This is a genomic window from Methylobacterium sp. WL69 (assembly GCF_008039485.1).
In the GTDB taxonomy this organism is placed as follows: Bacteria; Pseudomonadota; Alphaproteobacteria; order Rhizobiales; family Beijerinckiaceae; genus Methylobacterium.
This window is the reverse complement of sequence record NZ_VRUZ01000007.1, coordinates 1-56521: the sequence shown is the minus strand read 5'-3', so window position 1 is coordinate 56521 and position 56521 is coordinate 1. Positions and strand designations below refer to the sequence as shown.

The 56521-nt window shown below is 68.4% G+C and carries 47 protein-coding genes, 2 tRNA genes and 2 pseudogenes (1 of these 51 cut by a window edge); 26 read left to right on the top strand and 25 right to left on the bottom strand.

Annotated features, from left to right (window positions below):
* The 4 genes from FV218_RS03990 to FV218_RS03975 form a co-directional block, all read left to right on the top strand.
* Positions 1-409: the 3' portion of a 4-aminobutyrate aminotransferase gene (locus FV218_RS03990; RefSeq protein ID WP_147708790.1), read on the top strand. The gene continues 35 nt to the left of window position 1, outside the view; the window shows 409 of its 444 coding nt (coding positions 36-444); the start codon falls outside the window, past its left edge; the stop codon is at positions 407-409.
* A gap of 200 nt (positions 410-609) precedes the next feature.
* A complete protein-coding gene (locus FV218_RS03985) occupies positions 610-2562 on the top strand; it encodes a PrkA family serine protein kinase (RefSeq protein WP_147708789.1) in 1953 nt (650 codons plus the stop codon).
* A 94-nt stretch (positions 2563-2656) separates the two neighbouring features.
* Positions 2657-3958, top strand: a complete 1302-nt coding sequence (locus FV218_RS03980) for a YeaH/YhbH family protein (RefSeq protein WP_147708788.1) — start codon at positions 2657-2659, stop codon at positions 3956-3958.
* A 71-nt stretch (positions 3959-4029) separates the two neighbouring features.
* Positions 4030-5604 (top strand): SpoVR family protein, encoded by a 1575-nt coding sequence (locus tag FV218_RS03975; protein WP_147708787.1) that lies wholly within the window; start codon positions 4030-4032, stop codon positions 5602-5604.
* A 143-nt stretch (positions 5605-5747) separates the two neighbouring features.
* Here the strand turns inward: FV218_RS03975 and FV218_RS03970 are convergent.
* From FV218_RS03970 to FV218_RS03950, 5 genes are all read right to left on the bottom strand, one after another.
* Positions 5748-5824, bottom strand: a tRNA-Pro gene (locus FV218_RS03970).
* A gap of 197 nt (positions 5825-6021) precedes the next feature.
* The gene (locus tag FV218_RS03965) at positions 6022-9231 is read right to left on the bottom strand and encodes a multidrug efflux RND transporter permease subunit (RefSeq protein WP_147708786.1); all 3210 of its coding nucleotides are present in this window, start codon (positions 9229-9231) and stop codon (positions 6022-6024) included.
* 291 nt (positions 9232-9522) lie between these two features.
* Positions 9523-10659: an efflux RND transporter periplasmic adaptor subunit gene (locus tag FV218_RS03960; RefSeq protein WP_056093970.1), complete on the bottom strand. Its 1137-nt coding sequence runs from the start codon at positions 10657-10659 to the stop codon at positions 9523-9525.
* Between the two features lie 135 nt (positions 10660-10794).
* The gene (locus tag FV218_RS03955) at positions 10795-11118 is read right to left on the bottom strand and encodes a rhodanese-like domain-containing protein (protein WP_147708785.1); all 324 of its coding nucleotides are present in this window, start codon (positions 11116-11118) and stop codon (positions 10795-10797) included.
* Between the two features lie 29 nt (positions 11119-11147).
* Positions 11148-12452 carry a glycosyltransferase family 1 protein gene (locus tag FV218_RS03950; protein WP_147708784.1) on the bottom strand — a complete coding sequence of 435 codons (1305 nt, stop codon included), beginning with the start codon at positions 12450-12452 and terminating at the stop codon, positions 11148-11150.
* A gap of 104 nt (positions 12453-12556) precedes the next feature.
* On the opposite strand from FV218_RS03950, the gene FV218_RS03945 reads away from it, so the two are divergent.
* Complete coding sequence (locus FV218_RS03945) at positions 12557-13426, top strand: MBL fold metallo-hydrolase (RefSeq protein ID WP_147708783.1); 870 nt, start codon at positions 12557-12559, stop codon at positions 13424-13426.
* Positions 13427-13429: 3 nt separating this feature from the next.
* On the opposite strand, the gene FV218_RS03940 is transcribed toward FV218_RS03945, so the two are convergent.
* Positions 13430-14134, bottom strand: a complete 705-nt coding sequence (locus FV218_RS03940) for a glutathione binding-like protein (protein ID WP_147708782.1) — start codon at positions 14132-14134, stop codon at positions 13430-13432.
* A 171-nt stretch (positions 14135-14305) separates the two neighbouring features.
* Between FV218_RS03940 and FV218_RS03935 the strand changes: the two genes are divergently transcribed.
* The 3 genes from FV218_RS03935 (at position 14306) to FV218_RS03925 (ending at position 15032) form a co-directional block, all read left to right on the top strand.
* Positions 14306-14539 (top strand): hypothetical protein, encoded by a 234-nt coding sequence (locus FV218_RS03935; RefSeq protein WP_147708781.1) that lies wholly within the window; start codon positions 14306-14308, stop codon positions 14537-14539.
* A 63-nt stretch (positions 14540-14602) separates the two neighbouring features.
* Positions 14603-14679 (top strand) — tRNA-Pro (locus FV218_RS03930).
* Between the two features lie 41 nt (positions 14680-14720).
* A complete protein-coding gene (locus FV218_RS03925; RefSeq protein ID WP_147708780.1) occupies positions 14721-15032 on the top strand; it encodes an ETC complex I subunit in 312 nt (103 codons plus the stop codon).
* Positions 15033-15200: 168 nt separating this feature from the next.
* Here the strand turns inward: FV218_RS03925 and FV218_RS03920 are convergent, their stop codons facing one another.
* From FV218_RS03920 to FV218_RS03910, 3 genes are all read right to left on the bottom strand, one after another.
* A complete protein-coding gene (locus FV218_RS03920; RefSeq protein WP_147708779.1) occupies positions 15201-15665 on the bottom strand; it encodes a nucleoside deaminase in 465 nt (154 codons plus the stop codon).
* Between the two features lie 24 nt (positions 15666-15689).
* On the bottom strand, positions 15690-16757 hold the full coding sequence (locus tag FV218_RS03915) for a spore photoproduct lyase family protein (RefSeq protein WP_147708813.1): 1068 nt from the start codon (positions 16755-16757) through the stop codon (positions 15690-15692).
* Between the two features lie 162 nt (positions 16758-16919).
* The gene (locus FV218_RS03910) at positions 16920-17666 is read right to left on the bottom strand and encodes an SHOCT domain-containing protein (RefSeq protein WP_147708778.1); all 747 of its coding nucleotides are present in this window, start codon (positions 17664-17666) and stop codon (positions 16920-16922) included.
* A gap of 263 nt (positions 17667-17929) precedes the next feature.
* Between FV218_RS03910 and glgX the strand changes: the two genes are divergently transcribed.
* The 3 genes from glgX to FV218_RS03895 all read left to right on the top strand — a co-directional run bounded on the left by glgX (position 17930) and on the right by FV218_RS03895 (position 22316).
* On the top strand, positions 17930-20206 hold the full coding sequence (gene glgX, locus FV218_RS03905; protein WP_147708777.1) for a glycogen debranching protein GlgX: 2277 nt from the start codon (positions 17930-17932) through the stop codon (positions 20204-20206).
* A 147-nt stretch (positions 20207-20353) separates the two neighbouring features.
* Positions 20354-21979, top strand: a complete 1626-nt coding sequence (locus FV218_RS03900; RefSeq protein ID WP_147708776.1) for a histidine kinase famiy protein — start codon at positions 20354-20356, stop codon at positions 21977-21979.
* A 25-nt stretch (positions 21980-22004) separates the two neighbouring features.
* Positions 22005-22316: a plasmid stabilization protein gene (locus tag FV218_RS03895; protein WP_147708775.1), complete on the top strand. Its 312-nt coding sequence runs from the start codon at positions 22005-22007 to the stop codon at positions 22314-22316.
* Positions 22317-22354: 38 nt separating this feature from the next.
* Here the strand turns inward: FV218_RS03895 and FV218_RS03890 are convergent, their stop codons facing one another.
* Positions 22355-23566, bottom strand: a complete 1212-nt coding sequence (locus tag FV218_RS03890; RefSeq protein ID WP_056093930.1) for an NADP-dependent isocitrate dehydrogenase — start codon at positions 23564-23566, stop codon at positions 22355-22357.
* 221 nt (positions 23567-23787) lie between these two features.
* Between FV218_RS03890 and FV218_RS03885 the strand changes: the two genes are divergently transcribed.
* The 3 genes from FV218_RS03885 to FV218_RS03875 all read left to right on the top strand — a co-directional run bounded on the left by FV218_RS03885 (position 23788) and on the right by FV218_RS03875 (position 27513).
* A complete protein-coding gene (locus tag FV218_RS03885) occupies positions 23788-24336 on the top strand; it encodes a formaldehyde-activating enzyme (RefSeq protein WP_056093928.1) in 549 nt (182 codons plus the stop codon).
* A gap of 4 nt (positions 24337-24340) precedes the next feature.
* Positions 24341-25078: an RNA methyltransferase gene (locus FV218_RS03880; RefSeq protein WP_147708774.1), complete on the top strand. Its 738-nt coding sequence runs from the start codon at positions 24341-24343 to the stop codon at positions 25076-25078.
* Between the two features lie 119 nt (positions 25079-25197).
* On the top strand, positions 25198-27513 hold the full coding sequence (locus tag FV218_RS03875) for a bifunctional diguanylate cyclase/phosphodiesterase (RefSeq protein ID WP_147708773.1): 2316 nt from the start codon (positions 25198-25200) through the stop codon (positions 27511-27513).
* A 36-nt stretch (positions 27514-27549) separates the two neighbouring features.
* On the opposite strand, the gene FV218_RS03870 is transcribed toward FV218_RS03875, so the two are convergent.
* From FV218_RS03870 to FV218_RS03860, 3 genes are all read right to left on the bottom strand, one after another.
* Positions 27550-28845, bottom strand: a complete 1296-nt coding sequence (locus tag FV218_RS03870; protein WP_056093919.1) for an aminotransferase class I/II-fold pyridoxal phosphate-dependent enzyme — start codon at positions 28843-28845, stop codon at positions 27550-27552.
* A gap of 29 nt (positions 28846-28874) precedes the next feature.
* Entirely contained in the window at positions 28875-29282 is a 408-nt protein-coding gene (locus FV218_RS03865) for a response regulator (protein WP_147708772.1), read from the bottom strand.
* 196 nt (positions 29283-29478) lie between these two features.
* Entirely contained in the window at positions 29479-30759 is a 1281-nt protein-coding gene (locus FV218_RS03860; protein ID WP_147708771.1) for an O-acetylhomoserine aminocarboxypropyltransferase, read from the bottom strand.
* A 228-nt stretch (positions 30760-30987) separates the two neighbouring features.
* Between FV218_RS03860 and FV218_RS03855 the strand changes: the two genes are divergently transcribed.
* Together FV218_RS03855 and FV218_RS03845 are read left to right on the top strand one after the other, a co-directional pair.
* Positions 30988-31335, top strand: coding sequence for a DUF3140 domain-containing protein (locus tag FV218_RS03855; RefSeq protein WP_147708770.1), 348 nt, complete (start codon positions 30988-30990; stop codon positions 31333-31335).
* Between the two features lie 439 nt (positions 31336-31774).
* Complete coding sequence (locus FV218_RS03845) at positions 31775-33046, top strand: MFS transporter (protein WP_147708812.1); 1272 nt, start codon at positions 31775-31777, stop codon at positions 33044-33046.
* 99 nt (positions 33047-33145) lie between these two features.
* On the opposite strand, the gene FV218_RS03840 is transcribed toward FV218_RS03845, so the two are convergent.
* Both FV218_RS03840 and FV218_RS03835 read right to left on the bottom strand, forming a co-directional pair.
* Positions 33146-34102, bottom strand: a complete 957-nt coding sequence (locus FV218_RS03840; protein WP_147708769.1) for a helix-turn-helix domain-containing protein — start codon at positions 34100-34102, stop codon at positions 33146-33148.
* 330 nt (positions 34103-34432) lie between these two features.
* A pseudogene (locus FV218_RS03835) lies at positions 34433-34843 on the bottom strand (CoA-binding protein); the annotation flags it as partial.
* Between the two features lie 60 nt (positions 34844-34903).
* Here FV218_RS03835 and FV218_RS03830 point away from each other — a divergent pair.
* The 4 genes from FV218_RS03830 to FV218_RS03815 all read left to right on the top strand — a co-directional run bounded on the left by FV218_RS03830 (position 34904) and on the right by FV218_RS03815 (position 36977).
* Positions 34904-35344, top strand: coding sequence for a PaaI family thioesterase (locus tag FV218_RS03830; protein ID WP_147708767.1), 441 nt, complete (start codon positions 34904-34906; stop codon positions 35342-35344).
* A 328-nt stretch (positions 35345-35672) separates the two neighbouring features.
* Positions 35673-36146: a 50S ribosomal protein L13 gene (gene rplM / locus FV218_RS03825; RefSeq protein WP_056093908.1), complete on the top strand. Its 474-nt coding sequence runs from the start codon at positions 35673-35675 to the stop codon at positions 36144-36146.
* 2 nt (positions 36147-36148) lie between these two features.
* Complete coding sequence (rpsI, locus tag FV218_RS03820; RefSeq protein WP_056093906.1) at positions 36149-36628, top strand: 30S ribosomal protein S9; 480 nt, start codon at positions 36149-36151, stop codon at positions 36626-36628.
* A gap of 97 nt (positions 36629-36725) precedes the next feature.
* The gene (locus FV218_RS03815; protein ID WP_056093903.1) at positions 36726-36977 is read left to right on the top strand and encodes a hypothetical protein; all 252 of its coding nucleotides are present in this window, start codon (positions 36726-36728) and stop codon (positions 36975-36977) included.
* A gap of 4 nt (positions 36978-36981) precedes the next feature.
* On the opposite strand, the gene FV218_RS03810 is transcribed toward FV218_RS03815, so the two are convergent.
* The 3 genes and pseudogenes from FV218_RS03810 to FV218_RS03800 form a co-directional block, all read right to left on the bottom strand.
* Complete coding sequence (locus tag FV218_RS03810; protein ID WP_147708766.1) at positions 36982-39909, bottom strand: PAS domain S-box protein; 2928 nt, start codon at positions 39907-39909, stop codon at positions 36982-36984.
* Positions 39902-40606: a TerC family protein gene (locus tag FV218_RS03805; protein WP_187272956.1), complete on the bottom strand. Its 705-nt coding sequence runs from the start codon at positions 40604-40606 to the stop codon at positions 39902-39904. Before FV218_RS03805 ends, FV218_RS03810 begins: the two co-directional genes overlap by 8 nt.
* A 433-nt stretch (positions 40607-41039) precedes the next feature.
* Positions 41040-41539, bottom strand: a pseudogene (locus tag FV218_RS03800) (helix-turn-helix domain-containing protein); the annotation flags it as partial.
* Positions 41540-41818: 279 nt separating this feature from the next.
* On the opposite strand from FV218_RS03800, the gene FV218_RS03795 reads away from it, so the two are divergent.
* Complete coding sequence (locus FV218_RS03795; protein WP_147708765.1) at positions 41819-42784, top strand: helix-turn-helix domain-containing protein; 966 nt, start codon at positions 41819-41821, stop codon at positions 42782-42784.
* Positions 42785-43199: 415 nt separating this feature from the next.
* Here the strand turns inward: FV218_RS03795 and FV218_RS03790 are convergent, their stop codons facing one another.
* Together FV218_RS03790 and FV218_RS03785 are read right to left on the bottom strand one after the other, a co-directional pair.
* On the bottom strand, positions 43200-43859 hold the full coding sequence (locus FV218_RS03790) for an aldolase (protein ID WP_147708764.1): 660 nt from the start codon (positions 43857-43859) through the stop codon (positions 43200-43202).
* A 26-nt stretch (positions 43860-43885) separates the two neighbouring features.
* Positions 43886-44896 (bottom strand): LacI family DNA-binding transcriptional regulator, encoded by a 1011-nt coding sequence (locus FV218_RS03785; RefSeq protein WP_147708810.1) that lies wholly within the window; start codon positions 44894-44896, stop codon positions 43886-43888.
* Positions 44897-45086: 190 nt separating this feature from the next.
* Between FV218_RS03785 and FV218_RS03780 the strand changes: the two genes are divergently transcribed.
* The 5 genes from FV218_RS03780 (at position 45087) to denD (ending at position 50920) form a co-directional block, all read left to right on the top strand.
* Positions 45087-46403 (top strand): MFS transporter, encoded by a 1317-nt coding sequence (locus FV218_RS03780; RefSeq protein ID WP_147708763.1) that lies wholly within the window; start codon positions 45087-45089, stop codon positions 46401-46403.
* 62 nt (positions 46404-46465) lie between these two features.
* Entirely contained in the window at positions 46466-47386 is a 921-nt protein-coding gene (ltnD, locus tag FV218_RS03775; RefSeq protein ID WP_147708762.1) for an L-threonate dehydrogenase, read from the top strand.
* 14 nt (positions 47387-47400) lie between these two features.
* Positions 47401-48192: a 2-oxo-tetronate isomerase gene (gene otnI, locus FV218_RS03770; protein ID WP_147708761.1), complete on the top strand. Its 792-nt coding sequence runs from the start codon at positions 47401-47403 to the stop codon at positions 48190-48192.
* Positions 48189-49445: a 3-oxo-tetronate kinase gene (otnK, locus tag FV218_RS03765; RefSeq protein ID WP_147708760.1), complete on the top strand. Its 1257-nt coding sequence runs from the start codon at positions 48189-48191 to the stop codon at positions 49443-49445. Before otnI ends, otnK begins: the two co-directional genes overlap by 4 nt.
* Positions 49446-49966: 521 nt before the next feature.
* On the top strand, positions 49967-50920 hold the full coding sequence (gene denD / locus FV218_RS03760) for a D-erythronate dehydrogenase (protein ID WP_147708759.1): 954 nt from the start codon (positions 49967-49969) through the stop codon (positions 50918-50920).
* Here the strand turns inward: denD and FV218_RS03755 are convergent, their stop codons facing one another.
* The 5 genes from FV218_RS03755 to FV218_RS03735 form a co-directional block, all read right to left on the bottom strand.
* On the bottom strand, positions 50921-51892 hold the full coding sequence (locus FV218_RS03755) for a type II secretion system F family protein (protein ID WP_056093873.1): 972 nt from the start codon (positions 51890-51892) through the stop codon (positions 50921-50923).
* 28 nt (positions 51893-51920) lie between these two features.
* Positions 51921-52889 carry a type II secretion system F family protein gene (locus tag FV218_RS03750; protein ID WP_147708758.1) on the bottom strand — a complete coding sequence of 323 codons (969 nt, stop codon included), beginning with the start codon at positions 52887-52889 and terminating at the stop codon, positions 51921-51923.
* Positions 52890-52938: 49 nt separating this feature from the next.
* Positions 52939-54384, bottom strand: a complete 1446-nt coding sequence (locus FV218_RS03745) for a CpaF family protein (protein ID WP_056093868.1) — start codon at positions 54382-54384, stop codon at positions 52939-52941.
* Positions 54385-54417: 33 nt separating this feature from the next.
* Complete coding sequence (locus FV218_RS03740) at positions 54418-55662, bottom strand: AAA family ATPase (protein ID WP_056093865.1); 1245 nt, start codon at positions 55660-55662, stop codon at positions 54418-54420.
* A gap of 127 nt (positions 55663-55789) precedes the next feature.
* Entirely contained in the window at positions 55790-56518 is a 729-nt protein-coding gene (locus FV218_RS03735) for a CpaD family pilus assembly protein (protein WP_056093861.1), read from the bottom strand.
* Between the last annotated feature and the right edge of the window lie 3 nt (positions 56519-56521).

The following is a 56521-nucleotide window of genomic DNA, read 5'->3' as shown; positions in this document are numbered from 1 at the left end:
AGGTCTGTTGATGACCGCGCCCGCCTTCGCCCAGACCACCGTGACCCGCAGCGAGACGGCGGCGCCCGGCAAGTCCGTGCGCCTCGCCATCGTGCCCAACCTCAAGAAGGACTGCACCGCGGGGCCGATGCCGGAAATCCGCGTCAGCGGCGCGCCGAAGAACGGCTCGCTCATCACCAAGGTCGGCAAGATCAAGACGCCGGCCAAGTACCGGTGTCCCGGCAAGGAAGCGGCCGTGCAGGCGATCTTCTACCAGAGCAAGGACGGTTACACCGGGACCGACGAAGTGACCGTCGACGTCAAGGATTCCGACGGGAACGTGCAGACCCAGAACATCCGCATCACCGTCGATGCCGCCAAGAAGGAGGCCCCGGCCAAGGACGCGGCCAAGTCCGGCACCGATCTCTGAGGCGAAGAGGCCTCCGCCGGACCGCGCCGTCTCGGAGCGCGCGGTTCGGAATCGACGGGGTCCCGACCCCGTCGAGATCGCCGGTGTGGCACGCAATCCACGCTCCCCCCATGCGTAGACCGCACTGCGACAAAACTGGGCCTGTCAGTTGCATCCCAGCCGAGACAGGATGAAGCTGTCGCTGTCGCGAGGGGATCGGAATGCCAATGCCATCGACGAACGACCTGTTCCAGAGCTTCACACGGGGTTACGAGGCGCGCCGCGATACGGAGATGAGCCTCTCCGAGTTTCTCGAAGCGTGCCGTGACGAACCCCTGATGTACGCCACCGCGGCCGAGCGCATCCTCGATGCGATCGGCAAGCCGGAATTCGTGGACACCGCCAAGGACGCGCGCCTCGGCCGGGTGTTCATGAACCGCACGATCCGGGTCTACCCGGCCTTCTCCGAGTTCTACGGCATGGAGGAGACCATCGAGCGGATCGTCTCGTTCTTCCGCCATGCCGCGCAGGGACTGGAGGAGCGCAAGCAGATCCTCTACCTCCTCGGCCCCGTCGGCGGCGGCAAGTCGTCCCTCGCCGAGCGCCTCAAGGCCTTGATGGAGGTCCACCCCATCTACGTGCTGAAGGCCGGCAACGAGGTCTCGCCGGTTTTCGAGAGCCCGCTCGGACTGTTCGACCCCGAGGTCATGGGGGCCGAGATCCAAGAGCGCTACGGCATCCCGCGGCGCCGCCTCACCGGGCTCATGAGCCCCTGGGCCCTGAAGCGCCTCGACGAGTTCAACGGCGACATCTCGAAGTTCAAGGTGATCAAGGTCCGGCCGTCGCGCCTGCGCCAGATCGGCATCGCCAAGACCGAGCCCGGCGACGAGAACAACCAGGACATCTCCAGCCTCGTCGGCAAGGTCGATATCCGGCGCCTGGAGACCCTGAGCCAGGCCGATCCCGACGCCTACTCGTATTCGGGCGGCCTCAACCGCGCCAACCAGGGCGTTCTCGAATTCGTCGAGATGTTCAAGGCGCCGATCAAGATGCTCCATCCCCTGCTGACGGCGACGCAGGAGGGCAACTACGTCGGCACCGAGAACATCGGCGCGATCCCGTTCACGGGCATCATCCTCGCCCACTCGAACGAGTCCGAGTGGCAGACCTTCAAGGGCAACAAGAACAACGAAGCGTTCATCGACCGCATCTACGTCATCAAGGTGCCCTACTGCCTCCGGGTGACGGAAGAGCAGCACATCTACGAGAAGCTGGTCTCCGGCTCCGAGCTGTCGCAGGCCGCCTGCGCACCCGGCACCCTCGAGATGCTGGCCCGGTTCTCGGTGCTCTCGCGCCTGCGCGAGCACGCCAACTCCAACGCCTTCTCGAAGATGCGCGTCTACGACGGCGAGAGTCTCCGCGAGGTCGATCCCCGCGCCCGCTCCATGCAGGAATACAAGGACTCGGCCGGCGTCGACGAGGGCATGGACGGGATCTCGACCCGCTTCGCCTTCAAGGTGATGGCCGCGACCTTCAACCACGACACCACGGAGGTCTCGGCCGACCCCGTGCACCTCATGTACGTGCTGGAGCAGGCCCTGCGCCGCGAACAGCTCCCGCCCGAGACCGAGAAGCGCTACCTCGAATTCATCAAGACCGAGCTGGCGCCGCGCTACGCCGAATTCATCGGCCACGAGATCCAGAAGGCCTACCTCGAATCCTACCACGACTACGGACAGAACCTGTTCGACCGCTACATCGACTACGCCGATGCCTGGATCGAGGATCAGGACTTCAAGGATTCCGAGACGGGCCAGCTGCTGAACCGTGAACTTCTCAATCAGGAGCTGACGAAGATCGAAAAACCGGCCGGCATCGCCAATCCGAAGGACTTTCGGAACGAGGTGGTGAAGTTCGCCCTCAGGTCCAGGGCGCAGCACGGCGGGCGCAATCCGTCCTGGACGAGCTACGAGAAGCTGCGGGAGGTGATCGAGCGGCGGATGTTCTCCCAGGTGGAGGAACTGCTGCCGGTAATCTCCTTCGGCTCGAAGAAGGACGGCGACACCGAGAAGAAGCACGGCGAGTTCGTCGACCGGATGGTGGCGCGCGGCTACACCGAGCGGCAGGTCCGCCGTCTGGTCGAATGGTACATGCGGGTGAAGCAGGCCGGATAGGACGACCGCACGACGAGGGCGGCCGCCGTCGCGGCGGCCGCTTCCGGCCCGTCGAAACCCGCGAGACTCTTGAGGGCGAAGGCAAACACACCGGATGCACATCGTCGACCGTCGTTTGAATCCCGGGGGCAAGAGCCTCGCCAACCGCCAGCGCTTCCTGCGCCGCGTGAAGGACATGGCCCAGCGCGCCGTGCGGGAATCCGCCCGCGAGAAGGACATCAAGGACCTCGGCAAGGATGGGCGCGTGTCGGTGCCCCTGGACGGCGTGCGCGAGCCGCGTTTCTCCCGCCAGTCCGGAACCGGGCTGCACGATCACATCCTGCCCGGCAACAAGACCTACGTGGAGGGCGACCGCATCGAGCGTCCGCCGTCCGGCGGCGGCGGCAAGGGCTCAGGCGAGGGCGGGGACGGCCAGGAGAACGGCGAGGACGCGTTCCGCTTCGTCCTCACCCGCGACGAGTTTCTGGAGCTCTTCCTCGAAGACCTCGAACTGCCGGACCTCGCCAAGCGGCGCCTGTCCGTGGTCGAGACCGAGGGCCTGAGGCGGGCCGGCTACACGGTGTCGGGCTCGCCCGCCAACCTCGCCCTGACCCGGACCCTGCGCAACTCCATGTCGCGGCGCATCGCCCTCAAGCGCCCGAAGCCCGACGAGGTCGCGGCGCTGGAAGCGCGCATCGCCGAGACCCCGTCGAGCCATCCCGACCTGCCCGACCTGCTCCTGGCCCTGGCGGCGCTCCGCGAGCGCACCAAGCGCATTCCCTACGTCGACCCCATCGACCTGCGCTACCGGCGCTTCGAGCCCTATCCGCGCCCCGTGGCCCAGGCGGTGATGTTCTGCCTCATGGACGTCTCGGGATCGATGACCGAGCACATGAAGGATCTCGCCAAGCGCTTCTACATCCTGCTGCACATCTTCCTGACGCGGCGCTACCGCCACGTCGAGATCGTCTTCATCCGCCATACGGACAAGGCGACGGAGGTGGACGAGGAAACCTTCTTCGGCTCGCGCGAGACCGGCGGCACCCTGGTCTCCTCGGCGCTGGTCGAGATGAAGCGCGTCATCACCGAGCGCTACGATCCCAACGACTGGAACATCTACGCGGCGCAGGCCTCCGACGGCGACAACGTCTCGTCGGACGGGCCGACCTCCACCGAGCTCCTGCGCGCCCACATCCTGCCCGCCTGCCAGCACTTCGCCTATCTGGAGGTCGGCGACGAGAACGGGCCCCGTGCCGGCTTCGTCGAGCACCGCACCACTTTGTGGCGCACCTACGAGGGGCTCGCCAAATCCGGTGGCGCCATCGCCATGCGCAAGGTCAACCACCGGCGCGACATCTATCCGGTGTTTCGGGAATTGTTCGGCCGCAAGGATGCGCGGGCCGAAGCCGAGGCTTGAGCCACGATTGCGTCCTCTCCCCTCTTACGGGGAGGGGAGGCGAGACGGACCGCTTGGGAGACAGGACGACCATGGTCGGCAGCATCATCCGTCCCATCCTCGATCCGGAGTCAGGCGGCCAACGGCCCCTGTTCACCGGCAACGACTGGGACTTCGACACGATCAAGCGCATCCATGACGCCTGCGAGGCCATCGCGGGCGGGGAGCTCGGCCTGTCGTGGTATCCGAACCAGATCGAGATCATCACCGCGGAGCAGATGCTCGACGCCTACGCGTCCATCGGCATGCCGCTGTTCTACAAGCACTGGTCGTTCGGTAAGCATTTCGCCCAGCACGAGGCCAGCTACCGGCGGGGCATGATGGGGCTCGCCTACGAAATCGTCATCAACTCCAACCCGTGCATCTCCTACGTCATGGAAGAGAACACGGCGACGATGCAGACCCTGGTGATCGCCCACGCGGCGTTCGGGCACAATCACTTCTTCAAGAACAACTACCTGTTCAAACAGTGGACCGATGCCGACGGCATCCTCGACTATCTCGATTTCGCGAAGGGCTTCATCACCCGCTGCGAGGAGCGCTACGGCCACGCCGCCGTGGAATCGGTCCTCGACGCCGCCCATGCCCTGATGAACCAGGGCGTCCACCGCTACCCCCGCAAGAAGCGGCCGGATCTCGCCTCCGAGCAGCGCCGCGAGCGCGAGCGTGCCGAGCACGGCGAGCAGGTCTACAACGACCTTTGGCGCACCCTGCCGCAGAAGATCGCCGGCGTGCGGCCCGACCTCGCCGTCGAGCGCCGCAAGGCGCTCCTCGAACTGCCCCAGGAGAACCTGCTCTACTTCCTCGAGAAGGCCGCCCCGCGCCTCAGGCCGTGGCAGCGCGAACTCCTGCGCATCGTCCGCCTGGTGGCGCAGTATTTCTACCCGCAGCGGCAGACCAAGGTGATGAACGAGGGCTGCGCCACCTACTGCCACTACCGGATCATGAACTCCCTGTCGCAGAAGGGGCTCATCGGCGAGGCGGCCTACCTCGAGTTCCTGACCTCGCACACCAACGTCATCCGCCAGCCGAACTACAGCGAGCGCGGCTACAACGGCCACAACCCCTACGCCATCGGGTTCGCCATGATGCAGGACATCGCCCGCATCGTGGAGCAGCCCACCGAGGAGGATCGGGCCTGGTTCCCCGACATCGCCGGCACGGGCGACGCCATGGCGACCCTGCGCGATATCTGGGCGAACTACCGCGACGAGAGCTTCATCGCGCAGTTCCTCTCACCCAAGCTCATGCGCGACATGCGCCTGTTCCACGTGGTCGACGATCCCGACGAGGCGGAGCTTCGCGTCGAGGCGATCCATGACGAGCGTGGCTACCGCAAGATGCGCCGCTCCTTCGCCCGCCAGTACGACGTCGCCTGGCTCGATCCCGACATCGAGGTCATGGACGTGGACCTCGAGGGCGATCGCCGCCTCATCGTCCACCACAAGGCGCTCAACCGCATCACCCTGCAGAAGGACGACGCCAAGCGGGTGCTCCAGCACCTGGCCGATCTCTGGGGCTACGATGCAGTTCTGAAGGAGATCGATCCGGCGACCGACGACGTGCTCGCCGAGCACCACGCCACGGCCCGGCCGATCTTTTTCTGATCGCCACGTTTGCCGCTCGTCCTGCGGGATGGGCGGCGGCTGTGGAACGCGCGAGCCGACATGAAAAAGGCCGAGGTGCAGAGCACCTCGGCCTTTTCCCGGAGCGGCGGGACCAGCGACGGGGCTGATCCTCAGGCTGTGATTGGTCGGAGTAGCAGGACTTGAACCTGCGACCCCCTGTCCCCCAGACAGGTGCGCTACCGGGCTGCGCTATACTCCGTCGGATCGCTCCGTAGTCCGTCGTTCCCATTGTCCCGAACCCCGACACGCATCCCTGGGGGAGGTGCGATCAACCGGGCCGGTCGACGGTGCGACACCCCTTGGCGGGGTGGAGGCGTCTTAGCTTTCCACCCTCCGGGACGCAACCCCTAAGGTGGCATCGAACACCAAGTCTCGATGGTCGATGCCACCGATTCCTCAGGCGTGCGACGGGGTGGCGTGGGGATCGTGCTTGTCGGGCGTGGTGTTGTCCGGGGACTTGCCGCGCTTCTTCGCGATCCAGATCAGAAGGTTCCGGATCACCACGTAGAACACCGGGGTGAGGAACAGGCCGAACAGGGTCGCGCCGATCATGCCGAAGCAAACGGCGGTGCCGAGGGCCTGACGCATCTCGGCGCCCGGACCCGTGGCGATGACCAGGGGCACGGTGCCGAGGATGAAGGCGAAGGCCGTCATCAGGATTGGGCGCAGGCGCAGGCGGCAGGCTTCGACGGCGGCGGCCACGGGCCCCTTGTGCTCCGTCTCCTCGAGTTGGTGGGCGAACTCGACGATGAGGATGGCGTTCTTGGCGGCTAGGCCCACGAGCACGATCAGACCGATCTGGGTCAGGATGTTGTTGTCCTGCCCCCGGAACTGCACCGCCGCGAGGGCCGCGAGGACGCCGGTCGGCACCACCAGGATGATGGCGAGCGGCAGCGCCCAGGACTCGTACTGGGCGGCGAGGACGAGGAACACGAGGAGCACGCCGAGGGCGAAGACGTACACGGCCGTGTTGCCCGTGGCCTTCTGCTGGAACGCGATTTCGGTCCAGTCGTAGGAATACCCCTCCGGCATGGTCTGGGCGATCTTCTCCATGGCCTCCAGGGCCTGTCCGGTGGAGATGCCGGGCTTGGCGTCGCCCTGGATCGGCACCGAGTAGAACAGGTTGAAGCGCTGGACGATCTGCGGTCCGCTGATCTCGCGGATGGAGGCCAGCGTTCCCATGGGCACGAGGGCGCCCGTGGACGAGCGGACCTTCAGCTGCTCGATGTCCCGCTTCTCCAGGCGGAACGCCGCGTCGGCCTGCATCCGGACCTGGTAGATGCGGCCGAAGGCGTTGAAGTCGTTGACGTAGGCGCCGCCGAGGTTGGCCTGAAGGGTCGCGAACACCGAGGCGAGGGGCACGTTCAGCATCCGCGCCATGGTGCGGTCGATGTCGATGAAGAGCTGCGGCGTGTCGTTGCCGAAGGTGGTGAAGACGCGCTGCACCTCCTTGCTCTGGTTGGCCTGGCTCAGCACCTCGTTGGCGGCCGCCAGCAGTGGGCCGATGGCCGAACTCTGGCGGCTCTCGATCTGCATCTTGAAGCCGCCGCCGTTGCCGAGACCGCGCACGGGTGGCGGCGGGATGAACAGGACCCGGGCTTCCTGAATCTCGGCGGTGGCCTTGAACACGTCGCCTGTGATCGCGGCGGCCGAGCGGCCCGTCGTCGCCCGCTCCTTGGCGCCCTTCAAGGTGAGGAACATCACCGCGCCGTTGGTGGTGTTGGTGAAGGTGGCGCCGTCGAAGCCCGAGATGATGACGGCGTTGGCGACGCCATCGACCTTGCGGGCGAGTTCGGCGGCGCGCCGCACCACCGCCGTGGTCCGCTCCAGGGCCGACCCGGCGGGAAGCTGGACGACGCCGATGAGGTAGCCCTGGTCCTGCTGCGGGATGAAGCCAGTGGGCACGGTGGTGACGAGGTGGATCGTACCGGCCAGGACACAGCCGTAGACGATGAGCATGCCGATGAGGCCGATCACCCGCCCGGTGAGGAACTGGATCACCCGGGCATAGCCGTTGGACAGGGCGTCGAAGCCGCGGTTGAAGGTGTTGGCGCACCAGGCGATGAACCGCGCGAGGAAGAACTTCGGCGGCTTGTGCTCGTGGTGGGGCTTCAGCAGCAGCTTGCACAAAGCCGGCGACAGGGTCAGCGAGTTGAACATCGAAATGATGGTCGAGGCCGCGATGGTGAGCGCGAACTGCTTGTAGAACTGCCCCGAGATACCCGGGATGAAGGCGGTGGGGATGAACACCGCCGACAGCACGAGGGCGATGGCCACCACGGCGCCGCCGACCTCGTCCATGGTCTTGTGGGCGGCGTCGCCGGGCGAGAGCCCCTCGGCCATGTTGCGCTCGACGTTCTCCACCACGACGATGGCGTCGTCGACCACGATGCCGATGGCGAGGACGAGTCCGAACAGGGTGAGGTTGTTCACGGAGAAGCCGAAGGCCGCCATGGCCGCGAAGGTGCCGATGAGCGACACGGGAATCGCGATCACCGGGATCAGCGCCGTGCGCCAGCTCTGGAGGAACACCAGCACCACGATGACCACGAGGACGACGGCCTCGAAGAGGGTCTTGTAGACCTCGTGCACCGACTCCTCGATGAACTCCGTCGGGTTGTAGGCGATCTTGTACTCGACGCCGGGGGGGAAGTTCTTGGCGATGGTGTCCATGGTCTGGCGCACCTGGCTCGCCGCCTCGAGGGCGTTGGTGCCGGGCCGCTGGAACACGCCGACGCCCACCGCCGGGGTCGCGTTGAGGAAGGACTGGGTGGTGTAGTCCTTCTGGCCCATCTCCGTCCGGCCGATGTCCTTGATGCGCACGAGGCGTCCGTCGGCGGCCTTGACGATGACCTCCGTGAACTCCTCCGGCGTCTGGAAGCGGCCCTGTGACTGGACCACGAGCTGGAACGCATTGGAGGCGGGAGCCGGCGGCGCCCCGAGGGCACCCGAGGCGACCTGGACGTTCTGCTCCTGCAGCGCGGTTAGGACGTCGGTGGTCGAGAGGCCGTAGGCGGCGAGCTTGTTGGGATCGAGCCAGATGCGCAGGGCGTACTCGCTGCCGCCGAACACCGTGATGTCGCCGACACCGTCGAGGCGCAGAAGCTCGTCGCGAATCCGGAGATAGATGTAGTTCGAGAGGTAGTTCTGGTCGTAGGTGTTGTCGGGCGAGAGCACGTGCACGACCAGCATCAGGTCGGGCGAGGCCTTGCGGACGGTCACGCCGAGGTTGCGCACGTCGGGCGGCAGGCGCGGCTGGGCGACCGAGAGGCGGTTCTGCACCAGCACGTTGGCGATATCGAGGTTGGTGCCGACCTTGAACGTGACGGTGAGCTGCATGTTGCCGTCGTTGGTCGACAACGACGTCATGTAGAGCATGTTGTCGACGCCGTTCACCTCCTGCTCGATGGGCGTCGCGATGGTCGCCGCCACGGTCTCGGCATTGGCGCCCGGATACGAGGCGCGCACCACCACGGTGGGCGGCACGATCTCGGGATACTGCGAGACCGGCAGGGACTCGTAGGCCACGTAGCCGATGATCAGGAACAGGATCGACGTGACGGACGCGAAGATCGGTCGATCGACGAAGAAGTGGGCAAAACGCATCGGGTGAACCTCTCGCCGTTCCGGGGTCGTGCGACCCGAACGGGACCGTCTTGTCGTCTGCGGTCGGGCACGCGGATCGTGGACGATCCGGGCGCACGTTCATTTCGGCTACGGCCGGCGCTTCGCCGACCGTTCTTTCATGGCGCGCCTTGCCCCCACCCGGCGCGCCGTGAACGGTTCGGGTCGTGTGCCGGTCCTAAGCGACGCCTGCACACGACCCCTGATCCTGTTCGAGACACGGGCGCGGGACCGGATGATCCGGGCCGCGCATCCTGTCCTCAGCCGTCCCCGTCAGCTCTTGCTCGCCGGCAGCGTCGAGGACTCGGCCGTGACCTTGGCGCCGGGCCGCACGCGGGACAGGCCGTTGACCACGACGTTCTCGTCGCCCTTCAGCCCGTCGCGGATCACCCGGTAGCCGTCGACCTTCGGCCCGAGCTTCACCTCCCGGGAGGCGACCGAACCGTCGTCGGCGACGAGGTAGACGACGCGCTTGTCCTGGTTGGCCGAGATGGCGTCGTCCGGAAGCAGAATGCCCTGGTAGGGCTTGGTGGCCGGCAGGGACACGATGCCGAACAGGCCCGGCTTGATGAACCCGTCGGGATTCTCGACGGTGGCCCGCAGCAGGACCGTGCCGGTGGCGTTGTCGACGCGGTTGTCGACGAAATCGAGGACGCCCTTGCGGGTCGGCTTCTCCTCGCCGGTGAGTGCGATGAGAATCGGAACGCCCTTGCCCTTCTGGGTCTGGCCCATGCCGATTCCGAGGGCGCCCTGGTACTTCAGGAAGGAGCGCTCATCGACGGTGAAGCCGAAGTAGATCGGGTCGAGGGAAACGATGGTGGTCAGCAGGGTCTGGTCGGTGATGACGATGTTGCCCTCGGTGACGAGGCGCCGGCTGATGCGGCCCGAGATCGGGGCCTTCACTTCGGTGAAGTCGTAGTTGAGCTGGGCTTGGCGCAGCTGCGCATCGGCGCTGTCGACGTCGGCCTGGGCCGTCTGCGAGGCCTGGCGACGCTGGTCCGTCACCTGCTCGGAGATGTTGCCCGAGCGGCTCAGGGTCTGGGCGCGGTCGAGATCGGTCTGCGAGAAGTTGAGGCGGGCCTTGGCCGAAACCAGGGCGGCCTGAGCCTGATCGAGGGCGGCCTTGTAGGGGCGCCGGTCGATGACGAAGAGCAGGTCGCCCTTCTTCACCGTCGCACCGTCCTGGAAGTTCAGCTTCTCGAGATAGCCGGTGACGCGGGCGCGGACATCGACGATCTCCACGGGGTCGAACCGGCCCGTGTACATGTCGGTCTCGACGATCTCGCGCACCACGGGCTTCGCCGTCGTCACCTTCGGCGGCGGCCCGCCGGGCGCCTGGGCGAGGGCCGGCAGTCCCGCTAGCGCGAGGCCGAGGGCCGGAAGGAAGCGGAAGAGCAGGCGCCTGCGCATATCGATAATCCCTATGCCCTGCGAGCTAGAGGTCTGGCATCGACCTTGTTGTGCGCTGTCGCACATGATCGTCCGCCCCGTCGCAGCCGTCCCGCTATTTGAAATCACGGCGACGGAATGCCGGATGGTCGGCCGTCACCGCTCGATCGCTTCGCCGGCTGCGTACCAATCCTTGAATCCACCGACATAGTGCCCGTCGATGGAGAGGCCGGCCCGCTGGGCGGCCGCCAACGCATGCACCGAGCGGATTCCGGCGGCGCAGGAGAAGACGGGCCGTCGCCCATCCTCGGATACGAGGGCGGCGATGGTGTCCGGATCGAAGGTCGACAGGGGATGCGTGATCGAGCCCGGAATGCGGCCGCCGGCAAATTCGTGCGCCTCGCGCACGTCGATGAGCAGGAGCGTCCCGTCGGCGAGGCCGGCCTTGATCGCGTCCCGGTCCAGATCGACCACGTTCATGCCGGTATCCCCGCTGTCCTGATCCTCCTTTAGGCGCGTGCCGGCGTGGCCGCAACGCGTTCGGTCAGCACCGCATCCACCCGCGCGAAATGCGCCGTCCAGTCTGGCGGCGCGTAGCCGTCGAGGCGCGCCACGAGGTCCGCCCGCAGGGGGGATGCGTCAGCGCACAGCGCTTCGATGGCCCCGCGCCAGCCCGGCCCATCCAGGGGATCGAGGAAGTGGGCGAACCCGCCTCCGATCTCGCGGTGAACGGCGAGGTCGGAGGCGACCACCGGCAGGCCGCAGGCCGCCGCCTCCACGACCGGCAGGCCGTACCCTTCCGCGAAGGAGGGCATCAGGAGCGCGGTCGCGCCCTGGAGCAGGCGGGCGAGTCCGTGGCTGGAAAGGCCGCCGACCTCGATCACGTGGTCCCGCATGGCCGGGCAGCGCTCCAGCATGTCGACGATGTTCTCCGCCTCCCAGCCGCGCCGGCCGACGAGGACGAGGCGCGGAGTCGCCGGCCCATGGCGCTGGGCGAGGTCGCGCCAGAGGTTGAGCAGGCCGAGGTGATTCTTGCGCGGCTCGATGGTGCCGCAGGCCACGAAGGTCGGGCGGTCGGGCACCAGGGCGGGCGCGCCGGGAGCCGGCCGGAACACCGGCTCGACGCCGAGCCAGGCCACCGTCGTCGGACGTCCGGGCAGGCCACGGGCCGCGAGGTATCCCGAAAAATGCGCCGCCACGTCGGCCGAGTTCACGAGGACGTGGGCGGCATGGGCCGCGATGGTGCCCATGCGCACGGCGTGGCGCTCCGCCTCGCCGGGCCGGCCGTATTCCGGATAGGCGATGGGGATGAGGTCGTGGACGAAGAAGACCGGGCGGATGTCGCGTCGGTCGTACAGCCAGTCGAACCGCTCCGGCCGGTCGAGGCGCAGGTGCGAGGTGTGGAGATAGATGGTTCCGGCGGGCAGGCGGTCGGGTCCGCGCGCGCGCAAAACCGTCCACGCCGTGCGGGCCTGGAGGCGTCGACGCGCCTGAGAATCCGAGCGAGGAGGCCGGCTCGCCGTCTCGCGCGTCGGCGCCCCGAGGGCGGCGGCGAGACGGCGATAGACCGGATCGTCCTCGGCTGCCCGATCCTCGACCCAGCCCGCCGCCACCGCCTCGACGATCCGCAGCGCCTCCGCCCGCTCCAGCACCTTCGGGCCGAGGGCCGTCGAAACGAGGCCGAAGCGCGCGCCGTCCTGAGCCAGGACGTGGCGGGCATAGGCGAGGTCGACCCGGTCGATTCCGCTGGGACTGGCGTGGCGAAGCCGCGTGATCAGGCGGGTGAGATCGAAGGCGATCGAGGGGACGGGCATGATTCTCCGGTTGCGTTCAGCCTCGCCGTCGTATCGAAGCGGCGGCGATCCCGCCTATATGCTTGGCGCGATCCCGCAACGCCACCCGAACCCGAGCAACGCCCGTGTCTCCCGGTTACCTGCCCTTCGCGGGCGCCCTCGATCTGCCCGCCTACACCTGTGACAATTGCGGCTTCTGGCAGCGTCACTTCACGGTGCCGGCGTCCTGCCCCATGTGTCTCGATGCGCGCCACGTGGTGCCGCAGAACGGCTGGCAGTTCTGGACCGAGGCCGAGGCGCAGGAGCGCTTCCCCTGCCATTGGGAAGAACTGGAGCCGGGGGTCTGGCGCTTCTGGAACGACCCCGTCTCGGGCATCGGCCCGAGCGCGTACCTGATCCAGACACCGCAGGGGAACATGGGCTTCGAAGCCTGCCCGGTCTTCAGCGAGGCGGCGCTCCGGCACATCGCGACCCTCGGCGGGATGCAGGTGCTGTCGTCCTCCCACCCACATGCCTACGGCGCGCTGGTGCAGCTGCAGGATCGCTTCGACCCGGAGGTGTGCCTGCCGGCGGCCGACTTCGTCTGGAGCGCCGCACTCCAGGTGTCGTGGCCCTACGACGACTTCCTCGAACCGCTGCCGGGCCTCGAACTCCATCGCACCGCCGGCCATTTCGACGGCCACGCGGTCTTGTTCGATCGCGCGCGAAAGATCCTGTTCTGCGGCGACGCCCTGAAGTTCGAACTCGACCCGAAGGACTTTCGCCGGGCCACGACGATCTCGGCCCACAAGGCGTTCGTGCGCGGGGTGCCGCTCACGACGAACGAGCTGCGGCGCTACCGCGACGTGTTCGCCGCCCTCGACTTCACCCAGACCTGGACTCCGTTCGAGCCGGCCGCCAATTGCGGACGGCCCGAGGTGCTGGCCCTCCTCGACGGCATGCTGGCGACCCGCCCGCATGCCGCTCCGGTACCGCTCGACTCGCTGCGGCGCTGACGCTCAGGCCCGGCCCTTCGCGGTCTGGCCGAACATCACCTTCTTGGCGTCCGCGCTCATGGTCTTGCCGTGGTCGGGGTTGACCTCCGGGGCGCGGGCATAGGCCGCCCGGGTGGCCGGGCGCTCGGCGATGGCGGTGAACCAGCGTGCGAGGTGGGGGAAGTCGGACAGGGTCTGGCCCTGCTTCTCGTACGGCACGATCCACGGATAGGCGGCCATGTCGGCGATGGAGTAATCGGCGCCCGCCACGAATTCGCGGTCGGCCAGACGCCGGTCGAGGACGCCGTAAAGGCGGTTGGTCTCCTTGACGTAGCGGTCGACGGCGTAGGGAATTTTTTCGGGCGCGTACTGGCTGAAATGGTGGTTCTGCCCGAGCATGGGCCCGAGGCCGCCCATCTGCCAGAACAGCCATTGCAGCACCTCGGCGCGGCCGCGCAGATCCCGGGCGATGAACCGGCCGGTCTTCTCGGCGAGGTAGAGCAGGATCGCGCCGGACTCGAACAGGGCGACCGGCTTGCCGCCGTCCACCGGTGCGTGATCGACGATGGCCGGCATGCGGTTGTTGGGGGCGATGGCGAGGAAGTCCGGCCTGAACTGGTCGCCGGCGCCGATGTTCACCGGCTTGATCGCGTAGGGCAGGCCGGCCTCTTCGAGGAACAGCGTCACCTTGTGGCCGTTCGGCGTCGGCCAGTAATGCAGATCGATCATCGGGCACCTCATACGCGCGGGCCGTCGCGTCGGCCGCTGTGGCCGAGTTGGCGCCGGGGTGGGCCGGGTTCAAGCGCCCGGTCCGGGTTCGATCGAATGCAACGGGTTCGCGCGCCCTTCGCTTAACGGGTTGCGTGCTCTTCTCGTCGGAGCGGGTGAGGGAGACGGCCCATGATCAGCGCAGTGTCGATCAGCAGCGGCGGGATGGCGGCGGCGACGCAGCGATTCGCCCAGGCCGCCGAAGGCGTGGCGACCATCGGCACCAGCCTGCCGGCGGCGACCCAGGTCGATCTGTCGAGCACGGCCCTGAACCTCATGGAGGCCAAGACCGATGTCAGCCTCAACGCAGCCATTCTGCGCACCTCGCTGGACATGGAAAAACGCGTCCTCGACATCCTCGCCTGAGCGCATCCATCCTTGCCCGGACCCCGCAAAGCTCCTATGAGCCGTGGGGCGTCGAGAACGCGTCGGGGTGTAGCGCAGCCTGGTAGCGCATCTGGTTTGGGACCAGAGGGTCGTAGGTTCGAATCCTATCGCCCCGACCATCTCTCGACCGGCAAACCCCGTGACCGTTGGGAACCGTCCGATGTCGAGCGCCCGGATCTACCAGCCCGCCAAGGACGCATCGCAGTCCGGGATGGCGCGCACCAAGGTCTGGGTCCTCGAATTCGACCAGAGCACCCCGCGCGAGGCCGATCCGCTCATGGGCTGGACCGGCTCCTCCGACATGCTGCAGCAGGTGCGCCTGGAATTCGAGACCCGCGACGAGGCCATCGCCTACGCCACCCGCGCCGGCCTGTCCTACCGGGTCGAGGAGCCGCACCGGCCCATCGTCCGCAAGGGCCTGTCCTACTCGGACAACTTCAAATTCAACCGCACGGCACCCTGGACGCACTGATCCCGCCGGGGCACGCCCCCGTCAGAGCTGGATCAGGACCGTGACCGCGCCGAAGATCAGCACCGAGGCGACCGTCACGGCCAGGAGGATCAGGGCGGCGCGTGATTCGCGCAGGTCGTTCTCGGTCATCGTGCGAGGCTAGCGTCGGATCGCGCCCAAGCCAATCGCTCAACTGTTGCCGCTCTCGCGAGCGCGCCAAGCCGCGTAGGGATGCTCCTCCGCCGTCACCGGGTGGTGGCTCACCCGCATCGGCTGTTCGTCGAGGGGACGGCACAATTCCGCGTAGATGCCGGCGCCGATGAGGCCGTAGGCTTCTCCATCCTCCGCCGTGTAGGCGAAGTAGGCCTCGCGGATGCCCGAGAGCCGCATGGCGGCGTGGCACATGGGACAGGGGCGTCCGCTCGCGTAGACGACGCAACCGTCGAGCTTCGACGAGCCCAGCCGTCGGCTGGCTTCGCGGATCGCCACCATCTCGGCGTGGTCCGTCGGGTCGTTGGTCTCCGCCGTCCGGTTGACGGCGCGGACCAGCACCGTACCGTCGCGGACGATCACGGCGCCGTAGGGCCTTCCCCCCGACAGGACGTTGCCGTGGGCGAGGGCAACGGCGTCGTGCAGATGGGTTTCGTGGCTCATGGTCGGCCGGTCTCCAAACGAGGGTCAGAATGCATAACGCACGGTGCAGTAGGGCATCCGTTCGGCCAGAAGCGCGGTGAAGCGGGCGAGCCAGCGACCTTTCCAGCCCGTGCGGTAGCGCAGGTTCGCCCCACCGCCCTGCGAGACCTTGGCCTCCTGGATGTCCGGGCGCCACAGGAGATCCTCGGCCTTCGGGTGCCAGCCGAGGTTGACCGCGTGCAGATCGGCATTGTGGGTCAGCATGATGATTTCGGCCTTGACCTGAGCCCGGGCCGCGTCCCCGATTCCGGCGTCGATGGCCGCGAACAGCTCGGCCCAGTCCGCCTCCCAGCCCTCGTAGAGGATGACCGGCGAGAAATTCAGGTGGACCTCGTAGCCGGCGGCCACGAAGTCGTCGATGGCGGCGATCCGCTCCGGGATCGGGCTCGTGCGGACATCGACGACTCGGGCGATGCGCTCCGGCATCATGGAAAACCGGATGCGGGTCTTGCCCTGCGGGTCGTAGGTCAGGAGATCGCGGTTCACCGCCTTGGTGGCGAAGGAGGCCTTGGCGTTGGGCAGGGTGCGGAACAGGCCGACGAGGTCGCGTACCGTATCGCTGATCGCGGCATCGACGGAGAGGTCGCCATTCTCGCCGAGGTCGTAGACCCAGAGCGCCGGGTCGACGCTGTCCGGCTCGGGCAGGGGGCCCTGCCGGTCGGCATGCCGGCGGATGGCGGCGCTGACCGCCTCGACGTTGACGAAAAGCGAGATCGGATTCGCGAATCCCTTGCGGCGCGGCACGTAGCAATAGGCGCAGGCCATGGCGCAGCCGTTGGAGGTCGAGGGCGCGATGAAGTGGGCGCTGCGGCCGTTGGGCCGCATGGTCAGTCCCTTCTTCACCCCGAGGACGAGGGTGGAGCGCTTGATCCGCACCCAATCCTCCACCGATCCGGCGTTGCCGTGCAGGGCGGGGATGTTCCAGTGCGAGGGAACCGGGATGCGCTCGGCATCGGGGAAGCGATCGAGGATCGCCCGTCCCCGCGAAAACGCGGCGACCGCCGGCTCGTGATAGATCGTCCGGATGTCGATGAGGTCGCGCGAAAGTCCCATGCCGCCTGACATGGGACTCTCGCCGCCTGCGGCGAGGCAGGTGCGGCTTTCGCGTTGTGGATGAGGGGTTGTCGGGAAGTTCGGAGGCGTTGTCGTTCTCGGGGTGAAATCCGACAATCACCGGGCGTTTCGCGCGGGACGCGAAGCCCCGTCGCCGTCTCGTCAGAGCCGCGCCAGAAGCTCGGCCTTCTTGGCCGCGAATTCCCCCTCCGTCAGGACGCCCTTGCGCTGCAGTTCCGCCAGGCGTTCCAGGGTCGCGAGCACATCGTCGGCCGACGATGGCGGGCGGGGTGCTGCCGGCTCCGGGCGTTGCAGGGGCTCGGGCGTGAACGGCTTCGGCTGCGGGGTCGGTTCGGGGGTGCTCGGCTCGTCCTGCCCCGCCGCGTCGCCATCGATCCGGCGCAGGGTCTCGAGGTCGATGACTCCATCGGGCCCGGAGAAGCGTAGGCTGCGGGTGCCACCCTGCTGCTGCGAAACACCGGTGATGTGGTGGCCTTCCGTGTCGTAGACGGCGACCTGCCCGTCCGCCTCCACGGCAACGCGCTGTGCGTGCGGGAAGTATGCGTAGCGCTGGCCGTTCTGAGCTCCGGACGTCGCCGGTCGTCCGAGGCCTCGCGGCCACCACGCGCCGGAGACGCCGTCCCGTTCGGCGAACCCCGCCGGCGGCAAGGCGTCGGCCAGGGCGCCGCACAAGGCGGCGACGCGGGCCTTGAGGCCGGAATCGAACATGTTGCCGATCATCGTCATGCCCCCTGACGACCACTGGCCGAAGCCACCGAGTTCCGGATGGTTGAACTGGGCCATGGTGCCGTGCCCGGCCTCGAGGGCACGGACGAGGTGGCGCACGGCGTCGAGGCTCACCCCGTGCCGGTCCGCGATGGTCTGGAGGCCGTTGGGCTGGTCGGTCATCGGTATGCCTCGGCGGAAAGGTGTCTGTCGAACGGCGCGGATCACGTCGCAACGCCCATGCCGTGGGATCGTGCCACGGACAGGGGGCAGGTGTCGTGCCTTTGGCTCCCCGCCAAGGGTCGCCGACCCCGCTTCGCGCCGCAAAAAGTTTTCCGCCACGGGGGACCTTCAACCCAAGCGTAAGCGTTGCCGTAGCGGTTTTGGCGTGCCGTGACGCCCGGTGTTTGCGCCACACCGGGTCCGGCACCGTCCCTGGAGCAGTTATGGCAGACGATTTTTCTCAGACCGGCAGGGCGTCCGCGCAGGGTTCCGCGCGGCGATCGCGCATCAAGGAAGGCTCGCCCTATCCCCTCGGCGCCAACTGGGACGGGCTCGGCGTCAACTTCGCCCTGTTCTCCGCTCACGCCACCAAGGTCGAACTGTGCCTGTTCGACGATGCCGGCGAGGAGGAACTCGAGCGCATCGAGTTGCCCGAATACACCGACGAGATCTGGCACGGCTACCTGCCGGACGCGCGTCCCGGCACCATCTACGGCTACCGCGTGCACGGTCCCTACGAGCCGAAGGCCGGCCACCGCTTCAACCCAAACAAGCTGCTCATCGATCCCTACGCCAAGGGTCTGGTCGGCTCCATCACCTGGAACCCGGCCCTGTTCGGCTACCAGATGGAGACGGGCGACGACCTGACCTTCGACGAGCGCGACTCGGCGCCGTTCACCCGGCGCAGCCGCGTCATCGACCCGGCCTTCACCTGGGGACGTGACCGCAAGCCCCACGTGCCGTGGGAGAAGACGATCTTCTACGAGACCCACGTGAAGGGTTTCACCAAGCTGCACCCGGCCGTGCCGGAGAAGCTGCGTGGTACCTATGCGGGCCTCGGAACTCCGGCGGTGCTCGACTACATCAAGAGCCTCGGCGTCACCTCCGTCGAGCTCCTGCCGGTCCATGCCTTCGTGCAGGACGATTACCTGCAGGAAAAGGACCTGGTGAACTACTGGGGCTACAACACGATCTCGTTCTTCACGCCCGCCCGCCGCTACGCGGCCGTGCCGGACTTCGCCTTCTCCGAGTTCAAGGAGATGGTCGCCCGCATGCACGGCGCCGGCCTCGAGGTGATTCTCGACGTGGTCTATAACCACACGGCCGAGGGCAACGAGAAGGGGCCGACCCTGTCCTACAAGGGCGTCGACAACGCCTCGTACTACCGGCTGATGCCGAAAGAGCCGCGCTACTACATCAACGACACTGGCACGGGGAACACGTTCAACCTGTCGCACCCCCGCGTCCTGCAGCTCGTGACGGACTCGCTTCGCTACTGGGCCACCGAGATGCGGGTCGACGGCTTCCGGTTCGATCTCGCCACGATCCTGGGCCGCGAGCCGCACGGATTCGACGAGGGCGGCGGCTTCCTCGACACCTGCAGGCAGGACCCGGTGCTCAACTCGGTCAAGCTCATTGCCGAGCCGTGGGATTGCGGACCGGGCGGCTATCAGGTCGGCGGCTTCCCGCCGGGCTGGGCCGAGTGGAACGACCGCTACCGCGACGACGTGCGCGGATTCTGGCGGGGCGACGAGGGGCTGCTTCCCTCCCTCGCGTCGCGCCTCACGGGATCGGCCGACAAGTTCAACAAGCGCGGGCGCAAGCCCTGGGCGTCCGTGAACTTCCTCACCGCCCATGATGGTTTCACGCTGAACGACACGGTGTCGTATAACGAGAAGCATAACATCGCGAACGGCGAGAACAACCGCGACGGCCATTCGCACAATCTCTCGAACAATTACGGCGTCGAGGGACCGACGGATGATCCCGAGATCCGGGCCGTGCGCCTGCGCCAGATGCGCAACATGCTGGCAACCCTGTTCCTGTCCCGTGGAACGCCGATGCTGCTTGCGGGTGATGAGTTCGCCCGCACGCAGAACGGCAACAACAACGCCTATTGTCAGGACAACGAGATTTCCTGGCTCGACTGGGGCGCCATCGGCCCGGAGGAACGGGATCTCACCGAGTTCACCCAGCGCCTGATGATCCTTCGCGAATCGCTGCCTATTCTCACACGGGGGCGCTTCCTCACGGGCGATTTCGATGAGGAACTTGGGGTTCGCGACGTCACGTGGCTGACCCCCGACGGCACCGAGATGACGCCCGAGAACTGGTCTCAGGGCGATGCGCGGTCGCTCGCCGTGGTCCTCGACGGCCGGGCGCAGGTCTCGGGCATCCAGCGCCGGGGCGGCGATGCGACCCTGCTCCTGCTCTACAACGCCTACCACGACCTCGTTTCGTTCACCCTGCCGGCCACCGTCGGCGCCACGGCCTGGACGCGCCTCCTCGACACCAACCTGCCCGACAGCCAGGAGGTCGTCAGCGTGCCCGTGGGCGAGCGCTACGACGTCACCGGACGGTCGATGCTGATGTTCGTGCTCAAGCCCGAGGAAGTCGAGGACAGCGAGGTGACGGAGATGGAGCGGTCGTATCAGCACGTGATGCAGGCGTTCGAGCGCGCCAACATCGACAACGTCCGCTTTGGCGCCCGCAAGGAGTGACCGTCGCAGGGACGGTGCCGGTCCGGCATCGTCCCTGCCTCGAAGGCGTGGGCCGAGACGGCTGACGAAGGGATACGGGAGCGGGTTCGGCCGTTGCCGTCTCGTGAACCGCGCCCTCCGTTCGACGCTCCTTTGAAGCGGACCCGCATGAACCAGACGCCTGAAACCCCGCCGACGGGTGTGCGAGTGCGGGTGGCCACCGGATCAGCCTCCGACGGAACCGACCGTCACGGTGATCTCTTCTTCGCCGCCGTCGCTTCGACGCGGATGCCCATGGTCGTCACCGATCCGCGGCAGGACGACAATCCGATCATCTTCACGAATCAGGCGTTCCTAGACCTGACCGGTTACGTCCGCGACGAGGTGGTGGGCCGCAACTGCCGGTTTCTCCAGGGTCCGGAGACCGACCGAAAGCTCGTGGCGGCAATTTCCCGCGCCATCGCCGCGCGCGAGGACTTCGCCACGGAGATCCTGAACTATCGCAAGGACGGCTCGACGTTCTGGAACGCGCTCTTCATCTCGCCGGTCTACGACGCGGCGGGCGAGCTCGTGTATTTCTTCGCCTCCCAGCTCGACGTCTCACGCCGCCGCGATGCCGAGGACGCCCTCGGCCAGGCACAGAAGATGGAGGCCCTCGGTCAGCTGACCGGCGGGATCGCCCACGACTTCAACAACCTGCTGCAGGTCGTGGTCGGCTACGTCGACATCCTCAGCGCGGGTCTCGACCGGCCGGAGCCGGATACGGGCCGCCTACGCCGGGCCACGGAGAACATCCGCGTCGCCGCCGAACGCGCCACGATCCTGACACAGCAACTCCTCGCCTTCGCGCGCAACCAGCGCCTCGAGGGCCGCGCGGTCAATCTCAACAGCCTGGTGACCGACCTGCGCGAGAGGGTGGACCGGACCCTCGGGGATGCCGTGACCATCGACCTGCGCCTCGCCCCCGACCTCTGGACCTGCCGGGTCGATCCGGCCCAGACTGAGGTCGCGCTCCTCAATATCCTCATCAATGCCCGCGACGCGATGCCGGACGGCGGCCGTGTCACCATCGCCACGTGCAACCGGGAGGTCGGCCCCGGCCACGACGCCGATGGCGGCCCGCTTCAGCCCGGGCGTTACGTCACCGTCAGCATCGTCGACACCGGCGTCGGCATCCCTTCCACTGCGCTGGCGCGGGTGATGGACCCGTTCTTCACCACCAAGGAGGAGGGCAAGGGCACCGGCCTCGGCCTGTCGATGGTCTACGGTTTCGCCAAGCAATCGGGGGGGGCTGCCCAGATCACCTCACAGGTCGGCGAGGGCACGGCCGTGAGCCTGTCGTTCCCGGCGGGAGGGGAGGGCGAGACGCGGGCCGCGCCCCGTATCGATCCTCCGCCCGTCGAGCCGCCCGGGACCGAAACGGTGCTCATCGTCGATGACCGCGAGGACGTGGCGGAACTCGCACGCACCATCCTGAGGGACTTCGGCTACACGATTCTGATGGCCCGCAACGGACGCGAAGCCCTCGAAATCGTGGACAGTGCCGTGACCATCGATCTCCTGTTCACGGATCTGATCATGCCCGGCGGCATGAACGGCATCGTCCTGGCACGCGCGGCCCGCGACCGGCGGCCCTGCCTCAAGGTGCTGCTCACGACGGGCTACGCCGAGGCGAGCCTGGAGCGAACCGATGCGGGGGGAAACGAGTTCGAACTTCTGAACAAGCCCTACCGTCGCACGGAGCTGATCCGGCGGGTCCGGTCCGTCCTCGACGGGCCGATGGGGATGAGCTGAAGAGGCAGCGAACGGGAGACCGACCATGCCGCAGGGCGACAAGTCCCGCTATACCGACAAGCAGGTGCGCAAGGCCGAGCACATCGCCGAATCCTACGAGGCCCGTGGCGTTCCGGAAAAAGCTGCTGAGGCGCGCGCCTGGGCCACCGTCAACAAGGATGACGGCGGCGGGAAGAAACCCGGCGGATCGGGCCGGGGTCGATCGACCGGCCACCCGGCGGCCCATGCGGGTGGCGAGGCCGGCGGCAAGGTTTCCGCAGCCCGCACGCCGGAACAGCGCTCGGCCTCGGCGAAGAAGGCCGCCGAGACGCGCAGGCGCAACGCCGCCAAGGCTTGAGGTGCGGCCCCGCCCCCGACGAAGCCGCGTCCTCCGTCTCAGGCCATGGCGGCCTTGAGGTGCTGATCGACCTTGTCGAGGAAGCCCGTGGTCGAGAGCCACTTCTGGTCCGGGCCGACGAGGAGGGCGAGGTCCTTGGTCATGAACCCGGCCTCGACGGTATCGACGCAGACCGTCTCCAGGGTGGTGGCGAACTTGGCCAGATCGGCGTTGCCGTCGAGCTTGGCCCGGTGGGCGAGACCGCGCGACCATGCGAAGATCGACGCGATGGAATTGGTCGAGGTCTCCTTGCCCTTCTGATGCTCGCGGTAGTGGCGCGTCACCGTGCCGTGCGCGGCTTCGGCCTCCACGGTCTGGCCGTCGGGGGTGAGGAGCACGGAGGTCATCAGGCCCAGCGATCCGAAGCCCTGGGCGACGGTGTCGGACTGCACGTCGCCGTCGTAGTTCTTGCAGGCCCAGACGTAGCCACCGGACCACTTGAGGGCCGAGGCCACCATGTCGTCGATGAGGCGATGCTCGTAGGTGATGCCGGCCGCGTCGAACTTGGCCTTGAACTCGTTCTGGAACACCTCCTCGAACAGGTCCTTGAACCGGCCGTCATAGGCTTTGAGGATGGTGTTCTTGGTGGACAGATAGACCGGGTACTTGCGGTTGAGGCCGTAGTTCATCGAGGCACGGGCGAAGTCGCGGATCGAATCGTCGAGGTTGTACATGGCCTGGGCGACGCCGGGGGAGGGGAAGTTGAACACTTCCCGCTCAATGACCGTGCCGTCCTCGCCCTCGAACTTGATGGTAAGGCGGCCCTTGCCCGGCACCTTGAAGTCCGTTGCCTTGTACTGGTCGCCGTAGGCGTGGCGCCCGACGACGATGGGCTGGGTCCAGCCCGGAACGAGGCGGGGTACGTTCTTGCAGATGATCGGCTCGCGGAAGATCACGCCGCCGAGGATGTTGCGGATCGTGCCATTAGGCGACTTCCACATTTCCTTGAGGTTGAACTCCTTCACCCGCTGCTCGTCGGGGGTGATGGTGGCGCACTTCACGCCGACGCCGTGGCGCTTGATCGCCTCGGCGGCCTCGACGGTCACCCGGTCGCCCGTGGCATCGCGGTGCTCGACGCCGAGATCGTAATACTCGAGGTCGAGGTCGAGATAGGGGTGGATGAGCTTGGTCTTGATCTCGCTCCAGATGATCCGGGTCATCTCGTCGCCGTCGAGTTCGACGACGGGCTTGGCTACCTTGATCTTATCCATCGCGTGTCAGGCCTTCCGCAAAGATTCCGGGGGGGCCCCATGCAAATGCCGTGCGGCCCCGCGGGCGGGTCATAGCGCGGGCGTCGCAGCGACGGAAGGCGGACGGGACCTCTGGCGCCGTGACAGGCAGCGGCATCTGTCAGGCGCACCGCGCCTCTGGACATTCGCGGCGCGAGGGGGGATCTGGCTCCCATCACGAAGTGGGACGGAACGGAAAAACCATGAGCGAACGCATCATCCTGCGGGCCGGCGAGGCCCTGGTCGCGGGCGGCCCGCCCAACACGGCCGCCGAGCCGGAGGTCATCATCGGCGAACTCGACGGACCTGTCGGCATCGCGCTCGCCACCCTCACGGGCGATCAGGTGGTCGGCCACAGCCGCGTCTTCGCCCTGCTCAACACCGACATCATGGTCCGCCCGGTGACCCTGTGCGTCTCCAAGGTGAGCGTGACCGAGTCGAAGTACACCTCGATTCTCATGGGCACCGTGCAGTTCGCCATCGCCAACGGCGTGCTCGACGCCGTGCGGCTGGGCTATATCCCCAAGGAGAAGGCCAACGACCTCGGCATCATCTGCTCGGTCTGGCTCAGTCCCGGGGTGATCGAGGCCGAGACCGTGGACCACAAGGCCCTGTTCGAGATCCAGCGGAAGGGCATGACCGAGGCCATCCGCAAGGCCATGACCAACGAGCCGTCCATCGACTGGCTCCTGGAGAACCAGGACAAGATCATCCACAAATATTACCAGATGGGTCTCGACGGAAAGATCTAGGCTCATGCCGAGCGCGCCCGTCGTCGTCCTCGTCGAGCCGCAGCTGGCCGAGAATATCGGCATGGTCGCGCGCGCCATGGCCAATTTCGGTCTGTCCCAACTCCGCCTCGTGGCCCCGAAGAACGGCTGGCCGAAGAAGGGCGTGCGCGAGGCGGCCTCGGGCGCGACCCATGTGCTCGATAACGCGACGGTGTTCGCCACGGTCGCGGAGGCGATCACCGACCTCCACTACGTCCTGGCGACGACGGCGCGCGAGCGCGGGCAGATGAAGCGTGTGATGGGTCCCGACGACGCCATGCGCGATGTCGTCGTCCGGGGCGCTCAGAAGGTCGGCATCCTGTTCGGGCGCGAGCGGGCCGGCCTGAGCAACGAAGAGGTGTCGCTCGCCGACGCCATCGTGACCTTTCCGGTGACGGACGAGTTCCCCTCCCTCAATCTCGCCCAGGGGGTTCTCCTCGTCGGATACGAGTGGCGCCGGGCGGCCGGACTCGCGCGCCTGCCTTTCTCGGGCGAGATGCTGGCGCCGCCCGCGACCCGCGAGGCCATGGCCTCCCTCGTCGGAGCCCTCGAGGACAGCCTGACGACGGCCGGATTCTACCCGCCGGAGAAGCGCGATATCATCGCCCGCAACATGCGCGACATGCTTCACCGCATGGCGATGACGGAACAGGACGTGCGCACCCTGCGCGGCGCTCTGCGTGCCCTCCGGCGGCCCCCGCGGGGTGATCGCAACACCTCGTGACGGCCTCCCGTGAAACTCCCGAGCTGCCCTCGTGCTCGGGGCGATGACCGACGGCGACAGGTTTTTCGTGCGGCCCCTTAAGCTCTGCGCCAGCTTTCTCGTGCAAAGGGCGGAGTGCCATGCCGAGCAACCGTCTCCACCCCATCGGCGGCGAGTTCGCCGTCCCCGAGCGCGAAGCCGCTTTCCAGGCCGAGCGGCTGCCGGAAACGATCCGGCACACCCGCCTCATCTTCCTGTTCGCCGTCGTCCTGAACGGCCTGTTCCTCCTGAGCGACGCGCGCTTTTACGGACAGGCGCATTTCCTCCCGGCCATCACCGCACGCCTCACCGTCATCGTGGTGTCCTACGTGGCCTACCGGGCCGTGCGGACCGTCGACGGGTTTCCCGCCCTGCAACGGGTGATGATCGGATGGCAGTTCGTCAGTGCCGTTGCGGTGGGGTATCTGTGCTCGACGCGGTCGGACATCGCGCTGTTCGTCCTGCTGATGCTCCCCGCGGTCTACATGCTCGTGGTGCCGACGAGTTTCCGCTGGACCTTGATCTCCGGCAACTTCTGCACCGTGGTGCTGCTCTGCGGGTACCTGCTCCCGGCACCGGTTCCCCCGACGGCGCTGGGCATCGTGATGGCGACCGCCATGTCGAACGTGCCGATCCTCCTCTTCGTCGTTCGCTGGAACCGCCTGCGGCGGCTAGAGTGGACGGCGGTCCGGGCGGCGCAGCGTGCCAATGACGAGCTCGCCGACAGCCGCCGGCTGTTCGAGACGATGTTCCGGGCCGTGCCCGTGCCGATCGTGGTCTCATGCCAGTCGGACGGCCGGTTCGTGAACGTGAACGACGCCGGCCTGGCGTTCTTCGGAATTCCGGATCGGGCGAGCATCGTCCGCTACACCACGCGCGATGTGGTCGATTCGAGCGAGCGACGCCGCCTCCAGGCGCTTCTCGACGCCCACGGATCGACCCGCGACCAGGAGTCGAGCATCACGACCCTCGCCGGAGCCCGGCGCGACATCCTCCTGTCGATGGAGACGGTCCAGGCCGACGGGGTACCGTGCATCGTCTCGAGTCTCGTCGACATCACCAGCCGCAAGGCGGTGGAGGAGCGCATCCGGATCGCGGCCAACCACGACGTTCTCACCGGACTGCCCAATCGCGCCCTGTTCCAGGCGACCCTCGACAACGCCCTGGCAGACGCCCGGGTCGTGGGTGGCGAGGTCGGATTGATCCTCATCGATCTCGACGCCTTCAAGGAGGTCAACGACACCCTCGGCCACGATGCCGGCGACACCCTGCTCAAGGAAGTCGCCCGGCGGCTGAACGACGTGACGCAACCGGGTGACCTCGTGGCACGCCTGGGCGGCGACGAGTTCGTTGTCATCGCACCGTGCGGACCTGTCGGCGAAGCAGGGCCTCGCGACCTCGACGCCTTGAGCGACGTGATCCTGGACGCCCTTCGACCACCCACCGCCATCGGCGGCCGCATCGTCGCCCCGCGTGCCAGTCTCGGCATCGCCGTCTATCCCGCCGACGCGAAGAGTTCGACCGACCTGTTCACCGACGCGGATCTCGCCCTCTACGCGGCGAAGGGGGCGGGGCGGAATCGCGCCATGCGCTTCGTGCCGAGTCTTCGCGCGACCATCGAAGATCGCGTGACCCTCATCCGTGAGATGCGCGTGGCCCTTGAGGAGGGTGGATTGGTCCCGTTCTATCAGCCCAAGGTCGATCTCGCGACGGGCGGTGTGGTCGGTTTCGAGGCCCTGGCGCGCTGGCGGCATCCGGCCCGCGGTTTGCTCGCACCCGCCGCCTTCGCCGCGGTGTTCGACGATCCGGAGATCGGAATCGGGGTCGGTCGGGTCCTGCGCCGACAGATCGTCTCCGACGTCACCCGCTGGATCGATGGCGGCCACGATCCGGGGCGGGTGTTCCTCAACCTGTCCTCGGCGCAGTTCGGCGAAGGCGACCTCGCCGAGGCGCTCCTGGCGGATATCGCCGCGGTTGGCCTCGCCCGCGACCGGATCGGCGTCGAAATCACCGAGACGGTGCTCCTGGGCGGGAACGGCGATCGGGTCGGGCCCGTCCTCGACGCCCTGCACGCCGCCGGTATCCGCGTGGCCCTGGACGATTTCGGGACGGGGTACGCCTCTCTCACGCACCTGAAGCGTTTTCCGGTGGATGAGATCAAGATCGATCGCAGTTTCGTCCAGGACCTCGAGCGCGACTCGGACGACGCCGCCATCGTCACCGCCGTCCTCCAACTCGGACGCAGCCTCGGCCTCGACGTCACGGCGGAGGGCGTCGAGACCGAAGCGCAGGCGCGGGTCCTCCTGGCGGAGGGCTGCGGCTACGTCCAGGGCTACCTCTACGGCAGGCCGATGCCGGCCGAGCGGGTGCCGGGTTTCCTGACCCCGAACACCGGAGATGTCCCGGTTCGCGCCTGACGCCGGACGGTGCTGGCGTACCGCTCGAAAGGCGGTTCAGCCCGCCTGCGCCAGGGCCTGCTCGATGTCGGCGATGAGGTCCTCGGCGTTCTCCAGGCCGATGGAGAGGCGCACGGTCTCGGGTCCCACCATGGCGGCCTGCTTCTCGTGCGGCAGCAGCTGACGGTGCGTCGTCGTCGCCGGGTGGATCGCCAGGGACTTGATCTCGCCGATGTTGACGAGGTGCGAGACGAGCTTGAGACCCATGATGAACCGGATCGCCGCCGGCTCGCCGCCCTTCAGGGCGAAGGTGAAGATCGAGCCCGGTCCGTCCGGCACGTACCGCGCCGCGAGGGCCTCCCCCGGCTGGCCGGGCAGGGCGGGATAGCTCACCCACGCCACGGCCGGGTGATCCTTGAGGAAGCCCGCCACCGTCCGGGCGTTGGCGCAGTGGCGCGCCATGCGCAGGGGCAGGGTCTCGATGCCCGTGAGGGTGAGGAAGGCGTTCATCGGCGACAGGCCGGGCCCGAGCTCGCGCAGGCCGAACAGGCGACAGGCCACGGCGAAGCTGAAATCGGGGAAGCGCTCGGTGATGACGAGGCCGTCGTAGTCTTCCCACGGCTCGGCGATGAGGTTGTAGCGGTCGGGCGCCGCCGCCCAGTCGAAGGTGCCGGCGTCGCAGATCACGCCGCCGATGGTCTGGCCGGAGCCGCCGAGGAACTTCGAGGTCGAGTGCATGACGATGTCGGCGCCGTGCTCGATGGGCCGGATCAGGGCCGGGGAGGCCAGGGTGTTGTCGACGATGAGCGGCAGCTTGTGGCGCCGCGCCACCGCGGCGATGCCCGCCAGATCCATGACGGTGGCGCACGGATTGACGATGGATTCGCAGACGATGGCCTTCGTCTCGGGCGTGATCGCCGCCTCGAAATCCGCCGGGTCGAGACCCTTGGCGTAGAGGGCCTTCAGGTCGTAGCGCCCGTCGAGGCGGTTGATGAGGCCGAGGGAGCCGCCGAACAGGCGCGGCGAGACGACGTAGGCGTCCCCGCTGCGCATCAGGGTCATCAGGATCAGCAGCAGGGCGGACTGGCCGGACGAGACCGCCACGGCGGAGGTGGCCCCCTCCAGGGCGGCGACGCGGCGCTCCAGGGCGGCGACCGTGGGGTTCGAGCCGCGCGAGTACGAGAAGCCCGTGCGGCGCATGGCGAAGATGTCCGCCGCCTGCTCCGTCGACTCGAACACGAAGCCGTTGGTGAAGTAGATCGGCTGGACCCGGGCGCCGGTGGCGGGGTCGGGGGCCGCGCCGGCATGGATGGCGGCGGTGGCGAAGCGCTGGGGTCTGGTCTCGGTGGCCATGGGGCCTTTTCTCGAAGTCTGACAGGGAGTTAGGCGGCCCGGTGCACGAAGGCGCGCAGGGTCCGCACGAGGGTCGAGGGTTCGTAGGGCTTCGGGATGAACCGGGCCCCGTCGGGCATGTCGTGGGGGCCGGGGGTCCCCATGCCGGAGACGACGAGGACCGGAATTGCCGGCCAGCGATGGGCCACGAGCCGGGCGAGGGCGAAGCCGTCCATGGAGCCGCGCGGCATGTCGACGTCGGTCATCAGCACACCGACGTCGTCGCGATTCTCCAATACCGTCAAAGCCTTGTCGGCGTGGCTCGCCTCCACCACGGTGAAGCCCGCATCCGCCAGGGTGTCGGCCGCTTCCATCAGGAGCAGGCCGTCGTCTTCGACGAGGAGCACGACGGGGAGGTCTTGGGGCAGGTCTTGGGGAAGATCTTGGGAGTGCGTCATCGGCGGCCGGACGATCTCGCGCAACGGGATGGTCGGGGCCTATTCCCCGCCACCCATGCCGTCAACAACGGGGCCCGGACCGCGATCGTTTCACCGGCGCGGGTATGACGCGGCGCGCCGGCGCACGCCCTCGTGCGCCGAGGCCCGGTCCGGTCCACGCCCCGGCGCGCGCCGGCGCGCCGTACCGATGCGCCGGTCACGCCGACAGCGCCGCGTCGAGGTCCTCGATGAGGTCGGCCGGGTCCTCAAGGCCGATGGACAGGCGCACCACCTCCGGCCCGGCCCCGGCCGAAATTTTTTGGGGATCGGTGAGCTGGCGGTGGGTGGTCGAGGCCGGGTGGATCACCAGGGAGCGGGTGTCGCCGATATTGGCCAGATGCGAGAACAGCTGCAGATTCGACACCAGTTTGACGCCGGCCGCGTAGCCGCCCTTGAGGCCGACGGTGAAGACGGCGCCGGAGCCCAGCGGCGCGTAGCGCCGGGCGAGGGCATGGTAGGGGTCGCCCTCCAGGCCCGGATAGCTGACCCAGTCGACGGCGGCATGGCCCGAGAGGTGGGTGGCGATGGCGAGGGCGTTGTCGCAGTGGCGCTGCATCCGCAGCGGCAGAGTCTCGATGCCGTTGAGGATGAGGAAGGCGTTGAACGGGGCGAGGGCTGGCCCGAGGTCGCGCAGCCCCAGCACCCGGATGGCGATGGCGAAGGCGAAGTTGCCGAAGTTCTCGGAGAGCACCATCCCGGCATATTCCGGCCGGGGCTGCGACAGGGCCGGATAGCGGTCGTCGCCGGCCCAGTTGAAGGTGCCGCCATCGACCACGAGGCCGCCGATGGAGTTGCCGTGGCCCCCTAAGAACTTCGTCGCCGAATGCACGACGATGTCGGCGCCGTGCTCGAACGGGCGGATGAGGTACGGCGTCGCCATGGTGTTGTCGACGACCAGGGGAATGTTGTGGCGCTTGGCGATGGCCGACAGCGCCGCGATGTCGGTGATGACGCCGCCCGGATTGGCGATGGACTCGCAGAAGATCGCCTTGGTGCGGGGCGTGATGGCGCGCTCGAACGACGACGGGTCGTCGGTCTCGGCCCAGACCACGTTCCAGCCGAAGTTCCTGTAGGCGTGGTTGAACTGGTTGATGGAGCCGCCGTAGAGCTTGTCGGCCGCGATGAACTCGTCGCCCGGCTGCATCAGGGCGTTCATGGTCAGGAACTCGGCGGCGTGGCCCGAGGCGACGGCCACCGCCGCCGTGCCGCCTTCCAGGGCGGCGATGCGCTCTTCCAGCACGGCGTTGGTCGGGTTGGTGATGCGCGAGTAGATGTTGCCGAAGGCCTGGAGGCCGAACAGCGAGGCGGCGTGGTCGACGTCGTCGAACACGAACGACGCCGTCTGGTAGATCGGGGTCGCCCGCGCGCCTGTGGACTTGTCGGGGGCGGCGCCGGCGTGGATCGCCAGGGTGTTGAAGCCGGGCAGGCGGTCGGTCATGGAATCCTCCAGGGGCCGGCGGGCCCACATCGGCACCGTTCTAGCGCCAACCGTTGTCAGCGGAAGGGGGCCCGCGGCCCTGTTCCGCTTAAACGAACATCCGTTCTTTGTAGCGGACGAGCGCCCGAGGTCAAGCGCGGGCCCTGGGGCACGCGGCCACGGCCCGGAACCGGCCCGCCCCCGTGTGCGTGATCGATCGGCAGACACACGAACCCGGGAGTTTTCGCGATGGCCGAGCACGACGACGAGACCACGTGGACGGACTTCAAGGCGGCCGTGAACATGACCGCCTCAGCCCTGGAGAAGTTTCTCGACACCGACGAGAGCCAAGCCGTCGGCCAGAAATCCAACGGCAAGGGCGAATCCACCGGCCACGCCTCCGGCCGCCGCATCGTCGATCTGCTCCACACCAAGAAAGCGGATCTGACCGAGGACGACTACGCCCACATGCGCAAGGTCGTCAGCTACGTCCACCGCCACCTCAAGCAGGGCGGCCCCGACGACAAGGACGCCGTGAAGGATTCGCCCTGGCGCCTGTCGCTGATGAACTGGGGGCATGATCCGCTGAAGGATTGATGCGGGTGTCGCGTGCGCTTTTCCCTACCCCGCAGGACCGGGCATTCGCAGATGGATGCTTGCGCGTGCGTCAGCCCCTGGCGCAGAGCGTCTGCGCGCATCCACCTCTCCCCGCCTGCGGGGAGAGGGCCGCAGGCACCCCGTCGTGCCTGCGGCGAGCGAAGGCGAAGCTGCAGCGACGGTGAGGGGGCTTCGTCGGAGGAGCCTCATCCGGATTCGCCCCCTCACCATCGGCTGCCGCCTCGACGCGCTCCCCGACAAGGGGGAGACGCGTCCCTCTCCCCGCAGGCGGGGCGAGGGGATGCGTGCATCCGTTCAGCCCGAAGGCGTGGTCCGCCGGCAATTGCGTAAGATCGTCCGCCAGTACCCGATGACATCACCCGCAATCCGTCCCTAGGCACCCCCCAAAAGCTTCGCTACAGCGGCGGCCATGCGCTCCATCAGCCCACCCGTCTCCGCCGCGCGGATTCTCGTCGCCAGCTTCGTCGGCACGGCCATCGAGTTCTACGACTTCTACGTCTATGCCACCGCCGCCGCCCTGGTGATCGGGCCGATCTTCTTCCCGCCCGGCGATCCGGCGGTGCAGACGCTCGCGGCGTTCGCGACCTTCTCCATCGCGTTCATCGCCCGGCCCCTGGGGGCGGCGTTCTTCGGGCATTTCGGCGACCGGGTCGGGCGGAAAGCCACCCTGGTGGCCTCGCTGATGATCATGGGCCTGTCGACGGTGCTCATCGGCTGCCTGCCGACCTACGCCACCGCCGGGTGGTGGGCGCCGCTGGCCCTGTGCGTCCTGCGCTTCGGCCAGGGCCTCGGCTTCGGCGGCGAGTGGGGCGGGGCGGCGTTGCTCGCCGTGGAGAACGCGCCGCCGGGGCGACGCGCCCTCTACGGCATTTTTCCGCAGCTCGGCGCGCCGGTGGGCTTCATCACCGCCAATCTCGGGTTTCTTGGGTTGGCCCTGGCCCTCAGCCCCGAGGATTTCCAGGCGTGGGGCTGGCGCATCCCGTTCCTGGCCTCCGCCGCCCTCGTCGGCGTCGGGCTCTACGTCCGCCTCAAGCTCACCGAGACCCCGGTGTTCCAGGCCGCCCTCGAACAGGCCGCCCCCGAGCGCGTGCCCCTCGCCGTGATCTTCACAAAATACCTCCGCGCGACCCTGCTCGGCACCTTCGCCATGGTGGCCTGCTACGCGGTGTTCTACCTCTCCACGGTGTTCGCCCTCAGCTACGGCGTCGCGACCCTCGGCTTCACCCGGCCGACCTTCCTGCTGTTCGAGTGCGTCGCCGTGCTGTTCATGGCCCTCGGCATCCCGCTCTCCGGCTGGGCCGCCGACGCCTACGGCCGCCGCCCCGTCCTGCTCTCCGGCCTCGCCTTCACGGCCAGCCTCGGCCTGCTCATGGGACCCATGCTCGGCAGCGGCCAGGGCGGCCTCGTGCTGGGCTTCCTGTGCCTCGGCCTGTTCGCCATGGGCTGGCTGTTCGGGCCCATGGGGGCCCTGCTGCCGGAGCTGTTTCCGACCCGCGTGCGCTACACCGGGGCGTCGGTGACCTACAACCTCGCGGGGATTTTGGGGGCGTCCGCTGCGCCGTATCTGGCGCAGCGGTTGTCGGAATGGGGTGGTGTGGGTTGGGTGGGGCTGTATCTGGCTGTGGCGGCTGGGGTTAGTTTTGGGGCTGTGTGGTTGATGGAGGAGACGCGTCAGTCTGCGATTTCGTGATGTCGGTGACGCGCATCGCCACGGAACCTGACGCAATCGCCGCGCGGTTTTTCGTATCCCTCGGGCAATAACAGGGGATCGAGCGCGATTCGGCGCTGTTCAAGTATTCACGGCCGCCGCATGCCGAAATTCGCGCGGCGTCAGCCCGAAGCGATCCTTAAAGCGCCGGCTGAAGTGGGCCGGATTGGCAAATCCGCAATCGTAAGCAATCATGGCGATGGCCAGATGGCTGCAGGTAGGATCCTTCAGGCGCAACTCGGCGGTCTTGAGCCGGCGCTCCCAGATCCAGTCCGAAATGTGCTGTCCCTCCCGATGGAAGAGTTCCTGCAGGCGTCGCAGCGAGATGCCCATGGCGGCCGCGAGCTGGCGCGGGTCGAGCGTCGGATCGCGCAGATTGGCCTCGATGTAGTGCTTGGCGCGCTGGACCACGACGGTCCCATACAGATCTCTCGGTAAGTCTTGCGCCATGCGTTCGGCGAAACTCGCTATGACGAGATCGACGCCGATTCTTGACATCCGATTGGCTGTATCAGTGGTTAGGCTTTCGGCAAAATCGGCAAGTTGCTTGAAAAATTGCACCGCGAGCATCGATCCGGGGGAATTCGCTCCCGAGGCAAAGGCCGTATATATTTTTGTCGGACCCAGAAAATTTTCGAGTTTTTCGCGTGGTAATTCCAAGACGATCGATCTGTCCGTACGACTCGACCGGTGAACGTTCGGTCGTCCGCCCAGGACGATGATGTCGCCGGGTCTTTGGACTGTATCGCGACCGTCCTGCGAACTGGTCGATCGGCCTTCGAGCTGAATCAGCACGAAAACCGTGCCGGTGTCTTCCCGTTGCCGGAGTGTCGCTGGAGTGACCTCGGTCTGCAGCGCGCTCTCGGAAACACGGGTCATCCGAAGATCCCCGACGCGGACTGCTTCGATTCGGCCGTTGAACGGCCCATCGTCGATCTGCTTCTGCTCGACGGGGCCGATGCAGTCGAAGAGCGTTTCCCGCCAGACCCGGAAGCGCTGGCTCTGCTGGATGTTGTCGGTCGAGAACACCGTTTTCATGGGTGTCTTAGTCCAGAAGAGAAGTGCGAGACACGGGCAAGACGGTTACTTTTCAAAAAACCTCGATCCACACCGATGGGCGGCATCGGCAACTGGTTGAGCGACACCTTTGCGTGCGCGTCCTGCCGGACACGTTCCCTGCGCAGCGATTTGAGTGGTCACAGTCGAGCGGAGTTTGGGCGCTCACACTAGCAATTTAAGTCCTGACATATAACCACCAAACTTTTCGTTGAAAAATTCCAGTGGTTTCAATTCGACATTGAAGTTGCTGCAAAGCATCAAGGAAGGACGAGGTCGTGGACCGCGGGACTCACTCCGCTACCGAAACATCTCAATCTTCGGACACCGGTCCATCACCACCACACACCCCTTCGCCTCCGCCCGCGCGGCGGCGGCGTCATCCCGGACCCCGACCTGCATCCAGATGAAGCGCGGCAGCCAGGGCAGGGCCAGCGCCTCGTCCACCACGCCGCCGGCCGCGTCGGAACTGCGAAAGATTTCGACCATGTCGACGGGCTCGGTCAGGTCGGCGAGGCGGGCGAAGACGGGGACACCCAAAAGCGTCCGCCCGGCGAGGCCGGGGTTGATCGGGGTCACGCGGTATCCACGCCCGAGCAGGAAGGCCATGACGTGGTGGCTCGGCCGGGCGGGATTGGCCGAGGCGCCGACGAGGGCGATGTGTCGGGTCTCGGTGAGGACCCGGCGGATCAGGGCAGGGTCGTAGGCGTCGTGGCTGGGCATGCCGGCCCCTTGTCGGGCATGGCCCGTCATGCTGCAAGGTCGAGACGGAGGCCCGCCCGCATGTCCGACACCCCGCCGCTCGCCCTGTCGCTGTCCGAGACCCGAAACTTCCTCGACGCGGCGTTTCCGCAGATGGCGGCGGGCGGGCGGACCTATCACCTCGTCGGCGTCGGGCCCCTGCGCGCGACCATGCGCATGGACCACCACGACCGCCACCTGCGCCCCGGCGGCACGGTCTCGGGCCCGTCCATGATGGCGCTCGCCGATTACGCCCTCTACGCGGCGATTCTGTCGAACATCGGCCCCGTGGCGCTGGCCGTCACCACGAGCCTCAACTTCAACTTTTTGCGGAAGCCCGGTCCGAACGGGCTTTTCGCGGAGGCGCGGCTGCTGAAGCTCGGGCGGCGCCTCGCCGTGGGCGAGGTGGCGATCACCGCGCCCGATTCGGACGACCTCGTGTGCCACGCCACGGGGACGTACTCGATCCCGCCGGAGCGGTAGCACGGCGAACCCTCCCCCCTCCGCGGGGGAGGGTGCCTGCGGAGCAGGCGGGAGAGGGGAGCGACACTTCCGGATCGGTCACACCCCTCATCCGACCCGCTGCGCGGGCCACCTTCTCCCGCAGGGGGGGAAGGGGATGCGCACCTTACGGTACTCCGATACCACTTCTCTGAACCTGCTCAGAACATTGCGGTTTTCGCCATTTCGAGGCCCGAAACCGCATTCCGGCTTGACGCCGCGCCGATCACCCCCTAGAGACCGCACCAACGCCGCCGCGTCCCGGACGCGGCGGCGCGCCCTTTTCAAGATCAGTATGGAACGTCACGGGATGAGCAGCGCGCAAAAGACCTTTTCGCTGAAGCCCGCCGATGTCGACAAGAAGTGGATCATCGTCGATGCGGAGGGCCTGGTCGTCGGCCGGCTCGCCTCCATCATCGCGATGCGCCTGCGTGGCAAGCACAAGGCTTCGTACACGCCCCACGTCGATTGCGGCGACAACGTCATCGTCATCAACGCCGAGAAGGTGAAGTTCACCGGCCGCAAGCGCGAGCAGAAGGTGTACTACCACCACACCGGCTATCCGGGCGGCATCAAGGAGCGGACGGCCAAGTTCATCCTCGACGGCCGGTTCCCCGAGCGCATCGTCGAGAAGGCCGTGGAGCGCATGCTCCCGCGCGGTCCGCTCTTCCGCGAGATCATGGGCAACCTCCGGGTCTACAAGGGCTCCGAGCACCCCCACACCGCCCAGCAGCCGCAGGCGCTCGACGTCGGCAGCCTCAACCGCAAGAACGTGAGCGCTTGATCATGGCGACCCTCCAGTCCCTCTCCGACCTCACCCGCGGCAACGTCGAGAACCCCGAGGACGCCGCCCCCGTCCACGTGCAGAAGCTCGACGCCCAGGGCCGCGCCTACGCCACCGGCAAGCGCAAGGATGCCGTCGCCCGCGTCTGGATCAAGCCCGGCAACGGCACGGTCATCGTCAACGGCCGCGCCGTCGAGGTGTACTTCGCCCGCCCCGTGCTGCGCATGATCCTGCGCCAGCCCCTCACCATCGCCAACCGCGTCGACCAGTACGACATCACCGTCACGGTGCATGGCGGCGGTCTCTCGGGTCAGGCCGGCGCCGTGCGCCACGGCCTGTCCAAGGCCCTGACCTACTACGAGCCCGAGCTGCGCTCGCCGCTCAAGCGCGAGGGCTTCCTCACCCGCGACAGCCGCGTGGTCGAGCGCAAGAAGTACGGCCGCAAGAAGGCCCGCCGCAGCTTCCAGTTCTCGAAGCGCTGATCGGCCCACCACGGACTTGCGAGAAGGGCGGCGTCACAGCCGCCCTTTTCTTTTGCGCGACCGCGTTACTGTCCCTTCGATCGGAGACCGCACCCCGATGGCAAAACCCTTCCGGCGCGTCACCGCCCCCGTGGCGAGCGCGGTCACCCTGTGCCTGGACCGGACGGGCGGCGCCGTGGTCGGCGAGGTCAAGCTCGCCGACGGCGCCCTGTTCAGCACCACCGGAACCCTGCCGGTGAACGAGGCCTTCGGCATCGCCGTCCACGTCGCCAACGAGGGCGGCCTCGAGATCGTGGTGATCGACCCCCGCTCCGTGTGGAAGCCGTCCTGGGGCGAGCTGCAGGGCTGACCGCCTACGGGCGCGCGTCGCCCGCCCGCGACAGCAACCCGTCGATGGCCGCGAACAGCAGGGTCCAGTCGACGGGTTTCGCCACATGGGCGTCCATGCCGGCGGCCCGGCAGCGGGCGATCTCCTCCGCCATGGCGTTGGCCGTGAGCGCCACGATGGGCAGCCGCCGCCGGCCCTCGTCGGCCTCGGCCTGACGGATCGCCCGCGTCGCCGACAGGCCGTCCTGGCCCGGCATCTGCACGTCCATGAGCACGAGGTCGAAGGCCGGCTCCGTCGCGACGGCGCTCACCGCCCGCTCGCCGTCGCCCACCACGGTGACGGCGTGGCCCTTCTGGCGCAGCACCGTGCCGATGATCTCCTGGTTGATGGGGTTGTCCTCGGCGAGCAGCAGGCGCCGGGCGAGCGGCGCCGGCGCCGTCAGGGCCGTGCGCCCGGCTCCGCCCTCCGTGGCCTGCGCCAGGGGCAGGGGCAGGGTGAACCAGAAGGTCGAGCCCTCGCCGATCCGGCTCGTCGCCCCGATCTCGCCGCGCATGAGCCGGACGAGGCGCCGGCTGATGGCGAGGCCGAGGCCGGTGCCGCCGTATTGCCGCGAGATCGAGCCGTCGGCCTGGGCGAAGCGCTCGAACAGGTGGGGCAGGGCGTCGGGCGCGATGCCGATGCCGGTGTCGACGACCTCGATGGTCACCAGCGGGACGGCGCCGGCGCCGCTGCAGCGCGCCCGCAGGGTGACGCCCCCGTCCGTGGTGAACTTGATGGCGTTGGTGGCCAGATTCAGCACCACCTGGCGCAGGCGGGTCGGGTCGCCGATGAACCAGTCCGGCATGTCGGGGGCGACCTCGACGGACACCGTGACGGCGCGGCCCCGCGCCGCTTCGACGGAGAGTTCGCGGCACCCCTCCAGGAGGGCGCGCAGGCCGAAGGGCAGGGATTCGACGGCGAGCTGGCCGGCCTCGATCTTCGAGAAGTCGAGGATGTCGTTGACGATGGTCAGGAGCGAGCGCCCCGATTCCTGGGCGAGGCCGAGGAGGCGCTTCTGCGAGACGCTCAGGGCGGCGTCGCCCATGAGCAGGTCGTGGACGCCGAGCATGCCGGTGAGCGGCGTGCGCAGCTCGTGGCTCATATTGGCGAGGAACTCGGCCTTGACCCGGGCGCCGGCCTCCGCCGCCACCTTGGCCCGCTCGAGGTCGAGTTCCTGGCGCTGGCGCTCGGTGACGTCGCGGATGGCGTGGATGATCTGGACGTTGCCGTGCTCCTCGATGCGCCGGAACGCGGCCTCGACCCAGATGTCGGACCCGTCCTTGTGGCGCAGGCGGTAGACCGCCGACCCCGTGGGGCGCGCCGGCGCCAGGGCGTGCAGGGTCGCCGACAGGTTGGCGATGTCCTCCGGGTGGACGAGGGTGCGCAGGCCCGCCGCGTTGGCCTCGTCGAGGCTGTAGCCCAGCATGGGGGTGATGGCGGGCGAGATGTAGAGGTGGCGCCCGTTGGGGTCGTCGAGGAGGATGAGGTCCGAGGTGTGGTCGGCGAGCAGCCGGTAGCGCGCCTCGCTGTCGCGCAGGCGGGTCTCGGCGAGGCGCCGGTCGGTGATGTCGGTCAGGGTCTGGACATAGCCCTTGCCGTGGCCCTTGCCGTCGAGGATCGGCAGGGAGCGGATCTCGATGACGCTGCCGTCGTCGCGCCGGCGCTCCGAGCGCAGGTCGGTGGTGCGGCGCTCGCCGTCGAGGTGCCAGTGCGCCGGGTCCTGGATCAGGACGCCCCAGGCGCCCGTGGCCCGGCAGTGCCGGCGCACGGCGCGGTAATCGGGGCGCTGGCCGATCATGCCGGGGGGCAGGCGCAGGATCTCGATGGCCCGGTGGTTGGCCACCGGCACGGTCCCGTCGGCGGCGATGAGCATCAGGCCCTGGTCGATGCTCTCGAGGGTCGCCTCGAGAAGCGCCGACTTGTCCGCCAGCGCGCGCTCGACCTGCTTGCGGTCGGTGAGGTCGGCGAACACCCCGAACAGCGAATCGCCGCCCTCCGCCCCCGCCGCCTGATAGATGCCGCGGGCGAACACGTCGCGCACGTCGCCGTCGGGCCGGACGATGCGCAGGCGGATCTCGAAGCCGGTCCGGTCGCGGATCGCCGCCGTGATGCATTCCTCGACGCGGGCGCGGTCGTCGGGGTGGTAGGCGCGGATTCCGGTGGCGAGGGTGGGGGTGAAGTGCGCCGGATCGAGGCCGTGGATGCGGTAGACCTCGTCCGACCAGATCACCGCGTCCGTCGCCAGGCTGACATGCCAGTGGCCGACATGGGCGACCTGCTCGGCCATGGCGAGGAGGCGGGTGGCGTCGCGGGCCTCCGCCTCGGCGCCCCTGAGGCGGGCGAGGTCGTGCAGGGTGACGCAGACCAGGGTGGGGGCGCCCGTCCCGCGCACGGGGACGTAGAGGACGTCGGCGCCGCCGAGGCCGAACAGCGGCAGGGATTGGCCCTCGACCCGCACCGGCTGGCCGGTGGCGACGGCCTCCGCGAGGTGGGGACGCATGGCTTGCGCCTCGCCCGGCGGGATCTCTTCCGCGAAGGGCCGGTCCGGGGGCAGCGCCGCAGCGAGACGGGCGGCCGCGTTGGCCCGCACGATCCGGAGGCTGCCGTCCGCCGCCACGCGGACGAGGATCTGGGGGTCCGACGTAGCCTCGAACAGGCCGAGGAACAGGGCCCCCTCGGCGGCGAGGGACCGGCGCCGCCGGTCCAGGGCCAGGGCGAGGCCGACGAGGGCGCAGACGGCGACGCCGACGAGGCCGGCCGGGATCGCGGTGTCGAGCGCCCACGCCTCCGCCCCCGCGGGGGCGATCCGGCGGGCGATCTGCCAGCCCCCGAGGATCAGGACGACGAGGCCGGCGAGACCGGCGCCCCACGGGGCGACGGCCGGGCGCGGACGCCCTGAGAAGAAATCAGCCACGCTGGACCGCGTCCGAGGCCCGCGTCCGGACCGTGCGCCGCCGGGTCAGGAGCGCGGCGACGGCGACCACCAGGATGGCGCCGGCGGCGGCGGCCCAGGTCGCCGCATGGGGCAGGCCCGCCAGCCCCCCGGCGAACAGGGGGTCGGTGGCGATCATCTCGCCGGCGATCCAGCCGAGCAGTCCGGCCCCGGCCCAGACGATGGCGGGAAATCTCTGGAGCAGGCGGGTGATCAGGGCGGCCCCCATGACGATGAGGGGAATCGACAGCAGCAGCCCGAACACGAACAGTTCGGCATGGCCCTTGGCGGCGGCCGCGATGGCGACGACGTTGTCGAGGCTCATCACCGCATCGGCCACCGCGATGGTCCGCACCGCCCGCCACAGGGAGTTGCTCTCGTCGACGGCGTGGGCATCCTCGTCCTCGCCCAGCGCCAGCTTCACGGCGATCCAGAGCAGCAGCCCGCCGCCGACCACGCGCAGGAGGGGCACGGCCAGGAGCCAGGATACCACGAGGGCGAAGACGATGCGCAGGGCCACCGCCGTGCCGGCCCCGAGCAGCATACCGATCCGCCGCTGGCGCGGCGGCAGCGCCCGGCACGCCAGGGCGATGACTACGGCGTTGTCGCCGGACAACAGCAGGTCGATCCAGACGATCTGGAGCACCGAGACGAGAAACGGCGTGTCGAGGGAGATCATCGCTGCCTTGAGACGGACCCGGCGCGGAGTGCGCGGCGCCGCCTTGTCCTACGCGAATGCGCCTGAATGGTGAGCCGCGCCCGCGGTCTTGCGCGGGACTTGGGTGTGGACAGCGGGGGTTTCCGGGGTGTGCCGGCGTTTCGTCGGGCGGCCCGTGGAATTGCCGTTCGCCGTGCGGCGATCGGGGCCGACCATTCGGCTTGCGGGTTTGCCCGCTGGGGGGAAGCGCGGGGCCTGGTCCTTTTGGTCGGAACTTGGCGCTTGGTACCGGTCGCACTCGACCCTTTGCGGATCCTCGGAAGGTCCGCTTCGCAGCAGCTCGGTGGAAGATGATCTACATCCGGGTCGGGTGGAAAACATATTGCTCTGGTCGTGCCCCGAGAACTCTCGGCCAGTCATTACGCCACACCCTTGCCAGATAGGCCGCGCGGCCTTGGGCGTGATGGCGCGGTCGAGCCGAGAGTTTGCGATACCCCATCGCCCGCGAGACCCGGCTCAAGGTCTGCTCAGAAACCGACACCCTGTGATCCTCGCACAGGATCTGCGCCAAGTCGCACAAGCGCCAGCGCACCACGCCGTGGGCGGCGGGCGTCGGCCCCCGTTCGATGAGCCCCTTGAGGACCTCGCGCTGATCGGCGTTCAGGCGCGGGCGGGCACCGGGGCCTTACCGTCGATCAGTCCGTCCGGACCGTCCGAGTTGAAGGCCACCACCCAGTCGCGCACCGTCTGCAACCCGACCCCGCCGATCTCGGCCGCGTCCGAACGCGACCCGCCCGCCGAGATCGCCGACATCGCCAAAAGGCGGCGGGTTTGGGCCGGATCGCGCGAACCCTTGGCCAAAGCACGCAAGGCTTGCGCATCGAAATCCGACCGCCGCGGCACAGGAGCAGCCATCGCATCCTCCTCAGGCTTCAAACCCAAGGACTGAATCACAGCCCGCTCCGTACCGCTACTCAGTGTGAGTCCTTATCAACGAGGTTTGGTATGAGAGCGCAAACTCTTTTGCTCTCCTGCGAACGCGAATCATTGTTCGCTGCCGTACAAGTTTAAGTGTCTTCTGTATATATCGCATGGGTAAATAAGGTAATTTAAATAGAAACACAAATAATACATAGCCCAAGATACGGACGTGACATAGGCACTTGTGCAGATTGCTGCAATGCAGTATTCCTGCATCTGTACCATAATATCGGATCTAAACTACAAGTTGCAATGCAAACCATTTTCTCGACAGACGGGGTGCTACCGAAAAATCGGTTTCGCCATTGGAAAGATATTTGCGAAGATCGAATTGTCCCGCTGAATCAAAGCTGTCTCGACAATGAGCCCTTCAACGCCTCTATTAAGGGCGCAAATATTGGTGGCTTGGACTTCACATGGTTCGCGTTGAGTAATCTTAGAGTCTCGACAACACCGCGGACACTTCGAAGCGAAAATCACAAGACCGATCAGCTCTTCTTAAACATAGTGTTGAACGGCACCGTATGCTCACACCAGAACGACCGATCGAGCACTGACGAGGCCGGTGACTTCGCCATACGCGACACGAACACATCCTGGGCTAACGAGCACAACGGTTACAGCGAAGTATTGGCTATCTCAATCCCGCGGAAGCGGCTTGAGGGCGTCCTGGGGTCAGCCCGAATTTTCGCTGGTCTGACGGTCGATAGCCACCAGCCGGTGGCGACCCTGACCCGCTCTTTCCTGTGCAACCTTATGCGCGAAGGCGGTCGGCTGCCGCCTTCTGCTGCTGAAAGAATGGCTGGGGTAGGGATCGACCTTGTCATCGCCAGCCTTGCTGAGCGCCTCGCAAAGGAGGTTCCTCGACCAATTTCAGGAGTTTTGGTGATCCAACGCGCCAAAGCGTACGTTGAGGCAAATCTCAACAACGTAAGCCTGGATCCGCCGCTACTCGCAGCAGCAGTTGGCGTTTCGCTGCGGCGACTTCAGCAACTGTTCCACGATCACGGACAGCATATATCCGACTGGATCTGGCAGCGGCGGCTGCTGGCGGCGTCCAGACATTTGAAGAATCCCGGATGCCGCCACATATCAATCGGTATACTTGCATATGAGTGTGGTTTCGCAAGCCAGCCGCACTTCTCCCGCCGCTTCAAGGCACACTTCGGAATGACGCCGAGCGAATACCGACATGCGTCGAGGATGCGAGATCTGTAACAGCGCCTACGCGTCCAGAATTCCCTAAGCTGCAGCGCAGTCAAACGTCCGTCTTCGCAACGGCACGAGGGTCGCGATACAGCCGTGAAGGGTCGAACACCGAACATCCGCTTCCGGGCTGAGGGCTAAAGCCCGCTTCCCACCTGGTCCGGACCTTCGGAGCGGGTGCCAAGCGTCGGGTGTCCGCCACGGGAATGGAGGGCGGTCGTGTGCCGGGGCGCGCGGCCGGAAACCCCCGCTGAAGCACGGTGTCGACGAAGCTCCGCCCCCCGTGCACATCCCCTCGCCCCGCTTGGCTGGGGAGAGGGACGCGTCTCCCCCTCGTCGGGGAGAGGGGGATGCGCGCAGACGGTCTGCACGAAGGGGCAACGGCCGTCGCGGCCGCTCGATCCGAAGCGGTCGCGCAAAAGCCGTCTCAGTGGTCGTGCGGCTCCGGCAGGGTCAGGCCGAAATGCGCGACGAGGTCCTGGACCTGGGCCGGGCTGAGGTGGCGCGGGTTGAGGTTGCGCAGCAACAGGTAGAGCTTGGCCGTCTCCTCCAGCTCTTCCGTGGCGAACACCGCGTTCTCCAGGGTGGTGCCGGCCACCACGGGGCCGTGGTTGGCGAGCAGCACCGAGGCGTAGCGGCCGGCGAGGCCCCGGATCGCGTCGGCCACCGCCGGGTCGCCGGGGCGGTAGTACGGCACCAGGGCCGTCGCCCCGGCCCGCATCAGGTAGTACGGCGTCAGGGGCGGCAGCACCGCCCTCGGGTCGATCTCCGGCAGCATCGAGACGGCGACCGCGTGGGTCGAATGCAGGTGGACGATGGCGCGGGCGTCGGCCCGGCTGTCGTACAGGGCGGCGTGGAGCGGGATCTCCTTCGTCGGCGCGTGGCCCGAGACGAGGCGGCCCGTGGAATCGAGGTGCGCGAGGGTCGCCGGGTCGAGGAAGCCGAGCGAGGCGTTGGTCGGCGTCACCAGCCAGCCGCCGTCGTCGAGGCGGAGCGAAATGTTGCCCGACGAACCCGGCGTCAGGCCGCGCTCGAACAGGGAGCGGCCGAACCGGCAGATCTGGTCCCGCAATGCCGCGTCGCTCATGGAATGCCTCCTGTCGGGCGAAACAATCAGGCGGTGGCGCCCGGAACCAGGTCGTAGCCGAGGTCGACGACCTCCCTGGGGCCGCCGGCCCCGAGGCGCTCCGCCGCCACGGCGCCGATGGCCCGGCGCGGGGTCCGGACCGTCGCCAGCGGCTGGGGCATGGCGGCGGTGATGTCGAGGGCGTTGAAGCCGAACAGGGCGAGGCGGTCGGGGATCGTCAGGCCGGCCGCGAGGCAGTGGAAGTAGCCCCCGAGCGCCATGTCGTCGTTGGAGAAGTAGACCGCGTCGAGGCCGGGGGTGCGGGCGAGCAGCCGGTCGAGGGCGGCCCGCCCGGCGGCGGCCGAGGAGGCGCCGGCCGCGATCTCGCGGTCGCGGAGGGGCATCCCGGCCTCCGTCAGCGTCTCGGTGAAGCCGGCGAGGCGCTTGCCCGCCCGCAGGTCGCGGGTGACGTCGTGGCCGACATAGCCGATGCGGCGGTAGCCGCGCGCCAGCAGGTGGCGGGCGCTGTCGCGGCCCACGGCCCGGTTCGAGAACCCGACGACGATGTCGAGGCCGGGGCCGTCCGTGTCGATCATCTCGACGACGCGGATGCCCGATGCCCGCAGGCGCGCCAGGGCGCCGTCCGTATGCTCGAGGCCGGTGACGATGAGCCCGGCCGGGCGCCAGGACAGCAGGGCGCCGATGAGCGCTTCCTCGCGACCCGGATCATAGTCGCTCACCCCGATGACGCTCTGGAAGCAGTCGCGGTCGAGGACCGAGGCCGCCCCGCTCAGGAGGTCGGGAAACACCACGTTGCCGAGCGACGGGATGACGATGCCGACGAGCTTGGCCCCCGCCGTGCCCTGCGCGCCGGCGAGCATGCCGGCGAGGCGGTTCGGCACGTAGCCGAGGCGCGCCACCGCCTCCGCCACCTGCGCCTGCGTGCGCTTCGAGAACGAGCCCTGGTTGCGCAGGACCCGCGACACCGTGCTCTCGCCGACGCCGGCCAGCCGGGCGACGTCCGCCAGGGTCACGGCGCGGTGGTCGGGGTCATGCATGGTCACGCGGCGCGGTCCTCATTCCCTCGTCCCAGTTCTCGTATCGCATGCCCATAGCAAGGTTAGGCGCGCGCAACAATCAGATTGGCAGCGCTGCCAAAATTCGGTATTCAATGATTCGAGCGCCGGCGAACAGTACGGGGCCGCCCTAAATGGTGCAGCGCAACGACTGTGCCGATCGGAGGAAACCATGACGGTGCAGGCCAGAGCCGCGCCGGGCGTCGCGACGTCCGCGCCCGATTTCGTCGACCGGACCTACCGGAAGGTGTTCTGGCGCCTCGTGCCGTTCCTGATGCTCTGCTACGTCGTCGCCTATCTCGACCGGGTGAACGTCGGCTTCGCCAAGCTGCAGATGTCCCAGGAGCTCGGCTTCAGCGAGACGGTCTACGGCCTCGGCGCCGGGCTGTTCTTCATCGGCTACTTCCTGTTCGAGGTGCCCTCGAACGTGATCCTGCACCGGGTCGGGGCGCGGGTCTGGATCGCCCGCATCATGATCACCTGGGGGCTCATCTCCGCCGGGTTCATGTTCGTGAACTCGGCGACGACGTTCTACCTCATGCGCTTCCTGCTGGGCCTCGCCGAGGCCGGCTTCTATCCGGGCGTGATCCTCTACACGACGACGTGGTTCCCGGCCCATCGCCGCGCCCGGGTGATCACCGTGTTCATGGCGGCGATTCCCGTCTCGGGCATCTTCGGCAACCCGCTCTCGGGCTGGATCATGGACACGTTCCACGGCGCGCACGGCCTGTCGGGCTGGCAGTGGATGTTCCTCATCGAGGCGGTGCCGGCGGTGCTGGTCGGCCTCGCGGTGTTCTTCTACCTCGACAACCGCCCGTCCGAGGCGAAATGGCTGGACCCGGCCGAGCAGGCGGTCATCGAGCGCGACATCGCCGCCGACGGCGCCGGCAAGGAGGCGAGCCCGCACTCCATCGCCACGGTGTTCCGCAACCGACAGGTCTGGTTCATGAGCCTGATCTACTTCGCCTTCGTCACGGGCCAGTACGGCCTGACCTTCTGGATGCCGACCATCGTCAAGGCGTCCGGCGTCCAGGGCAACCTCAACATCGGCCTCGTCAGCGCGATCCCGTTCCTGTTCGCGGTGTTCGTGATGGTGGGGCTCGGCCGCAGCGCCGACCGGATGCGCGAGCGCCGCTGGCACCTCATCGTCCCGGCCCTGTGCGGCGCCGCCGGCTTCGTGGTGGCGGCGAGCGCCGGCAGCACGGTGGTGGCCATCGCGGCCCTCGCCGTGGCGGCGGGCGGCGTGCTCACCTGCGCGCCCCTGTTCTGGTCCCTGCCCACCGCTTTCCTCAGCGGCGCCGGGGCGGCGGCGGGCATCGCCCTCATCAACTCGGTGGGCAACCTCGCGGGCTTCGCCAGCCCCTACCTCATCGGCATCCTGCGCGACCTCACCGGCTCCACCGCCGCCGGCATGTATGCGCTCGCCGCCATGCTGGTGATCGGTGCGGCCTGCGTGTTCGTGACGCCGAAGCACGTGGTCAACCGCTGACATCGGGGCGGCCGGCCGCCCCCTTCGCTAGTCCTTCCGACACCCCATCCGACAGGTCTTCGATGAGCCTCGACACACAGGACAAAAACCGCGCGGCGGTGATCGGCCTCGGCTCCATGGGCGCCGGCATGGCCGGTTCGCTGCTCCGGGCCGGCTTCACCGTCGCGGCCTGCGACGTGAACCTCGACGCGGTGGCGCGCTTCGCCGCCCTCGGCGGTGAGCCGGCGGCCGATCCCGCCGCCGCGGCGCGGGGCGCCGACGTGGTGATCTGCGTCGTCGTCAACGCCGCGCAGACGGAGGCCGTGCTGTTCGGCCCCGGCGGGGCCGCCGAGACCATGGCGCCCGGCGCGGTGTTCGTGTCGTCCGCCACCATGGACCCGGCCATCGCCCGGCGCCTCGGCGCGCGCCTGGAGGCGACGGGGCGCCACTACCTCGACGCGCCCATGAGCGGCGGGGCCGCCCGCGCCCTCGACGGCACGCTCACCTTCCTGGCCTCGGGCACGCCGGCGGCCTTCGCCGCCGCCCGGCCGGCGCTCGATGCCATGGCGGGCAAGCTCTACGAGCTCGGCGACGCGGCCGGGCAGGGCGCCGCCTTCAAGATGATCAACCAGCTGCTCGCCGGCGTCCACATCGCCGCCGCCTGCGAGGCCATGAGCTTTGCGGCGAAGCAGGGCCTCGATCTGGCGAAGGTCTACGAGGTCATCACGGCGTCCGCCGGCAATTCGTGGATGTTCGAGAACCGGATGCCGCACGTCCTCGACGGCGATTACAGCCCGAAGAGCGCTGTCGACATCTTCGTCAAGGATCTCGGCATCGTGCAGGACATGGCCCGGACCGAAAAATACCCGGTGCCGGTGGCGGCCGCCGCCCTCCAGATGTTCCTGATGGCGTCGGGCTCCGGCATGGGGGGCGACGACGACTCCTCCGTCGCCCGCCTCTACGCCCGGGTGGCGGGCGCCACCCTGCCGACCGCCAAGGCCTGAGGGAGCCCCGAACCATGCCGCGCTTTGCCGCCAACCTGACCCTGATGTTCACGGAAGTCCCGTTCCTCGACCGCTTCGCGGCGGCGGCGGAGGCCGGCTTCACGGCCGTCGAATTCCTGTTTCCCTACGAGCATCCCCCCGAGGCCATCGCCGAGCGCCTCGCCCGGCACGGCCTGACCCAGGCCTTGTTCAACCTGCCGCCGGGCGACTGGGCTGCCGGCGAGCGCGGCCTCGCCGCCCTGCCGGACCGGTTTTCGGAGGTGCAGGCGGGCGTCGAGACGGGCCTGCGCTACGCCGAAGCCACGGGCGTCGCCCGGCTTCACCTCATGGCCGGCATGGCCGATCCGCGCGACCCGCGGGCACGGGACGCCTACCGCCGGGCGGTCGCCTGGACCGCCGAGCGGCTGGCCCGTGAAAAACTCGACCTCGTGCTGGAGCCCATCAACGCCCGCAACATGCCGGGCTACTTCCTCGCCGATTTCGGGATGGCGGCCGATCTCATCCGCGACCTCGCCCTGCCGAACCTCAAGCTCCAGTTCGACCTCTACCATTGCCAGATCCTGCACGGCGACGTGACCACCCGCCTGCGCGAGCTCATGCCGATGGTCGGCCACGTCCAGACCGCGAGCGTGCCCGCCCGCAACGAGCCCGGCACCGGCGAGATGAACGACGGGTTCCTGTTCGCCGAGCTCGACCGCCTCGGCTATGCGGGCTTCGTCGGCTGCGAGTACAACCCGGCCGCCGGCACCGCCGAGGGCTTGAGCTGGTTCGCCCCCTACCGCGCCGGCCAGGGGGGCGGCGCATGAGCCTCGCCCTCGGAGCGGTCGCCGACGACTATACCGGCGCCTCGGACCTCGCCAACACCCTGACCCGGGCGGGCCTGCGCACGGTCCAGACCATCGGCATCCCGGCGGACGACCTCGTGCTGCCGGAGGTCGATGCCGTGGTGGTGGCCCTCAAGAGCCGTTCGATCCCGGCCGCCGAAGCCGTGGCGCGCTCGCGCGCCGCCGAAGCCTGGCTGCGGGCGCGCGGGGCCGGGCATGTCCTGTTCAAGATCTGCTCGACCTTCGATTCGACGCCAGCCGGCAATATCGGCCCGGTCATGGACGCCCTCAGGGCCGGGCGCATCGCCCTCGTCACCCCCGCCTTCCCGGAGACGGGCCGCACGGTCTATCAGGGCCACCTCTTCGTCGGCGGCGTGCCCCTGAACGAGAGCCCGCTCAAGGACCATCCCCTCAACCCCATGCGGGACGCCGACCTCGTGCGGGTCCTCGCCCGGCAGAGCACGGCGCCCGTCGGCCTCGTCGACCTGCCCATTGTCGCGGCCGGACCGGCGGCGGTGGCGGCCCGCCTCGACGCCCTGGCGGCCGAGGGCATGGGCGCCGCCATCGCCGACGCGGTCTTCGAATCCGACCTCGAAACCCTCGGGAAGGCCGCCCTGCGCCATCCCCTCTCCGTCGGCGCCTCCGGCCTCGGCCTCGGCCTCGCCCGTGCCCTGGTGGCGGCCGGGCGCGGCGGGGCGAACACGGACGCGGACGCCCCCGTCGGCGGTCACGCCGCCTGCCTTGCCGGCTCGTGCTCGCAGGCGACCCTGGGCCAGATCGCGGCGGCCGAAGCGGTGATGCCGGTGCTGCGCCTCGATCCCGAGCGCATCCTGGCCGGAGCCGGAGCGGTGTCCGACGCCGTCGCCTGGGCCGGGGCGCGGATCGGGGCCGGCCCCGTCCTCATCGCCAGCAGCGCCGAACCGGCCACCGTCCGCGCCCTCCAGGCCCGCCACGGCGGCGAGGCCGTGGGCCATGCCATCGAGGCGGCCCTGGCCGCCCTCGCCGAGGCCCTGGTGGCGCGGGGCGTGCGCCGCCTCGTCGTCGCCGGCGGCGAGACCTCGGGCGCCGTGGTCGACCGGCTGGGCCTGCGTGCCTTCCTGCTCGGCCCCGAGATCGCCCCCGGCGTCCCGGTCCTGCGCACCCTGGGCGGGGCGACACCCATGCGCCTCGCCCTCAAGTCCGGCAATTTCGGCGGCCCGGACTTCTTTGTTCGGGCCCTCGCGCTGATGGACTGACATGGTCTTCGTCAGATCGGTCCGGCGCTTCTGGAAATCGCTGAAGGACGAGGAGAAGCACGGGTTCCCTCTCCTGGAAGGAGAGGGCGATCGCAGATGGGTTTTCTCGGCGCTAGAATAGGACACGAAAGGCTTCGAACACGCGCGACGGGCCCCCTCTCCTGTTTGGGAGAGGGTTGGGGTGAGGGTCGTGGATTATCCGAAGAGTTCGCACACCTCAATCCAACCCTCTCCTTCCAGGCAAGGCGATCGCATATGACCTCCGGTGTCATTCCGGGGCGCCGCAGGCGAACCCGGAATCCAGAGCCGCCGACAGCGCAAAACCTTGCAAAACCGGTGTTTCTGGGTCCCGGGTTCCGCTGCGCGGCCCCGGGATGACGAAGCGTTGCGGGCGTTCCCAACGCCCCAAACGCCATATGCGATCGCCCTGCCTTCCAGGAGAGGGAGCGCGGCGCGACTGCTCGATTGAAGCGATCGAACGAATTTCACTTGCCCCCCAGCGACCGTGAAAGGAACGCCCCATGCACGCCCTGATCCTCGGTGCCGCCGGCATGATCGGCCGCCGCCTCACCGCCGCCCTGGTGGCGGAAGGCCGCTTCGACGCCCTGACCCTCGTCGACATCGCCGCCCCCGAACACCCGGACGGCTTCAGCGGCGTGGCCCGCTGCGCCGCCGCCGACCTGTCGGCCCCCGGCGCCGCCGCGGCGGCCGTCGCCGGGCGGCCGGACGTGATCTTCCACCTCGCCGCCATCGTCTCGGGCGAGGCCGAGGCCGATCTGGAGAAGGGCTACCGGGTCAACCTCGACGGCACCCGCCTGCTCCTCGACGCCGTCCGGCGCGTCGGCGACGGCTACCGTCCGCGGGTGGTGTTCACCTCATCGCTCGCCGTGTTCGGGCCGCCCCTGCCGGGCGTCATCCCCGACGACATGATCCTGACCCCGGCGACCTCCTACGGCACCCAGAAGGCCATGGGCGAGCTTCTTCTGTCGGATTACAGCCGGCGCGGCATCGTCGACGGCATCGGCCTTCGCCTGCCCACCATCTGCGTGCGGCCGGGCCTGCCCAACCGGGCGGCGTCGGGCTTCTTCTCCGGCATCATCCGCGAGCCCCTGGCGGGCAGGCAAGCGATCCTGCCCGTGCCCGACACCGTGCGCCACTGGTTCGCCAGCCCGCGCGCGGCCACGAATTTCCTGCTCCACGCCGCGCGCCTCGATCTTTCGGCCCTCGGCACCCGCCGAAACCTGACCATGCCGGGCCTGTCCGTCACCGTGGCGGAAGCCATCGAGGCCCTGCGCCGGGCCGCCGGGGACCGGGCCGTCGCGCTGATCCGGCGGGAGCCCGATCCGGCGATCCGCGCCATCGTCGAGACCTGGCCCGAGGCCTTCGCCACGGAGCGCGCCCTGGCCCTGGGTTTTTCCGGCGACGCGTCGTTCGACGAACTGGTGGCCCTCCACATCGCCGAGACGGGGCTGTGACTACTTGAACACCTGGATCATCGCCGGGGTCAGGATCACGACGAACAGCACCGGCAGGAAGAACAGGATCATCGGCACGGTGAGCTTGGGCGGCAGGGCGGCGGCCTTCTTCTCGGCCTCGTTCATGCGGGTGTCGCGGCTTTCCTGGGAGAGCACGCGCAGGGCCTGGCCGACGGGCGTGCCGTAGCGCTCGGCCTGGATCAGGGCGGTGGTCACCGCCTTCACCGGGTCGAGGCCCGTGCGGCTGGCCAGGTTCTCGAAGGCGAGGCGCCGGTCGGGCAGGAACGACAGCTCGGCCGTCATCACGGCGAGCTCCTCGGCCAGCACGATGGACTGGGTCGCGATCTCCGTGCTGACCCGCCGGAAGGCGTTCTCGATGGACATGCCCGATTCGACGCAGATCAGGCTGAGGTCGAGGGCGTCGGGCCAGGCCCTGCGGATCTCGGTCTGGCGCTTCTTGGTGGCGTTGTGGAGGTAGAGTTCGGGAAGCTTGATCCCGAAGAGCACGGCGGCGATCACCATCATGGTCCGGATCGCCACGGGCTGGTCGATGACCTTGAGGACGAACAGGTAGAGGATCGCCGCCGCCAGCATGCCGATGGGCGTCACCATGCGGAAGAACAGGAACCCCGTCTCGGCGCCGGGCGAGCGGTAGCCGGCCATGAGCAGCTGCTGGCGCGCCGTCTCTGTCCCGAGCCAGCGGCCGAGGTTGAACTGCTCCACCACGCGCTTCATGTAGGCCTTCGGCGCCACCCGCAGGGTCGCCTTGGCGGCGGTGTTCGACAGCCGGTCGCGCTCGCGCTGGCGCAGCTCCTCGCGCTCCTCGCCCACCATCTTCATGCGCCGGCCGAGGCGGTCCGGCTCGAACAGCGGCTGCAGCAGGGCGAAGGCGGTGGCCGCGGCCGCGATGCCGCTGAGCGCCATTCCGAGGACGCGCGGGTCGGTGATCTTGGTGGCGAGGGTGTCCAGCATGGCGGGCTTTCGCGAAGTCGCGCGCGGGTCAGAAGTCGAAAGCGATCATCTTCTTCATGGTGAAGATCCCCAGCGACATCCAGATCGCCGAGGCGACGAGGCCGAGCTTGCCGGTATCCGTCGTCCACAGGAGGGAGATGTAGTCGGGGCTGGCGATGTAGGTCATGGTGGCGACGACGAAGGGCAGGGCCGCGATGATGCCGCCCGAGGCCTTGGCCTCCATGCTCATCGCCTGGATCTTGCCGGCCATCTTCTTGCGCTCGCGCAGGACGCGGGAGAGGTTGGCCAGGGCCTCCGACAGGTTGCCGCCGGATTTGGCCTGGATGCCGATGACGATGGCGAAGAAGTTCACGTCGGAGACCGGGACCCGCTCGTACATCTTCACCAGGGCCTCGCTGATCGACAGGCCGAGGGTCTGGGATTCGACCACCATCCGGAACTCCGAGCGGATCGGCTCTTCCGCCTCGCGCGAGATGATGCGGAAGCAGTCGCCCACCGGGATGCCGGAGCGCACGCCGCGGGTGATGATGTCGATGGCGGTGGGCAGTTCGTCGATGAAGCGCGCCATGCGGCGCTTGCGCCAGTGGGCGAGGAACCACATCGGCAGGCCGATCCCGCCGGCGAACACCGCCGCGATTCCCGCCGGAATGCTGCCCGTGCCGAGGAAGACCACGGCGCCGACGACGAGGGCCAGCACGGCGGAGATGACGTAGTACTTCTCCTTGGTCCAGCTCAGGCCGGCCCGGGCGATCTTGAGGTCCAGGGTGACGCGGGTGCCGGCCTTCTTCGCCTCGATCTCCTTGAGGCTCTTCGCGACCTGCTCGCGCCGGCTGGTGGTCACGGCGCGGGCGCTGCCGGCCTGCGTCACGACGCTGACGGCCCTCCGGCGCTGGCTCACGCGCTTCTCCCCCGACAGGAGTGGGGTGAGCACGGCCCAGGCGACGGCGCCGGCGGCCACGGCGGCGAGTCCGGCGGCCAGCGGCAGGTTGGCGTTCATGGCGCCACCGGCGCGACGGCGCGGGGCAGGGGGCGCATCCGGGCGGCGGTCACAGGTCGGCCTCCGGCTCGGCGGCCGCGTCGAGGGCGGCGGCCAGGGCTTTTTCCTCGCCGTAGTACCGCGCCCGCTCCCAGAACCGGGGGCGGCCGATGCCGGTGGAGCGGTGGCGGCCGATGAGCTTGCCGTTCTGGTCCTCGCCGAGGATGTCGTAGAGGAACAGGTCCTGGGTGATGATGACGTCGCCCTCCATCCCCATCACCTCGGTGATGTGGGTGATGCGCCGCGAGCCGTCGCGCAGGCGGGTCGCCTGGACGATGATGTCGATGGAGCCGCAGATCATCTCGCGCAGGGTGCGCGAGGGCAGGGTGAAGCCGCCCATGGTGATCATGGATTCGAGGCGGCTGAGGGCCTCGCGCGGCGAGTTGGCGTGGAGCGTCCCCATGGAGCCGTCGTGGCCGGTGTTCATGGCCTGGAGCAGGTCGAACGCCTCCGGGCCGCGGACCTCTCCGACGATGATCCGCTCGGGCCGCATGCGCAGGCAGTTCTTGACGAGGTCGCGCATGGTGACCTGGCCCGAGCCCTCCATGTTGGGGGGGCGGGTCTCGAGGCGGACCACGTGGGCCTGCTGGAGCTGCAGTTCGGCCGCGTCCTCGCAGGTGATGATGCGCTCGTCGTGGTCGATATAGGCGGTGAGGCAGTTGAGCAGCGTGGTCTTGCCCGAGCCGGTGCCGCCCGAGATGACGACGTTGCAGCGGACCCGGCCGATGATCTGCAGGATGCGCGCACCCTCCGGCGAGATCGCCCCGAAGGTGACGAGCTGGTCGAGGGTGAGCTTGTCCTTGCGGAACTTGCGGATGGTCAGGACCGGGCCGTCGATGGCGAGCGGCGGCGCGATGATGTTGACGCGCGAGCCGTCGGGGAGGCGCGCGTCGCAGATCGGCGAGGCCTCGTCGACCCGGCGCCCGACCTGGCTGACGATGCGCTGGCAAATGTTCATCAGCTGCTGGTTGTCGCGGAACCGCACGTTGGTGAGCTGGATCTTGCCGCCGACTTCGATGAAGGCCCGGTTGGCGCCGTTGACCATGATGTCGGCGATGTCGTCGCGCATGAGCAGCGGCTCGAGGGGACCGTAGCCGAGGACGTCGTTGCAGATGTCGTCGAGCAGGTCCTCCTGCTCGTTGATGGACAGGACGATGTTCTTGAGGCCGATGATCTCCGAGACGATGTCGCGGATTTCCTCGCGGGCCGATTCCGCGTCGAGGCGGGCGAGCTGGGCGAGGTCGATGGCCTCGATCAGCGCGCCGAAGATCATGCTCTTGGTGCGGAAATAGTCGTCGGACCGCGCCGCCTCCGCCACGGGCTGGACCGGCTTGGGCGCCTCGACGCGCGGGCGCCCCGCCGGTTCCTCGTAGACGGGCTGCGGGGTCGCCGCGCGCGGGGCGAGGTGCATCGGGGCGACCTGCGCGGCCGCCGCACCCTGACGCCTACCGAACATGGCGTCCTCCTGCCGTGGGGTCGGTCACGCGCATCACGAGGCCTTGCGACGCTGGAGCCGGGACAGGAGCGGCTCCAGGAGGGTGCTGCGCGACCGCTTGGTCTCGGGACGCCCCACGAGGATGGCGGCGATGTCCGAGAGCACGTCCGTGGCCTTCGCCCCGGCCTGGACCTCGGCGATCATCTGGCCGTTGTTCGCCGCCGTGCCGAACAGGGCCGGATCGAACGGCAGGCTCGCGGTGATGGGGATGTCGAGGGCCTTGCCGAACTCGGCCACGCTGATCTCGGGGCGCTTGGCCATGCCGACGCCGTTGAGGACGACGCGCGCCTTGCGGTCGTTGGGCCGGTTCTGCTGCAGCAGGGTGAGCATGTTCTTGGTGTTGCGCAGGGAGGCGAGTTCGGGCGCGCTCACGATCAGGATCTCGTCGGCCGAGACGAGGAGGCGCTTGGTCCAGGCGGACCAGACATGCGGCACGTCGAGGACGACGCACGGCACCGTGCCGCGCAGGAGGTCGATGACGGCGTCGAAGGCCTGTTCCGACAGGTCCACGGTCCGGTCGAGGGTCGCGGGTGCGGCGAGCAGGCTGAGATTGTCGCTGCACTTCGACAGCAGGCGGTCGAGGAGGTTCGCGTCGAGGCGTTCGGGCGCGAACACCGCCTCGGCGATGCCCTGGGGCGGGTCCTGGTTGAAGTTCAGGCTCGCGGTGCCGAAGGCGATGTCGAGGTCGGCGATGACAGTGGCGGTGTCCTGCTCCCGGGCGATGGTCCAGGCGAGGTTGTGGGCCAGGGTCGACGCCCCGATCCCGCCCTTGGCCCCCACCACCGCGATGGTGCGGCCGACGGGCTTGGCGCCGGGGGCGGTGAACAGGTCCGACACCGCCTGGATCAGCGCGATGGGATCGACGGGCGCCATGAGGTACTCGCTCACCCCGCGCTGGATGAACTGGCGATAGAGCAGGACATCGTTGACGTGGCCGATGACGACGACCTTGGTGCCGGGGTCGCAGACCTCCGCCAGGGAATCGAGGCACTCGATGGGGCGCGATTTCGCCCCTTGCGTCTCGATGACGATGACGTTCGGGGTCGGAGCATGGCGATAGGCTTCCACCGCGGCGGCGCCCCCGCCCATCTGCACCTTCACGTGGGCCTTCTGCATCCGGCGGTCGGAGCTCGCGGCCTCGATCACGGCCGCCGTGTCCTGGGTCTCGCAGAAGGCCTGGATCGTGATCCGCGGCACCGGGGCGATGAGGCGCTCGGGTGTCTGGTTCGGGTCGACCATGGCTCTTGTTCCGGTTCAGGTTGCCCCGGGGGGCGCGCATCGGGCTCGCGGTGTTCGGTCGGGGCGCCAAGTCCTTGGCACCAAGTCCCTGGAAAGTGCCCCCGGGGCGGGGACGCCCGGGGAAACCCTACTGGGAGAGCTGGGATTTCACGTCGGCCTTGCCATCCTGGCGCCAGGGAATTGACGGATCATTTCCGTTACGCATTTTCTCGATGTTCTTGGTGCGCCGGATGGTGTCGATCCGCCCCTCGGGACGGCCCCGGACGAGGTCGATGGGATCGGCGACCTGGGCGGCGATGTTCGACTGCGTGGCACAGCCGAGGTTCCAATGGGGTTCGTTGCGCCCGGTGAAGCCGGCATCCCCGACCCCGAGATCCTGTGGCCACAGCCCGCACTGGCTCGCGACCTTGGCCTCCATGCGCTGGAAGCTCAGGCGCAGGGGGGCGACCAGGGACGGGCTCGTCACGAGGTAGTTCGTCACCACGACCTGGCCCGGCGCGAGCCCGCTCTCGATGCCCATCCGGCGGATCGCTGCGCCGGTGCGCTCCACGGCGGCGCCCACGGCCGGGGCGACCCCGCGCGGCAGGTCGAGGACCAGGGTGCCGCGGCCGTAGCGCCGGAATTCGAGGAGGAACGCGTCGATGTCGGCGGCCTGGCGCGGATCGATATGGCCGGTGCCGATGACGAACACGTCGAGGCTGCGCGAGGCGTCCGCGAGGGCGATGGGGTGCCGGGCCCGGTAGTCGGTGGGGTAGAGCGAGCCCGTCGTCGCCGGGGCGCGGTTCTGGCAGGCGCCCAGGAGCGCCGCCAGGGCGGCGAGGGCGGCCAGGGTTTTGGGCGAGGGGGACGGGAGCATGGT

Coding starts and splice junctions, on each gene's coding strand:
- FV218_RS03915 (WP_147708813.1), bottom strand. CDS start 16,757: ATGGGACTTTCGCGCGACCTCATCGACATCCGGACGATCTATCACGAG.
- FV218_RS03880 (WP_147708774.1), top strand. CDS start 24,341: ATGCCGAGCGCGCCCGTCGTCGTCCTCGTCGAGCCGCAGCTGGCCGAG.
- FV218_RS03735 (WP_056093861.1), bottom strand. CDS start 56,518: ATGCTCCCGTCCCCCTCGCCCAAAACCCTGGCCGCCCTCGCCGCCCTG.
- FV218_RS03885 (WP_056093928.1), top strand. CDS start 23,788: ATGAGCGAACGCATCATCCTGCGGGCCGGCGAGGCCCTGGTCGCGGGC.
- FV218_RS03920 (WP_147708779.1), bottom strand. CDS start 15,665: ATGAGCCACGAAACCCATCTGCACGACGCCGTTGCCCTCGCCCACGGC.
- FV218_RS03980 (WP_147708788.1), top strand. CDS start 2,657: ATGCACATCGTCGACCGTCGTTTGAATCCCGGGGGCAAGAGCCTCGCC.
- FV218_RS03790 (WP_147708764.1), bottom strand. CDS start 43,859: ATGAGCGACGCGGCATTGCGGGACCAGATCTGCCGGTTCGGCCGCTCC.
- FV218_RS03870 (WP_056093919.1), bottom strand. CDS start 28,845: ATGGCCACCGAGACCAGACCCCAGCGCTTCGCCACCGCCGCCATCCAT.
- ltnD (WP_147708762.1), top strand. CDS start 46,466: ATGAGCCTCGACACACAGGACAAAAACCGCGCGGCGGTGATCGGCCTC.
- rplM (WP_056093908.1), top strand. CDS start 35,673: ATGAGCAGCGCGCAAAAGACCTTTTCGCTGAAGCCCGCCGATGTCGAC.
- FV218_RS03750 (WP_147708758.1), bottom strand. CDS start 52,889: ATGAACGCCAACCTGCCGCTGGCCGCCGGACTCGCCGCCGTGGCCGCC.
- otnK (WP_147708760.1), top strand. CDS start 48,189: ATGAGCCTCGCCCTCGGAGCGGTCGCCGACGACTATACCGGCGCCTCG.
- FV218_RS03935 (WP_147708781.1), top strand. CDS start 14,306: ATGATCAGCGCAGTGTCGATCAGCAGCGGCGGGATGGCGGCGGCGACG.
- FV218_RS03755 (WP_056093873.1), bottom strand. CDS start 51,892: ATGCTGGACACCCTCGCCACCAAGATCACCGACCCGCGCGTCCTCGGA.
- FV218_RS03830 (WP_147708767.1), top strand. CDS start 34,904: ATGTCCGACACCCCGCCGCTCGCCCTGTCGCTGTCCGAGACCCGAAAC.
- FV218_RS03875 (WP_147708773.1), top strand. CDS start 25,198: ATGCCGAGCAACCGTCTCCACCCCATCGGCGGCGAGTTCGCCGTCCCC.
- FV218_RS03740 (WP_056093865.1), bottom strand. CDS start 55,662: ATGGTCGACCCGAACCAGACACCCGAGCGCCTCATCGCCCCGGTGCCG.
- FV218_RS03900 (WP_147708776.1), top strand. CDS start 20,354: ATGAACCAGACGCCTGAAACCCCGCCGACGGGTGTGCGAGTGCGGGTG.
- FV218_RS03815 (WP_056093903.1), top strand. CDS start 36,726: ATGGCAAAACCCTTCCGGCGCGTCACCGCCCCCGTGGCGAGCGCGGTC.
- otnI (WP_147708761.1), top strand. CDS start 47,401: ATGCCGCGCTTTGCCGCCAACCTGACCCTGATGTTCACGGAAGTCCCG.
- FV218_RS03895 (WP_147708775.1), top strand. CDS start 22,005: ATGCCGCAGGGCGACAAGTCCCGCTATACCGACAAGCAGGTGCGCAAG.
- glgX (WP_147708777.1), top strand. CDS start 17,930: ATGGCAGACGATTTTTCTCAGACCGGCAGGGCGTCCGCGCAGGGTTCC.
- FV218_RS03855 (WP_147708770.1), top strand. CDS start 30,988: ATGGCCGAGCACGACGACGAGACCACGTGGACGGACTTCAAGGCGGCC.
- FV218_RS03840 (WP_147708769.1), bottom strand. CDS start 34,102: ATGAAAACGGTGTTCTCGACCGACAACATCCAGCAGAGCCAGCGCTTC.
- FV218_RS03975 (WP_147708787.1), top strand. CDS start 4,030: ATGGTCGGCAGCATCATCCGTCCCATCCTCGATCCGGAGTCAGGCGGC.
- FV218_RS03745 (WP_056093868.1), bottom strand. CDS start 54,384: ATGTTCGGTAGGCGTCAGGGTGCGGCGGCCGCGCAGGTCGCCCCGATG.
- FV218_RS03805 (WP_187272956.1), bottom strand. CDS start 40,606: ATGATCTCCCTCGACACGCCGTTTCTCGTCTCGGTGCTCCAGATCGTC.
- FV218_RS03955 (WP_147708785.1), bottom strand. CDS start 11,118: ATGAACGTGGTCGATCTGGACCGGGACGCGATCAAGGCCGGCCTCGCC.
- denD (WP_147708759.1), top strand. CDS start 49,967: ATGCACGCCCTGATCCTCGGTGCCGCCGGCATGATCGGCCGCCGCCTC.
- FV218_RS03865 (WP_147708772.1), bottom strand. CDS start 29,282: ATGACGCACTCCCAAGATCTTCCCCAAGACCTGCCCCAAGACCTCCCC.
- FV218_RS03910 (WP_147708778.1), bottom strand. CDS start 17,666: ATGACCGACCAGCCCAACGGCCTCCAGACCATCGCGGACCGGCACGGG.
- FV218_RS03985 (WP_147708789.1), top strand. CDS start 610: ATGCCAATGCCATCGACGAACGACCTGTTCCAGAGCTTCACACGGGGT.
- rpsI (WP_056093906.1), top strand. CDS start 36,149: ATGGCGACCCTCCAGTCCCTCTCCGACCTCACCCGCGGCAACGTCGAG.
- FV218_RS03780 (WP_147708763.1), top strand. CDS start 45,087: ATGACGGTGCAGGCCAGAGCCGCGCCGGGCGTCGCGACGTCCGCGCCC.
- FV218_RS03940 (WP_147708782.1), bottom strand. CDS start 14,134: ATGATCGATCTGCATTACTGGCCGACGCCGAACGGCCACAAGGTGACG.
- FV218_RS03965 (WP_147708786.1), bottom strand. CDS start 9,231: ATGCGTTTTGCCCACTTCTTCGTCGATCGACCGATCTTCGCGTCCGTC.
- FV218_RS03925 (WP_147708780.1), top strand. CDS start 14,721: ATGTCGAGCGCCCGGATCTACCAGCCCGCCAAGGACGCATCGCAGTCC.
- FV218_RS03890 (WP_056093930.1), bottom strand. CDS start 23,566: ATGGATAAGATCAAGGTAGCCAAGCCCGTCGTCGAACTCGACGGCGAC.
- FV218_RS03785 (WP_147708810.1), bottom strand. CDS start 44,896: ATGCATGACCCCGACCACCGCGCCGTGACCCTGGCGGACGTCGCCCGG.
- FV218_RS03860 (WP_147708771.1), bottom strand. CDS start 30,759: ATGACCGACCGCCTGCCCGGCTTCAACACCCTGGCGATCCACGCCGGC.
- FV218_RS03960 (WP_056093970.1), bottom strand. CDS start 10,659: ATGCGCAGGCGCCTGCTCTTCCGCTTCCTTCCGGCCCTCGGCCTCGCG.
- FV218_RS03950 (WP_147708784.1), bottom strand. CDS start 12,452: ATGCCCGTCCCCTCGATCGCCTTCGATCTCACCCGCCTGATCACGCGG.
- FV218_RS03795 (WP_147708765.1), top strand. CDS start 41,819: ATGCAAACCATTTTCTCGACAGACGGGGTGCTACCGAAAAATCGGTTT.